The 41,242-nt window shown below is 57.0% G+C and carries 32 protein-coding genes and 1 tRNA gene; 11 read left to right on the plus strand and 22 right to left on the minus strand.

Annotation, left to right across the window (positions count from 1 at the left end):
• Positions 1 to 245: 245 nt before the first annotated feature.
• The 3 genes from HY298_23885 (at position 246) to HY298_23895 (ending at position 3,379) form a co-directional block, all read left to right on the plus strand.
• The gene (locus HY298_23885) at positions 246 to 776 is read left to right on the plus strand and encodes a hypothetical protein (GenBank protein MBI3853300.1); all 531 of its coding nucleotides are present in this window, start codon (positions 246 to 248) and stop codon (positions 774 to 776) included.
• Positions 777 to 861: 85 nt separating this feature from the next.
• The gene (locus tag HY298_23890; GenBank protein MBI3853301.1) at positions 862 to 1,845 is read left to right on the plus strand and encodes an alpha/beta fold hydrolase; all 984 of its coding nucleotides are present in this window, start codon (positions 862 to 864) and stop codon (positions 1,843 to 1,845) included.
• Positions 1,846 to 2,062: 217 nt separating this feature from the next.
• Positions 2,063 to 3,379 (plus strand): PQQ-binding-like beta-propeller repeat protein, encoded by a 1,317-nt coding sequence (locus tag HY298_23895; protein MBI3853302.1) that lies wholly within the window; start codon positions 2,063 to 2,065, stop codon positions 3,377 to 3,379.
• Between the two features lie 286 nt (positions 3,380 to 3,665).
• On the opposite strand, the gene HY298_23900 is transcribed toward HY298_23895, so the two are convergent.
• The 7 genes from HY298_23900 to HY298_23930 form a co-directional block, all read right to left on the minus strand.
• Entirely contained in the window at positions 3,666 to 4,655 is a 990-nt protein-coding gene (locus tag HY298_23900) for a hypothetical protein (protein MBI3853303.1), read from the minus strand.
• Between the two features lie 105 nt (positions 4,656 to 4,760).
• Positions 4,761 to 5,456 carry an HAD family hydrolase gene (locus HY298_23905; protein ID MBI3853304.1) on the minus strand — a complete coding sequence of 232 codons (696 nt, stop codon included), beginning with the start codon at positions 5,454 to 5,456 and terminating at the stop codon, positions 4,761 to 4,763.
• Positions 5,453 to 10,084 carry a DNA polymerase III subunit alpha gene (gene dnaE / locus HY298_23910; protein ID MBI3853305.1) on the minus strand — a complete coding sequence of 1,544 codons (4,632 nt, stop codon included), beginning with the start codon at positions 10,082 to 10,084 and terminating at the stop codon, positions 5,453 to 5,455. Before dnaE ends, HY298_23905 begins: the two co-directional genes overlap by 4 nt.
• Positions 10,085 to 10,090: 6 nt before the next feature.
• Positions 10,091 to 10,714: a repressor LexA gene (gene lexA / locus HY298_23915; protein ID MBI3853306.1), complete on the minus strand. Its 624-nt coding sequence runs from the start codon at positions 10,712 to 10,714 to the stop codon at positions 10,091 to 10,093.
• Positions 10,715 to 10,770: 56 nt separating this feature from the next.
• Complete coding sequence (locus tag HY298_23920; protein ID MBI3853307.1) at positions 10,771 to 11,721, minus strand: DUF72 domain-containing protein; 951 nt, start codon at positions 11,719 to 11,721, stop codon at positions 10,771 to 10,773.
• 94 nt (positions 11,722 to 11,815) lie between these two features.
• Positions 11,816 to 12,988, minus strand: coding sequence for a DUF2971 domain-containing protein (locus HY298_23925; GenBank protein MBI3853308.1), 1,173 nt, complete (start codon positions 12,986 to 12,988; stop codon positions 11,816 to 11,818).
• 98 nt (positions 12,989 to 13,086) lie between these two features.
• A complete protein-coding gene (locus tag HY298_23930) occupies positions 13,087 to 13,644 on the minus strand; it encodes a hypothetical protein (GenBank protein MBI3853309.1) in 558 nt (185 codons plus the stop codon).
• A gap of 322 nt (positions 13,645 to 13,966) precedes the next feature.
• Here HY298_23930 and HY298_23935 point away from each other — a divergent pair.
• A tRNA-Ser gene (locus tag HY298_23935) sits at positions 13,967 to 14,056 on the plus strand.
• A 28-nt stretch (positions 14,057 to 14,084) separates the two neighbouring features.
• Positions 14,085 to 14,813: a type II secretion system protein gene (locus tag HY298_23940; GenBank protein ID MBI3853310.1), complete on the plus strand. Its 729-nt coding sequence runs from the start codon at positions 14,085 to 14,087 to the stop codon at positions 14,811 to 14,813.
• A 2-nt stretch (positions 14,814 to 14,815) separates the two neighbouring features.
• Here the strand turns inward: HY298_23940 and HY298_23945 are convergent, their stop codons facing one another.
• The 10 genes from HY298_23945 to HY298_23990 form a co-directional block, all read right to left on the minus strand.
• Positions 14,816 to 16,873: a UvrD-helicase domain-containing protein gene (locus tag HY298_23945; protein MBI3853311.1), complete on the minus strand. Its 2,058-nt coding sequence runs from the start codon at positions 16,871 to 16,873 to the stop codon at positions 14,816 to 14,818.
• A 192-nt stretch (positions 16,874 to 17,065) separates the two neighbouring features.
• Entirely contained in the window at positions 17,066 to 17,560 is a 495-nt protein-coding gene (locus tag HY298_23950) for a hypothetical protein (GenBank protein MBI3853312.1), read from the minus strand.
• A 371-nt stretch (positions 17,561 to 17,931) separates the two neighbouring features.
• Positions 17,932 to 18,828, minus strand: coding sequence for a hypothetical protein (locus HY298_23955; GenBank protein MBI3853313.1), 897 nt, complete (start codon positions 18,826 to 18,828; stop codon positions 17,932 to 17,934).
• Between the two features lie 42 nt (positions 18,829 to 18,870).
• Entirely contained in the window at positions 18,871 to 20,598 is a 1,728-nt protein-coding gene (locus HY298_23960) for a polyprenyl synthetase family protein (protein MBI3853314.1), read from the minus strand.
• 3 nt (positions 20,599 to 20,601) lie between these two features.
• A complete protein-coding gene (locus tag HY298_23965) occupies positions 20,602 to 21,927 on the minus strand; it encodes a radical SAM protein (GenBank protein MBI3853315.1) in 1,326 nt (441 codons plus the stop codon).
• 2 nt (positions 21,928 to 21,929) lie between these two features.
• Entirely contained in the window at positions 21,930 to 23,237 is a 1,308-nt protein-coding gene (locus HY298_23970; GenBank protein MBI3853316.1) for a tetratricopeptide repeat protein, read from the minus strand.
• Positions 23,238 to 23,245: 8 nt separating this feature from the next.
• The gene (locus tag HY298_23975) at positions 23,246 to 24,109 is read right to left on the minus strand and encodes a ferredoxin family protein (protein MBI3853317.1); all 864 of its coding nucleotides are present in this window, start codon (positions 24,107 to 24,109) and stop codon (positions 23,246 to 23,248) included.
• On the minus strand, positions 24,106 to 24,510 hold the full coding sequence (locus HY298_23980; protein MBI3853318.1) for a hypothetical protein: 405 nt from the start codon (positions 24,508 to 24,510) through the stop codon (positions 24,106 to 24,108). Before HY298_23980 ends, HY298_23975 begins: the two co-directional genes overlap by 4 nt.
• A 48-nt stretch (positions 24,511 to 24,558) precedes the next feature.
• On the minus strand, positions 24,559 to 25,653 hold the full coding sequence (locus HY298_23985) for a cobalamin biosynthesis protein P47K (protein ID MBI3853319.1): 1,095 nt from the start codon (positions 25,651 to 25,653) through the stop codon (positions 24,559 to 24,561).
• A gap of 77 nt (positions 25,654 to 25,730) precedes the next feature.
• On the minus strand, positions 25,731 to 26,204 hold the full coding sequence (locus tag HY298_23990) for a glycine cleavage system protein H (GenBank protein MBI3853320.1): 474 nt from the start codon (positions 26,202 to 26,204) through the stop codon (positions 25,731 to 25,733).
• A gap of 94 nt (positions 26,205 to 26,298) precedes the next feature.
• Between HY298_23990 and HY298_23995 the strand changes: the two genes are divergently transcribed.
• Complete coding sequence (locus HY298_23995) at positions 26,299 to 27,435, plus strand: cysteine desulfurase (protein ID MBI3853321.1); 1,137 nt, start codon at positions 26,299 to 26,301, stop codon at positions 27,433 to 27,435.
• 228 nt (positions 27,436 to 27,663) lie between these two features.
• Complete coding sequence (locus HY298_24000) at positions 27,664 to 28,008, plus strand: hypothetical protein (GenBank protein MBI3853322.1); 345 nt, start codon at positions 27,664 to 27,666, stop codon at positions 28,006 to 28,008.
• A gap of 410 nt (positions 28,009 to 28,418) precedes the next feature.
• Here HY298_24000 and HY298_24005 read toward each other — a convergent pair whose 3' ends face one another.
• Both HY298_24005 and HY298_24010 read right to left on the minus strand, forming a co-directional pair.
• A complete protein-coding gene (locus HY298_24005) occupies positions 28,419 to 29,045 on the minus strand; it encodes a response regulator transcription factor (GenBank protein ID MBI3853323.1) in 627 nt (208 codons plus the stop codon).
• Positions 29,046 to 29,052: 7 nt separating this feature from the next.
• A complete protein-coding gene (locus tag HY298_24010; GenBank protein MBI3853324.1) occupies positions 29,053 to 32,085 on the minus strand; it encodes an ATP-binding protein in 3,033 nt (1,010 codons plus the stop codon).
• A gap of 187 nt (positions 32,086 to 32,272) precedes the next feature.
• On the opposite strand from HY298_24010, the gene HY298_24015 reads away from it, so the two are divergent.
• Positions 32,273 to 33,655 carry a Gfo/Idh/MocA family oxidoreductase gene (locus tag HY298_24015; protein MBI3853325.1) on the plus strand — a complete coding sequence of 461 codons (1,383 nt, stop codon included), beginning with the start codon at positions 32,273 to 32,275 and terminating at the stop codon, positions 33,653 to 33,655.
• Between the two features lie 34 nt (positions 33,656 to 33,689).
• Here HY298_24015 and HY298_24020 read toward each other — a convergent pair whose 3' ends face one another.
• Both HY298_24020 and HY298_24025 read right to left on the minus strand, forming a co-directional pair.
• On the minus strand, positions 33,690 to 36,221 hold the full coding sequence (locus tag HY298_24020) for a CehA/McbA family metallohydrolase (protein ID MBI3853326.1): 2,532 nt from the start codon (positions 36,219 to 36,221) through the stop codon (positions 33,690 to 33,692).
• 89 nt (positions 36,222 to 36,310) lie between these two features.
• Entirely contained in the window at positions 36,311 to 37,039 is a 729-nt protein-coding gene (locus HY298_24025; GenBank protein MBI3853327.1) for a c-type cytochrome, read from the minus strand.
• A 503-nt stretch (positions 37,040 to 37,542) separates the two neighbouring features.
• Here HY298_24025 and HY298_24030 point away from each other — a divergent pair.
• Positions 37,543 to 38,034, plus strand: coding sequence for a hypothetical protein (locus tag HY298_24030; protein MBI3853328.1), 492 nt, complete (start codon positions 37,543 to 37,545; stop codon positions 38,032 to 38,034).
• On the opposite strand, the gene HY298_24035 is transcribed toward HY298_24030, so the two are convergent.
• Positions 37,985 to 39,874: a hypothetical protein gene (locus tag HY298_24035; GenBank protein MBI3853329.1), complete on the minus strand. Its 1,890-nt coding sequence runs from the start codon at positions 39,872 to 39,874 to the stop codon at positions 37,985 to 37,987. The genes HY298_24030 and HY298_24035 overlap by 50 nt on opposite strands.
• Before the next feature lie 528 nt (positions 39,875 to 40,402).
• On the opposite strand from HY298_24035, the gene HY298_24040 reads away from it, so the two are divergent.
• On the plus strand, positions 40,403 to 40,741 hold the full coding sequence (locus HY298_24040; GenBank protein ID MBI3853330.1) for a P-II family nitrogen regulator: 339 nt from the start codon (positions 40,403 to 40,405) through the stop codon (positions 40,739 to 40,741).
• Positions 40,742 to 40,816: 75 nt separating this feature from the next.
• Positions 40,817 to 41,242, plus strand: a 426-nt coding sequence (locus HY298_24045) for a glutamine synthetase beta-grasp domain-containing protein (GenBank protein MBI3853331.1), incomplete at its 3' end; no start/stop codon positions are given.

Raw genomic sequence — 41,242 nt, forward strand, 5'->3', positions numbered from 1 at the left:
CCGGACCGTACCGCTCTCGTGGTCAAAACGGCTCTCAACCACTTCCCAGTTCAAACCCAATCCCAGCAACTCATGAAACAGTTTTTCAGGCGTCATGCCCAAAGACTACCCAGCGGCTCCACCGAAAACAGCGAAGAACCAGCATATTTGACCCGCCCGGCTGTCCGCCAACGATTTCCACCAAGAATCAACGGCAGTGAAGTCACGGTTGAGAAATTGTGGTGGCTGAGGAATGTTAAAGCATTATGAAAACAAATTTAATTTTGGTGGCGGGCCTGACAGTTGCAGCGCTGCTGACCGGATGCCAGTCGATTCCGCCCGGCGCGGAACCCGGCCCGCACGGCACGATGGCCTACGTCGTGACTATTGAAGCTTCGGAGCCGGGTGCGCGGATCGAAGCCAACGGTGAGGTAATCGGCAACACGCCAGTTCACCTGAAAATTTTCGGCGACCCGGACGGAACGTTCCACGATTTCGGGTCTTATTTCTATGTCATTCGCGCGTTGCCGCTGACGACCAACCAGTTTGTCCAGACGCGCGTGTTCCGGACGGGGCGGGGATTCACTCCCGAGGACCAGATTCCAAAGAACATTTACTTCGACATGAATCAAAAGTCGCCGGCGTACCCGCCGCCGGGTGCACCCGGTTACCCATATTACGGACCTCCGTATTACTATTACGGACCTCCATATTATTATTATGGGCCGCCTTATTACTATGACTATGGCCCGACTTTTCGATTTTATTTCGGTCCGGGGCATCGCCGGCGGTGGTGAATTGTAACGGTGGATGGTTGCAGCAGAAGGTAAAATCCTGTCCGGCGTCTTGCAGTGCGCCGTCAGTTTATCTAAAGTCCAACTCATGCGCGCATTCTTCAGTCAGCAATCTGTTCGCGGCAGGCCGTGTTGGACGCCGACGCGACTTTTGCTTTCTGTGATGTTGGGCTGCAGTGTGGCGTATCCATCAATCGACGCTTGGTGCGAAGAGGCTGCGCCGTACCCGCGGATCGGTGAAGAAGCGTTCAAGGCGCGGCTGCCATTCTTTGATTACGACAAGAGCATCCCGCTGGAGGGGCGCGTGGTGCGAGAGTGGAATGAGGACGGCTCGTTGCGGCACAAGATCGTCTTTCGTGGCGCGCAAGGTTTTCTCGTGCCCGGTTACGTTGAGGTTCCCAAAGCCGCTAAAAAGCCCTATCCGCTCGTGTTGTTGTTGCACGGCTGGTCGGGTGGCAAGGAAGATTGGTATAAGGACGACAATTTCATCAACGGCGGCGTGATGCGAAAGGCCTTGCTGGAGGCGGGGTATGGGATTCTCGCGTTGGACGCGGCGACGCACGGTGAACGCAGCGGCGAGATCGACTATCAACACGTCAATCCCTTTGATGACCCCAAAGCCCCGAAGCAACGCAACTACTTCACCTTTGCCGAGATCTCGATTCAGACGGTCAAAGACTATCGTCGCGCCCTCGACTTCATGGCCGAGCGGCGTGAAGTGGATATGAATCGCATCGGCCTGCTCGGTTACAGCATGGGCGGCATGGACTCGTTTTATCTGCTCTCGGTCGAGCCGCGCATCAAAACCGCCGTGGCTTGTGTACCACCGCTGCTCAGCATCGGCTACGGACCGGCGTCGCCCATCGATTACAGTTGGGGCATCGGCAAGACGCCGTTCCTGATGTTGATGGGCCGCAAGGATGGGAAGGACGATTACGTTGGAAAGGTAGAAGCGTCGTACCACAAGTACATCGAAACGGCGAACACGAAGCTGATTTGGTACGATCAAGGGCACAAGCTGACGGCGATCTACGTCCCGGACGCGCTGGAGTGGATTAAGAAAAAGCTGTAGCCGGTACGACGATGACGTGGGTGACTCTCGATAAGCCCACCGAGGAAACTCCGCTATTCAAGTCTTCCGATGCCCCTCACCCTTCCCTCTCCCCCTCGGAGGGGGAGAGGGTGGCCGAAGGCCGGGTGAGGGGATTTCAGTCCACAATGGTGGTGCCATGGGTTTTCAATTGCGATTCGCCTTTCCGGTGATGGAGCCGCTCGTTAGAGTCAGGAGCATGAGAAGCCTCGTTCTGGTATTGGTAGCTTCGTCGCTCACGGCAACGGCTGGCCAATGGCCGGGCTGGCGCGGACCGGATGGCAACGGGACTTATCAAGGAAAGAAACTGCCGCTCCATTGGAGCACGAATGAAAACGTCCGTTGGCGCAGGCCTCTGCCCGAGCGCGGCAACTCCACGCCGATTGTCTGGAACGACCGCGTTTTCATCACGCAGGCAGTTGAGAAGGAGAACCGCCGCACGGTGATGTGTTTCGACCGTCGCGACGGGAAATTACTCTGGCAGGTCGGTCCGACCCTGCTGGAGAAGGAACCCACGGTTTCGGACAACCCGCCGTGCACGCCCTCACCCGTCAGCGATGACAAACGTGTCATCGCGTGGTTTGGCTCGGCGGGAGTGTATTGCTACGACTTCGACGGGCGCGAATTGTGGCACCGCGATCTCGGCCCGCAATCGCATATATGGGGTTACGCATCCTCACCGGCTCTCTACCGCGAACTTTGTTTCCTGAACTTCGGCCCCGGCGAGCGGAGTTTCGTCATTGCCTTGAACAAGCGGACGGGCAAGACCGTCTGGCAGCGTGACCCGCCGGCGATCAGCGCCGACGCGAAATCGGAGGACTATGGGGGTGAGGCTTCGTATAAAGACAAACCCGGTGCGATGAAGATTTCGGAAGTGGCCGGCTCTTGGGCCACGCCTTTGGTCGTGCGAGCCGGCAACCACGATGAATTGGTGGTGGCGTTTGCGCTGCGGTTGATGGCGCTCGCACCGAAGACCGGCGAGCTACTCTGGACATGCGACGGACCGAACATCGGCATCTACAGTTCGCCGTTTTCCGGTGAAGGAATCGTGGGATTGAACGGTTGCGGATTGCGGAACACGGTCATCGCCGTGCGACCCGGTGGTCGTGGCAACGTGACCGCAACGCGCCGGCTTTGGATTCAGTATCCCGGTAACAGCAAGGGCTCCATTGGCGCGGGTTTGATTTCCCAGGGCCACATTTATCAAGTGAACTGGATGGGCTTTGCCGAATGCCGTGAGCTCAAGACCGGTGAGATCGTTTGGGAAGAACGGCTCACGGGCACGGGCGCACGGAACGCATCGTGGTCGTCGCCCGTGCTGGCAGACGGTTGGTTTTATGCGGCGAACCTGAACGCCGACGTGTTTGTGCTGCGCGCCAGTCCGAAGTTTGAGTGTGTGGCCACGAACTCGATCGGCAGTGAGCCAATGAATGCGTCACTGGCGGTTTCGGATGGGGAAATCTTCATTCGCACGGACAAACACCTTTGGTGCATTGGCGCGACGAAGAAGCGATAAAGCAATTCGCGACGATCAAGGGGGTTTGGAGGCGATCAACTCAGCGAGAAAAAAGAGAAAGGCCGGACAACAGATCCGGCCTTTTCACACACGCACACTTGAGAACAAAGTGCGCTAACACGTGATTACAGTAGCCGAAGCCATGTCCCCTGCTAGTCACCAGTACTGGTTACACGCCGGTGAGGTAATGCTCTATCGCTTTGGAGCTAAAGTTTAGCCGCGTGGCGAATCGTCAATAAAGACGGGGCATTTCCGATGGATATTGAACAAAACAAGGCAGACGACTTTAATGAGGCGGAGTAAGTCGTTCATCGCTTGTGGCTTGCCTCACGCTGCTTATATCAACAATATCACCAGCGCGCATTTCTCCACCGATCAGGCTGGAATCCCATTTAGTTGCCTGCACATAGATTCTTATTGGTTCTATGGAGGTAACCCCGGTTGTGTCCATAACTCTCAATCTAAAATTCGTGCCACGCCCGTGCTCTCCTACATCGAGAAATATCCAGCCCTGAACCGTTGCGCCGGCAGCAATATTCTGTTCTCTGAGAACAGAATTAAAAGTGGTGCATGTTATTTTTCGAGCCGCCTTCAGATCTCCCTTGGTGACAACAAAGATTGTTCCATAACCTATATCAAAATCAGGGATAACTGTCCAACTTTTATCTGGATTTTGAACCTCAACTGCATAGTTGGCTATCTTGGTCGCGATAGGTTTCAGATTTGTAAATTGAACATGCAACGTAAGAAAGACTGGATACCTTATCAAACCATCTCGGAAAATGCGAACAAACCAGATCAATGGATCGGTGTTGCTATCAAGCTGAATAAACTGCACGTCGGCGAATACCGAAAATGCCTTCGTTTCGGCAGGCGTGTTGGTCACCGCACTCGCCTTGGTCTCATTTAATCTACCCTGAACAAATCTATGAGTTCCAGACATTACCAACCAGCAAATCAAAGTGCAGAAAACGACAGCCGGAAAATAGAGAATCCGGGGATTTGCTCCAAAGTAGTTAAGGAGGCCACCGAGAGAGAATACGAAAAGTCCGATCAGCGAACTGGTCGTTTTATGATCTTTAACCCATTTAACTACGCCCTCTTTTGCTTTGGGTTGGCTTGGAGTTTGGTTCTGCACTTTATTAACAATGGTGGTGGGCGGTGATTCTATGGATTTTGGGATACTTTCAGCAACCGGCAAAGGCTTGGTGGGTTTACAGGCTTGTGCCGCTTCCCGCTGCCGCTTGCGGCGCTCTTTTCTAGTTTCGGAAGCCATTGGATGCTCACAGGATTAGTCTGTAAACAGACCAATCGGTCAATGGCATTCTAAGCGGATAAAAACCACAAGAAGATTTGCTGTTGACTCCACACTAATGTTTCATCACGAGCCGTCAGGCTCTGTGGTTATGAGTAAGTTTTGCAGTTCGTAACCGAGTAAATCGCCAATCCGTTCGATGCTGACATCGGCCGGCGGGTAGCTGGACAGAATCTTCGGATCGTGGGCGTAATGTCCTTGCCGGGGGAAAACAGTTGTCACTCGTGAATCCCAACTCTTTTTGACCGCGGCCAGAATGCGCAGTTTGTCATCCACCAACACGTAATGTTTGGCGGGATAACGTCGCTCAACTTCAGCCAGTTCGTGTTCTTTGTGAACGTAAATGAGAACGTTGCCGCCGACCGCTTCGAATAGACCGGAGCGATCCACTTTGCGCGGCTGAAAAACCACGTCGCCATCCGACAGGATGACGGCCGGTCCCCATTGCTTGACGTGCTCCACAACATCAAGCGAGTTCGGAAAGAGCCGGTTCGCGAAGGGATAGTCCACCAGGAAGCGGGACACCTCGAAGAGACGCGGGTCGTGCGGCTGCTCGCTCCGGTAGCGTTGCAGCGCGCCAAGGTAATCGGCGTAACCAAGCTCAGTCCGCAACTGCTCGAAGATGGCCCAGTAGCGTTGCGCCCGCTCCGGTCCGACCCTGCTGTCAAGGTGGCGTTTGAGGTCGGCGGTCACGCGGTCGTTGTCGAGCAGGGTATTGTCCACGTCGAACAGAAAGACGATTGGATGAATTGTTTCGCTCATGATGATTGCATTGTCGTGCGAGGTTTCCCGGCGCGCAACACCCGCAAGGAGAACCCTCGACCGTTCTCGAACGGTTCGACGGTGGCGGTAATTTCGAGCACTGGATAACGCACGGTCGCCAACCCATAACTCTTGTACGTCGCCGCGAACAGTTCAGTTTCCACCATGCCCGTCCAATCCGCCAGCGTCAGAAATTTCATCGGCTCGCCGGTGATTTGATGATGGACGCGCTGTTCAATCACCAATCCGCAAGTGACGACTTCTTCGCCGACGTGTTCACCCAGTCGCGCCACCGGGCAATACGTTTCCCACGCGACGTTGTTGTAAAGTTCAAGCGGATGTCCGCTCGCGGTGAAGCCGAGCAATTCCGTTTCCCATTCCAGACGCTCGCGCCGCGTCGGCTCGCGGAGCAGGGAGGGATTTTGGACGAGGAAATCAGAAACCGCGTCTGCGCCGGCATCAAAATCAAATTCCAGGTTCCGACCTTTGATTTCGGATTTCGGATTTCGGATTTCGGATTTCACGAGACGCTGCGCGTCCCAAAATTGCGCCGTGCGCGCCTGCCCGAACTCGTCGAAAGCACCCACCCGGATCATGGACTCGATTTCCTCCGGCGACGGCAACACACGGCAATAAAAATCGCGGAGCGAATCGAACGGGCCGCGTTCGCGTTCGCGAAGAATCGCGTCCTTGGTTTTTTCAGCAAGACCTTTGACGCGAAGCAGCGGCACGCGGATGGTGTTGCCGTGCGGCGCAAAGGCCGGTCCAGGTTCGTTCGCCGATGGCGGCAACAGCTTCAATCCGAGCCGATGACATTCGAGGACATAGACGAGCGGATTGTAGAAGCCCTTGCCGTTGGTCAGCACGGCGGCCATGAATTCAGCAGGGAAGTAGCGCTTGAGCCACGCCGATTGGTACGCCTCGACGCCATACGCGGTGCTGTGCGCTTTGCAGAAGGCGTAACCCGCGAAGCCGGTCACGAGTCCCCACACTTCGACGGTCTTCTCCGGCGAGTGACCGCGCGCCAAAGCAGATGCAAAAAACTCGCCGCGAATTTCCTCGATGACGGCGCGCTTTTGTTTGTTGAGCGCACGGCGGAGCACGTCGGCGCGGCCCGGTGGCAAGCCGGCGAATGCTTCGCAGAGTTGCAGGATATGTTCCTCGTAAACCACCAGTCCGTAGGTGCTCCGCAAGCACGCTTCCAACGACGGATGCGGATAGGTCACCGGTTCAAGACCCTGATAGCGCCGCGTGAACGACAACTTCTTGCCTTCGTTGGCTGCGCCGGGCCGGATGACGCTGACGATGGCAATGAGGCCGTCAATCTCGCGCACGTTGCACATCCGGCAGAGGCTCGTCATCGCGGGCGATTCGATGTGATGCACCGCGCGCGCGCTGCCTTCGGCAATCATTTCCCAAACATTCGGGTCGCACCACGGTTCTTCCGTGGCCGCCGACGTGAGGAGGCGGTCGGGTGGAGGCGAGGCGGGTGGGCCGGTGGGAAAGTGAGCAGAGGAGAAAAGGAGAAAAGGAGAAAAGGAGCTTTTCTCACTTTCCCACCTTCCCACTCTCCCACCTGCCAGATCCGTTCTGGTTGCGACGCACCGATCCAAATCCACTTCGATGCCGCGCTTGCCGAGCGTCGCCTTCACGTCGCGCATGGCTGCGAGACCGCCTTGCGCGAGGATGTCCATCTTCACGAGTCCGATGGTCTCCACCGCGTCCATGTCGAACTGCGTCGTGGCGTAGCCTTTGTTGGCGATGAAGGTCGGTGTCAACTCGTGCATCGGCTGGCGCGAAAGCACGAGGCCGCAGGGGTGCATCTTTGGATAGCGCGGCACGCCGTCGAGGAACTCCGCCATTTCCAACGCCGTCCGGTACGGTTCTTCGTCAAAGGGCAGGTCGCGGTTTTCAGGACTCGCGCGCAGCATCTCAACCAAACCAGCGCCGCCACTGGGCGTCGGTTCGTCCGGCACCCAACCGCCGCCAAAGCTCCACGGGAAGTGATCGGTGAACTTCCTCACTTCGCGCTCTGCCACGCCGAGAACTTTGGCAACTTCCGCGAACGCGCTCCGCGCTTGGAAAGTTGAGAACCCACCCACGACGGCGCAATGCTCGCGGCCGTATTTCTCGAAGATGAGCTTCACCACGTCATCTTTGAAGTCGTGCGCGAAGTCGATGTCGATGTCCGGCAGTTTGTTCAGCGCCATGCGTTCCTTGTTGAGGAAGCGGCGGAAATAAAGGTCGAAGCGAATCGGGCAGACGCTGCTGATGCCAAGACAATGGCAGACAAGACTGTCCGCCGCGCTGCCGCGCGTGATCCACTCAATGCCGCGCCGCCGGCATTCCTGAAGAAAATCCCAGGTGATGAGGAAATATTCCTCGTAGCCGACCTCGTTGATCATGCCGAGTTCCGTTTCGATTTGTGATTGGCGATTTGCGATCTGCGATTTGGGGTAACGACGACGGAGTCCTTCAAGGACAAGCCGCCGCAGAAACTCGCTCGGCGGTGAACCATCCGGTGGCGTGAACGCCGGGAACTGCGGCTTGCCGAAGGGCAGATCGAAATTGCAGCGCTCGGCAATCTCGCATGTGTGGCGAAGCCAGTCGGGATGTTGCTGGCAGGCAGCCGCCATTTCGGCAGGCGTGCGGAAATGAAATCGCCCGCTGCGCAACTTGTCCGGGTGCTCCTGCTGCAAAAGCGTCAGCGTGCGGATGCTTTGCACGATGTCGTATTTCTGCCGGTCCTCCGGTGTCGCGTAGCGGATTGGCGGACAGGCGGCGATGGGAAAGCCCTTCATCCCGTCCCTCTCCATGAAGCTCAATGAACATCGAACATTCAACATCCAACGCCCAACATCCAAGGATGGCCGAAATGCGGAGCATTGGATGTTCGGCATTGAATGTTGGGTGTTGAATGTTTGATCAGATCGTCTCGCAGCCATCTGGTAGAAACGGTCGGGAAACATCTCCGCCAGTTGCGTGTCCTCGCTGACGGCGATCAGTCCGTCGGTGAAGCCGTTGAGTTCCTCGCGGCGAAATGGGGAATGTTGCTGCGCGGCAACGGAAGCTTCGTCGCCGTTGCTCGCCGTCAATTCCGCATGACGTGACAACAGGCGGCAGAGGTTATGATAACCTCGCGGTGACTCGACGTAGAGAAGCAACGGCTTGTCGCCGACGCGCAATTCCGTACCCAGAATCGGTTTCACGCCGGCTTTCTTTGCTGCTTCAACGAACTCAACCGCGCCGTGCAGGTTGCCCGTGTCCGTGAGCGCGACGGCAGGCAAGCCATGCTGCTTGGCCAGTTGCACAATGGCCGCCGGCGACAGTGTGGAATCGAGAAACGAATAGTGACTATGCGCGCGCAGAGGGACGTAGCAACTGGTCCATTGGCGATTTACGATTTGCGATTTGTGATTTTGAAGCGTGAGCTTCGTTACCTCAGCTACGACAGCTTCACGAGGAGCATCGCGCAGTTGAAAATCGTGGCCGCGCAAGATGATTTGCTGACCACGCGCGCGGCGCAAATCATCCACGACGCCGGCCAATCGTCGCCGGGCTTCGTGTTGTCGGGCGGCGCGTTCGAGCGGCAACTCGCCGCGGAAGAGGCCGTCATAGACATTCGAGAGTTTCAGGGAAACCATCCGCAGGCTCACGCGCCGCTTCCACGCCTGCTTCAGCATCGTGTGAATGCGCCCGTAAACGTCCGTTTCGAGATCGGTTGGTTCGGGCAGGCTCTCGCCGCGCTGATCTTCAGCCATGTCGTTGTAACACACCTTGACCGTCAGCGTGCGGATGCTTTTGCCATCGGCGCGCACCTTGGCCATGAGTTCGTCCGCCATCCGACGCAACACGGCTTCGGCGTATTTCTCATCCGTGAGGTCGGCTGCGAAGGTTTCCTGTTTGCTGTAGGACTTGGCCGGTTCGCACAACGGCACGACGGGCCGGTCATCAATGCCGTTGGCGAATTGTTTGAGTGACACCGCCAGCTTGCCGAGCAGCAGGTTCAACAGTTCGAGCGGTGTCGCCGCGATGTGCTTGATGTGGGCCAGCCCCGCCGCGTTCAAGCGCGACGCGGTCTTTGGTCCAATGCCCGGCAGCCAGTGGTTCGGGAGCGGATGCAAAAATGGAATTTCGTGTCCGGGCAACACCTGCGCAAAGGCCGCAGGTTTGTGCAACTTGGAAGCGATTTGACTGATGAGCTTGTTCGTGCCGATGCCTTCGCTGACGGAAATTTTGAGTGATTGCCGGATGGCGGCGCGGATGGTTTGCGCGACGTCAATGGACGGTTTACGAACGCCGCTCAAGTCGAAGTAGCCCTCGTCAATGGAAGCAATCTCCACATCCGGCGTGAAATCCTGCGCGTAGCTGAACATCCACCGGGAAAAATGTTCGTACTTGTCGAAGTCGCCGGGCAACACGATGAGCTTGGGGCAGAGCTTCCGCGCCCGCACGGTCGGCATGGGCGTGAACACGCCGAACTTCCGCGCTTCGTAGGATGCCGACGCGATGATGCCGCGCTTCTCACCGCCGACCGCGACGGGCTTGCCGCGCAACCGGGAGTCGGCGGCTTGTTCCACGGACGCGAAGAACGCGTCCGCATCGAGATGGACGATGACGCGGGGCACGGTCGATCATTTGCGTTTGCGGATGAGCGCGACCATCACGCCCTGGATGACCAGTTCACTGGCCGGAATCATTTTCGGATAATGCGGGTTTTCGGCGCGGAGGAACGGCTTACCGCGTTCCATCGCGAAGGTCTTGAGTGTGGACTCGTTGTCGATCAGCGCGGCCACCACGTCGCCGTTGCGCGGCGTCATGCCGTGTTCGAGCACGACGAGGTCGCCGTCCAAGATGCACTTGCCGATCATCGAGTCGCCCCGCACCTCCAACGCGAACGTGCGCGGCGTGGGCTTGAGGCCGAGCGTCTCGATGTCGATGGAAACACAGCCTTTGGCTTCCTGCTGGCGGTCGGCAGGGAAGCCGGCGGGGATGGCGCCGTAAATCGGGATGTCCGCGACGCGCTTTCGCAGGGCGTGCAATGGCGAAACGACGCGCAACGATCGCGCCTGGCCTGGTTCACCGGTCAACAAGGCGCCCTTCTGACGGATCAGGCGGAGGTGATCGGCCACGGTGGTCAGGCTGCGAAAGCCGAAGCGGTCGGCAATCTCCTGAAAGCTGGGCGTCACGCCGGTTTCATGGCGCGTGGTCTGGATGAAATCGACGATTTGCCGCTGGCGTTTGGTCAGTTCCTGCATATACCGTATGGATATACGGTATCATGGCGGGTGGCGGTGTCAATCCTTCTGTGCGATCAGACCTTCGACCCCGCCTGTTCCAGCATGGCATCAATGGTCGCGAGCGCGTTGCCTTCCAGTCGGTTGTTGACGTAGATGAAAGTCTTTCGCTGGCCCCCCGTGGCCACGCCTTCCTTGATCAATTTCGCGCCGGCAGCGCGGGCCTCCGCGTCCGGTTCTTTGACGCGGTCGTACGGACTGAACAGATCGACGGCCTCCTGATACTTGCGGCCCGGCTTGAGCAAGAACCGCGCGCCGCACAGCTTCGGATTGGTGAGACTGTCCGGCAACGCCATCTGCTCGCCCACCGGCGGCATGTCCGCCCAACTGTTGAAAACGTGCGCGACACCGTGCCGCCGCAGGACGGCGAAATAGTCCGGGTGCAGGAAATGTTTGTTCCGGATTTCCACGCCATAAGGCCAGCCGCTGGGAATGTTTTCCAGGAAACGGTCGAGGTCGGCGACAAAGTCGCGGCCATGCTGATAATCGCTTGGATAAAAGTGCGAGAATTCGAACATGAGCAGGCCGACATTCTCGCGGAACGGATCGCACGGCTTGAGGAAGGCCGAGGCGAACAGGTCCGCATTCAGAAAATTCGCGTTGGGTTTTCCGGCGCGGATGCCGAACCTCGGCTGGTTGGTGAACTTTTTGACGGTGATTTCATCGGTGACTTTGAACGCGAACTGAAAATCCCTTGGCACTTGCGACACCATGCCTTCGAGGTAGCGCCGGTCGGGAAACTTGTAGTAGGCCGCATCCACGCAGACCGTCTTGAAGACTTCGGCGTACTCGGCCAGGCACTGTTTCTCAAAACGGCTTTCGGCGACCTTGCCGCGCCAGAGGTAACGAGATTCGTCGTAGAGCAGGCCGCGCCAGCCGGCGTATTTCCACGAGGACGTGCCGATGAACACGCCTTTGGCCGCCAGGGACGCGGCTGTTCTTTTCATTCGTTCACGCTCGAAAGCCATAAAGTTGGGACGAGAGTTTGAACCGGCACAGTCTATCCGGCAACAACCTTGCGGGCAAAATCATCCTGAGTCCACTTGGAGGCTTGCCTAAACTTCAGCAATCTCGCCGTGTCCTCCGGTGCTTAGGTGGAGCATCACGAACATAATTTATTCCTTTCGGGGCAAGTCTCAGTTTCCCGTCGAAGTAATGGTTCTTCGCGAATGCCACATGCTTCGCTAATTCTTGTTGGATGCATTCGATGTAATCACGTGAACCTTTCACGTAATGAACCAGATACTTCGATGAATGCAGGCACGACCAGTAGGTCTCGACGTGCTGATATTTCGACTCAGATAAAACGTCGAAGACGCTTTGCACCACCCGCAGCGGGCAATCGGCACCGAAAATCACTGCGCGAACCGCCGCCGGTGGGATGTGAATGGTGTCACGATAGGAAGTATGGTTGCATTGCGTGAGTGGGCGTTCCTTCCGATTGCACACCTCACACCGAACTTTGATCTGCGGCAACGAGACGAGCCTTGCAAGGTCATAGATCATGCGCACTTCGCGCTCATATTGCCAGACTGGCGACTTGTGCACCAAAAGGTTCAGAAAGTGGCGTTCTTCAGATGCAGATCGTTCGTCTGAGTTCAAAAATAGTCCAGACGCCGGGTCCAACTTGTGTGCGCTGTCGCGTGGCTGGGACAAAGACTGCCAGCAATCATAGTAGCTGGGAGGGAGAGTCTGCCTTTCCGGGAAATACTTTACAGGAAAACCCCCGCAGCGCATCCCATTGTCAAATTGGGCAGCATCCAAGGCGAAGCAAACTCCTTGGAACTGATCAGCGTAATGAGACCACATCAAAGTGGAATGCTCATCTGACTCGCCTTCTCCATCGGCCAAATTAAAGAGGTTGGAAACCAAACTTAAGACACGAAATCGTTGGTGTAGAAGCCGAAAAATCTGTGAATTATGCCGGTCAGCTATGCCCCGCTGTGAATCCACTTGAATGGGCTGCTGCGGATGCAGATAGGGCATCGTCCCGGCCTTCTTCAAGTTGTCGTTGGCAAGGGCCACATATACAGGGACACCCGTAATGAGTTCGCTTTGCAATTGCTGATCAGCAGAGAAACGCTTCTCATGGTCGTCAGTCCAACCAGGGCGCATCTCGAACGGGTCGTTTAGGTCAAGCGGACTGGTCACAAACACTGAGTTTCCTTTCAGGATCTTCACCGCGCTGTCGCCACTGCAAAACTTGAAAAGAACATTGGAGCGAACGTTTTTCACAATTCGAGGCTAATTGTCGGGGACAGCGAAGTGAAGCGAATCTGACAGCCGATTTTCGTCCATCCTGCCGCACTTTAGAACCGCACTTGGTTGTTTGCTTAATTCAAAGTTTGAAGCGCTTCCTTAGCTTCGCTGACTATGCGTCCAAGCAGTTCATCATCGTTTTTTCCCCATAGAGTTTTAGCGTAAGAAGGAAACAATAGCACAACCTGCAAAACCTCTTTGGCTTCATTTTTGCACCCAACTTTTGCGAGCATATCACCAAGTTCCAAAAGAGTCGATGGGTCAAGACGTGAAGCCCATGCTTTTAGAAACGTACTTGCGAGGGGCTTCCAGTCCGTGGGGATGTCCTCTGATTGGAACATGAATTTATCCCGTGCGAGTCCTGCGAGTGCTTCACCAGCCAACATTCTTTGAAGCTTTGGAGCAGCGTCGGGATGGAATTTGGCCTCACTCCCTAACTCACTGTTTGCCATTTGTTGAAACTGTGACAGCCTGCGGTCAATCGCAGCTATTTCCTCCTGTGTGTAGTTTGGTAGGCCATCATTCCAATCAGGCAAATTCAGAGAACGGGGCAATTTGAAAGTCAGCGCAGTACCTGCATCAACGTAAGGCTGACATTCTTGTCTCCCGAACAGTTTAGCAAGCAGACCCATAAGCAATGTGCGGTTTGTATCATGTTACGGCACGAGGCGCAATCGCAGCGCGTCCTGGCTCAACGTAGCGCGTCACACGCGGCCTTGTGGCGAGGCGTGAGACGCGAGCACGCTTTCGTCTTGTCAGCCCAAAGGCCAGCGGCTAACTTGGCGACATGCTGATTGTCGGAACACAAAACAACAGACGGTTTTCGCAACCGTTGGCCGTCGAAACTTCCGACAAATTCCGACATATTTCATGTTGCACGGTGTCGCACTGTTCAGCAAGCGCAACGATGCAAACAGTATAAAACCACTGTAAACAAAACGTTTTAGTCGGTTTGGAGAGGTGGCCGAGTGGCTTAAGGCGCAGGTTTGCTAAACCTGTGACGGAGTAATCCGTTCGAGGGTTCGAATCCCTCCCTCTCCGCCAACGCAGTTTGATGCGACCAAATACATTGATGGAACCGCCGCTGAACATCGTTCCTCTCCGCGCTTCGCCAGCCCGTGAACTGGCCTTCACACTGATCGAATTACTGGTGGTGATTGCGATTATTGCGATTCTTGCCGGGCTGTTGTTGCCGACGCTGGCCAACGCCAAGGAGAAGGCCCGTCGCGCATCCTGTCAGAGCGCCCTGCGTCAGCTTGGGTTGGCGTGCCACATGTATGGCGACGATAACAATCAAAAGCTCCCTTCCGGAGTTCGCGATGATGGCGCAACTCACACGATTTGGGTGGGCACGAATACGTTCAACGCCATCCGGGATTACAGCAGCAGCAACATGAGCAGTTGTCCAAGTTTCATCAATCAATTCCAATATTATTACCCCGGAGTGGGGTACGTCATCGGCTACAGCTACAACGGCGCGTGTAAAAAACCGTGGGCGGGCGAGCCGAATCCCAAATGGATCTCCCCGCAAAGACTGACGGATGACCCACAACTTGTCCTGGCGGCGGACTTGAATGCGTGGGACAAGAGTCCCGGCTGGACTTTGGCACCGCACGGACGCGGCGGTCCCATCAAACAGGCGGGCAATGTCTTCATGTATGTGGGCGGGAAAACGTCCAAGGAAGTCGGTGCCGCCGGTGGTAACGTCGGTTACCTGGATGGCTCGGTGTCGTGGAAGCCGATTGCCAAAATGACGAATTACTGGGCCTTCCAATCGGGTATTTATTGGAATGCCTGGTGATCTCAACTAGCCGCCAGACGCATCGCCGCAAAAAGATTTTTTCCAGAATCAACCGTCACCGGTTGCTTCGCCTTTTCATCCGCCATTTCCACCAACTCCGGCGGCAATTCCTTGAGGAACGGCGACGGATGACACGGCATCAGTTGTCCGTATTTCTTGCGGCCGCCGCAATGACTGAGCGTCAACGTCTGCATCGCGCGCGTGATGGCGACATAAAACAGCCGGCGCTCTTCGTCCAGCGTCCCTTCCACCTTGGAACGAGAATGAGGCAGGAGACCATCCTCCAAACCGACGATATAGACGTGCGGAAACTCCAATCCCTTGCAACTGTGAATGGTGATCAACGTCACGGCATCGCCTTCATTGTCCTTCTCCTCCTCGCGGTCGGCATCGAGCATCAAGTCTTCCAGAAACGTTTCGAGTCGTTTCGCCGCCGGCGCGGTGGCGGCTGTCTGGCTGTCGAGTGTGGCGACCAGCTCCTTGAGATTGCGAACGCGATTCTCAGCCGTCTCGAGGTTCTTTTCCGAACGCCGCAGTTCGTTCCAATAACTCGTTTCTTCCAGAAAACTTTCCGCCCAGATTTGCAAGGAAACCGTTTGCTCACTCGCTAAACTCGCCCGCGTGATTTCGATCAATTCAATGAACGCCTGCAAACTCTCGCGCGTTTTGGAGGTAAACGTGGCCTGCACGTCGGTATGCTTCATGGCGGCATAGACCGAGCAATGCTTTTCCTGACTGGCCGCGAGCAAACGTTCCATCGTCACATCGCCGAGTCCGCGCGCGGGCACGTTGGCGATGCGCAACAGGTTCACGTCGTCGTGCGGATTGACGAACGTTTTGAGATACGCCAGAAAATCCCGGACCTCACGCCGGTCAAAAAAACTCTGCCCGCCGATCAGATGATAACGCACGCCGGCCTGGCGCAGCGCGGTTTCCAGCGGATGCGACTGAATGTTCGTGCGAAAGAGAATCGCCTGCTCCGACCACGGAATGCGCTGGGCGAGGCGGGCGTAATCAATCAGTTCAACCACGGTGCGGGCTTCCTCTTCGTCATCGGTGAAGACGTGCAGCGTGATTTTTGTTCCCTGACCTTTTTGCGACCAGAGATGTTTGCCGCGGCGACGCGCGTTGTTCTTGATCACGGCATTGGCGGCGCTCAGAATCGTGGCGGTGGAACGATAGTTTTGTTCGAGCTTGATGACTTTGACTTCCGGATAATGTTTTTCCAGATCGAGCAGGTTGGCGACTTCCGCGCCGCGCCAGCCGTAAATGCTCTGGTCGTCATCGCCCACGACGCACAGGTTGCGATGTTCGCGCGTCAGTTGATGCACGAGCTTGAACTGAGCGGCGTTGGTGTCCTGATATTCATCCACCATCACGTAACGAAATCGCTCGCGACAGGCCTCGAGGGCGTCGGGATGCTCGGTGAACAGTTTCAACGTCAGCAGAATCAAATCGTCGAAATCCACCGCGTTACAGGCGCGCAACGCGGTTTCATAACGGGAACGAACATGCTCGGCCAGCGCGGTCACGTTCGGGTCGCCAAACGCCGCCGCCGGCGTCCCGCCGTTCTTGTAACGACTCAGCAAACTCAGGACCGCTGCCGGGTCGGTCTTTTCTCCTTTTGTGGAGATGTGGCTGAGAATCTTTTTGATGGCGCTGAGCTGTTCCGCCTCATCGTAAATGACGAAATTCTTTTTGTAGCCGAGCCGATGAATATGCTGGCGCAGAATCCGGACGCAGAGCGAATGAAACGTGCAGACGGTGGGGCGGTCGGGACGTGTTGCGTGTTGCGTGTTGCGTGAATCCGCACTCGACGGCGGCCTTACGCTCCGAGGAATCAACTTTGTCACGCGCTCCTGCATTTCGCGCGCGGCCTTGTTGGTGAAGGTGACGCCCAGAATGCGGCCGGGCGCGATGCCCCGTTCGATCAGATGTGCGATGCGATGCGTGATCACCCGCGTCTTGCCGGTCCCCGCGCCGGCAAGAATTAAAAGCGGGCCATTGATCGTCTCAACGGCGAGCCGCTGCTGGGGATTGAGCGAACTTAAATTCAACATGCGCGCCGGAGTGTAGTGCGCTGGAAAGTGAAGGCAAGGAGAAGCGCGCGTCACCTCATCTTCTCAGAACCCTCCTGCAGCAATCGGATCTTCCACAAAACACGGTTAACTTAATAACGGGAATACCGGTAAAACTTTTTCTCCGCTCAGTGCGCGCGAGTTTTCCAACCGACTCGCGCCGTGTTAGGCCGCTTAACCATAGGGTCTCCGACTCTTGATCATCCAGCGACCATCGCGCTGGACGACAGTGTAAATGAAGCGATTCCTGCTCGCTGGAAGATTCGACAGTGCCGCCTCCGCCTCAAACTCGCCATCGCTCTTCCGCTCAATCTTGGCGACCTGAATTATGACGCCAACCTTCCCGCTGGAAGAATCAAGAATATCCCCTGAGGGAGAAACTCTCGATGCCGCATAGCTCCTGAGCGGCGGCAGATGGCCAGCGAACCTACTGAGAAAAGCGTCACTCGGAGGTGTCAGCCGATGACCAAAAGCCAGAAAACAGACAGACGCCTGGTTTGTCCCGACGTGCTGAAGAAGCTCTCTCACTAATGTTTCAGTCACATCGGACTCGAACGCTGCAACGTCAACTTGGCTGAACTCTGTCGGCGTGTAGAGGAACAGTCGATACCCTAGCCCTGCAAGCGACGCAGCAAGAATCAGAATGACGATTGTTTTGGCGTGTCGCATAGCGGGCTAACGATTAGGTATGCGGAAGAATTGTTGTCGATCTGGGTTCATGCCAGTGTCATCTAGCGTTTTCTACGCGCCACGTCCAGCCGGATTTGGCTGTAGCCATGTACGTGGGAAATTTCGCGGAAGTCACAGTGAGGCTGCTGGCGAAATGGAGCGCGGAATTTATTCCGCTTCAATTTGATTACAATCGATAGGCATCGAACGCCAAACCGTCAACCACATCGAAGCGGACTGAAGCCCGCGCCCCCTTGCGCGAGCGGCCTTGCCCTGTGGAATAGCGTTCGTAGCTACCGCAGTAGATGTCGCGTTTTTTCCACGGGGCGAGCCGTGACTCCGGGGAAATTTCCCGACCGCATGCCTACGGCTTACAGACTCAAGTGTCCCAAAGCCAGCAGGCCGTAAAACGTGTACTCAGTGTCCAGGTGGTCATCGGCCCATTGACCGTGAAACGAGCCTTCGTTGGTCCAGAGCGTGTCGATGTAATCGAGACATTTTTCTTTGACGTGCGCGAAGGAAACTTCCATTCCCGCCAGCGCGTGCAAGGCCGTGGCGGTGGACAGTAAATCAGGAATCGGCGCATTGGGCACGGCCAGAAAGCCGCCGTCGGGATGGCAACGCGCCAGCAGCCAGTCGCCCACCGATTGATTCACCGGCACCGTTAGATTTCGGAGAATGGTTAGGGCGGCGGCGGTGGCATTCGTTGCTCCGACCTTCACATTGCGGTCGTTGGCCCACGCACCGTCGGGCATCTCCAGAAATTTCAACGACTGCACGAGGCGCAGCGGTTCAGGCAATTCAACCTTCAAATCCTGATAGGCCCCCAGTGCAAGAAAGCCACCGTAAGCCGTGCCGGAATTGCTTCCGGCAACCGGATGATATCCTCCATCCCTGGCGCGAAATGATTCGACGCGGTGGATCATCGTTTCAGCCAGCGCGCCGGAGCGGGACACGGGCGCGCCAGAGTTTCCCAAGGCCGCCCAGGCGCGGGCCAGGCAGCAAAGGTGAACGAAATCCAATCCGTCGCCGGCGCCAAATTTCTGCAGATAATTTTCGACACGGGCGACAGCCAATTCTACTTGCAGCGCGAGAAGCGCATCCAGACCGAATACAGTGTAATAGAGATCGCTGCGCCCGGAACGGTCCTTGAAACCGCCATCGGCGTTTTGCTGGCCGTGCAGAAACTTCGCGACCAATTCCGTGGAATCACCGAGCAACTTCGGCGCAAGTCGGGCGACTTGCAGCATTTCGAGGCGCAGGCTCATGAGAAGCGATGACCGCCGGAGCCGATCCGGTTTCGCGCGTGTTCACTCCACCGCCACCGGCGCGAGACGGTTCGCCGCATTCTTCTGCTCAAACTCCTTGCACCAGCCCTTGATTTCCGTGTCGTTGAAAATCCTTCCGATCACGCGCCGCAGCAGGCCTTTTAAATTCGGATTCTCCAGGTCGCGCAACGAACGGATAGCTTCCTCTTTGTAAGTCTCCAGCAAGGTGCGGGCGCGCTCATCGGCTTTCAACTCAGTGTAAAGCGCTTCGATGTGTTCGGTGTTCAGTCCAGCTTCAGGGGAACGGCGCCAGAGCAATTCGAGACTTTGTTTCCTCTCGCCAGTCGCGCGTTCATAAGCCACTGCCAACAACAAGCCGGGGCGCATCCCCGCGATGTCATTGGTTTCGCCCTTGTCACCCAGATCGCTCAGGTCATCGCGGATTTGATACGCGATACCGAGTGCTTCGCTGTAAGCCGCGAGCGCGTCCGAAACTTCCTCGTGCTGTTCCGTGCCCGCATAGAGCGCACCCAACCGCAACGCCACTTCAAACGCGGGCGCGGTCTTTTGCCGGAAAATGTCGAGCACCTGCAACGGCGTCAACGGCTCCGGCTTGCGCGCCCAACACAACTCCGCGCCCTGACCGCGACAAAGCTGGCGCTGGCCTTGCGCCGCCGCGAGCAGCATTTCAGCTTTTTGTTCACCCGAAATCCGCGACGCGCCGATCAGGCGGTAACCTTCGCCGATGAGCAAATCCCCGACGTTAAGCGCCACAGCCACGCCGTGCTCCTCGTGCAACGTTTTTTCGCCATAACGAATTCTGTCGTTGTCTTCGATGTCATCGTGGATGAGCGACGCTTTGTGAAAACATTCGATGGCCACGGCGATTTTGCGGATGTCCTCCGGCAATTTCTCGCCGGGCGTTTCGCGCAACGCTTGAAAAGCGGCGACGGTGAGGAACGGCCGCCAACGTTTGCCGGCGCGCATGAGCCACTCGCGGGCAATTCTCTCGGTCTCACCCTCCGCGTTGCCCATGATGAGAGCGAGGGACGGCGGCGTGAACCAGAAATCGACTTCATCCCGCAGCGCGCCGAGATCAAGCCGCCGCGTTTTGTCATCGCTCGTGAGGTGGAGGTAATCCCAGACCCAGTCCAGATCGACCGTCGTATCGATGCAATCGTCCTGCAAAAGCGGCACCGCCACACCCGGGATCGCTGCCGCTTCCATGTAAGGAAACGCCCGCTCCAGCACACTGAGACAACTGACCCCGACGATGGCCTCGATCTTGCCGGTTTGAATCAACGTCATGACGATCGCCGATCCTTCCGCGACGAGCACGGCGTAGCCGAGCCTTTCCGCTTCCGCCTGCAGATCCTGGATGGAGCAAAGCCCGCATTGTTTGCAGAGCAGACCGAATTCGTCGAAAGGCGCGGGGCACTTGCTTTCCACGCGCAAACATTTCGGGAGCAGCAGCAGTCGCCGTTCAAATGGGACGGACGCCAGTGCTTCGCGCCACATTTCGTTGTTGATGAGCACGCCGATGTAGTCGCGATAAATGGCGTCGCACTTGAGCATCGCGACGATTTTGTCCGCGTGAACTTTTAGTTCGTCCGCTGGCAGCGGCGGCACGGGATTGTATTCAGCCACGTAATGGCGGACGAGTTGCAGGATGTGCGCCCGCTCAATTGTGGTCTGAGGAATATTTTTCTTGGGCGCGCGAACGCGCTGCTGAGGAACGGGGCGCGGAATGACAAGGGTCGCAGTTTCCATAAATCACTTTGTAAGACGTTCCATCGGCCTTTTTGTTTCATTCCCTCTGGTTATGCGTGTGGCATTATCCACAATCGATGCCGCGGGGTCGAGACTTGTTTTCAATGCGCGTGCCTTGGCCGTGGCTTGGTGGTCAACGTTTCGGTAAGCCGAAAAATCATTGAACCAATACTTTTTGGCAAGCCGATACATCCAATGTTTCTCCGGCACTTCCTCACCGGGCAACCACTGGCTGAAACGCGGCTGCATGGCCTCCAACTCGGCCATCGCCGTGCCACGGGCCGTCGTGTCGCGTGCGCCGTGTTTTGCGACGAGTTCTTTCACAAGGTCGGGCCGCTCCAAAACCACGCAACCGCGAGTGTGTTTGGCGCTGAGTTCACGGAAGTCTTTCAGGAATGCCGAATCGCGCATGGTTTCAAAGATGCCGCGCGGGTCACGAATGGATTCGGTGGCGAACTGGATGATCGGGCACGGCTCGATGTCACCTCGCGGACTGATGTGATGACTGATGCCCGTGGACATCGGGCAAAGCGCCTGGCCGTCGTGATCGTAATAGGCGTCAATGATCGCAATCGGCATCTTCGCGCGCATCTCGACGACGAACTTGCGTGTCCGCACGAGTTGGTCGGGGCGCAAAGCGAGCTGCTGATTCATCTTCGGTCCGACCGGCCGGTAAGTATGATACCAGACGTAATGCACGCCGCGATTGATGAGTTCCTGAAGCCACGATTCGGTCAGCAGTTCGTCGATGTTTGATTGGCAGACGCTCGTGGCCACACCGGTGAGAAGCCGGGCGCGCAGACAATGTTCCAGCCCGCGCATGGTTTTGTTGAACACGTCCTTCTTGCCGCGCCGCTCGTCGCTGGTTATTTCGCGGCCCTCGATGCTGACCAGCGGCGTGGCGTTGCCCAGCTCGCGCAGGCGATTCGCGACTTTCTCGGTGATGAATTGGCCGTTGGTGAAAAGCTGGAAATAGCAGTCCGGATGTGCCGCGAGCAGGTCAAGCAGTTGCGGGTGCATGAACGGCTCGCCGCCGAGGATGCCGAAGAACGCGTTGCCGTGTCGCTTGGCGTCGGTGATGGTGCGATTGAGCGTGTCGAGATCGATGGCGTCCTTTTCCTCCACGTCCACCCAGCAACCTTGACAGCGAAGGTTGCAGGAGTTGACGATCGAGACGTAGAGGAACGGCGGGAAATACTCGCCACGCTTGATGCGCCGCTTGAACTTCTCGACCGACAACACCCCTTTCACGCCGAAGTTCCAGGCAAACTTCCGAATGCAGCGGAAGTCGGCGGAGCGCAGGGTGCGAATGGCGAGGGTAGGAAGCATTTTCAATGTGTGATGCCCGGTGTTCTATGATTATCCGGCTGGCTTTCGTCCATGATTTGTTCAACAGAAGGGCTTGAGGCGATCCAATCGTACGTCGGGCGTGATTCGCCATTGATAAACGTGACACCCTGCGGATTCCACGAAATGCCAAAGTGATTTCCAACACTCTCGCAAGCGATGGCCCTAATCCCATAGAACTCGACAGGGCGAACCTCGCCCGGCTCACTCACGCCGTTACAGTTGAGGTCTCGCCAAAGCGCTAAACCTCGAAGCTCCTTGCCTCGCAAGACGCCATCGCCATCACTATCGAGCGCAGAGAGAGCATCATAGCCGTCACACCAAAAAATCCAGAACGTCACGCTACCAAACATTTGCAAGGCGGAAGTAATCCGGCAGGTACCGTCCGCGTCAAATACAAGCCACGCTGCCTTTGGCGTAATCCACCCCCACTTTCGCGGCCGTCCGCTGCCGTCGAGATCGAATGACACTTGAGCATCAGGGTCCGTGAGTTCGGTCAATGAGGTATTGGTCTCAAGCGGAACGAGGATTGGCGTTACCGCACGACTCATCGTTTGAAGTTTCTGTCGGTCTTTTTTCAATTGAGCGATCTCCCTTGCGTCCTTTACGGGATTGAGGAGTTTCAACATGTAGCTGATGACTTCGTCGCTGTAGCACACACCCGGCCCGAGGGATCCTTGCCTGGAGCTATGAATTGGGTTTCTTCCAGACCGCACGTCGTCCCACACGTCTTCAATCCACTGTTTCAAGTCGAAGTTGCCGGTGACCTCGCGCTTCCATGCAATGCTGAGCGTTTTGCGATATGCGGCCAACGCCTCATCTCGCTTTCCTGACTGATCCAGACACCAAGCCAGCCCCAGTTCAAGAGGCAGAACCAGCCACTGCTGCTCAAAAACGTTCGTGGACTTCTTCAGTAATCCGATCGCTCGTTCATAGAGCACGATCGCATTAGTCAGGTGCTCAAGTGCAATTCGTTTTTCTTGCGATGTCGGTTTAGTCTGCACGCTTCGCGGCACGCCGGCGTCTGATCCAGGAAAATAGAAGACAGGACTCTCATCTTTCTTAGTCACATTGACCTCGGTGAGGTTCGTCGCGTAGGCCATCGAATGCAGACGGGCAAGGTGATAAATAGTTTCAAAAGCATTCGTGTTCTTCACAAAGCGTTGCTGAAGATTTGTGAATAGCCGGTCGATGGGAACCTTTTGGGTTTCGGGAAAGCCGAACAGGGCATGACTGGGTGAGCAGGCATAGGCTGCCATGAACGTTATCAAAGCAAGTTGATGCAATCGCATAACGAGGATTACGCTGACCTTTTCAGGCTACTCGACAACGCCGCCTGCGCTTTGGCTTTCGCCTCGTCCGCTCGACGCGCGATTCCGTTCGGAGATGGCAAGCTCATCAAAACTTCCGGCGGGATGTCGCCGGATTGCGCGAGTTTCACCAGACATTTCTGGCGTTCTTTGAGCGCTTTGTCCGCATCGCGTTCCTTCGAGAATCGCGACTTCGCCTTTTCACTGCGTTCGCGGAGCATCGCATAAACGTCGCCGCCGAGCAGCGCGGAGATGTCGATCTTCATCTTCTCGCGGTTCAGGTCGGCATCACTCACGACGTCACCGTTGATCGGACCGGCCTTGTATTTGGGGAACATGATGGCGGCCTCGGGGCAGACGCGCGAGCAGGCCGGGCAGTTGGTTTTGCAATTGTCGTTGCTCTGCACTTGAATCTTTTGCTCCTCGTCCACGCCATAGACTCCGAAAAGACAAAAGCTCAGGCACTGCATGCAATTCGTGCAGCGGTCATAGTCGATGACGGGGAACCACGGCTTCCAGTCGCCGTGTTTTGCGGCGTTGGTCTCGAGGCGAACGGATTCAACCGTCTCGGTGATGCGGTTCGAGTCGAAGCCGGTGACATCTTGAAAACGAAGATTGACCCGGCCATCGGCGTCTTCACCCAGCGGCGCGCGGCCGCCGTTGAATCGGCCCATCACGAGCAATGAGGTGCGGTCGGCGGGAGCGACGCGGCCCTCGCCAGCCACGCGCGTGACGGCGAAACCCTTTTCAAGCAGTGCGGTCATCGCGGCGAAGCGGTCGGTGGCTTCGAGCGGTTGTGCGCCGTCGCCTTCGTAGAGGACGACGCGGAGAGTGGTTTGGTCTTTGAGGCTCATGCGGCGATTTCGGTCTTGGGCAATTCTTCAGCGCCCGGCTTGGTGACTTTGCCGGCGGGCAGGTTCGGTTTCAACCCGCCGTTGGACAGCGCCGCACAAACTTCCTCCGCGCTTTGCACACGCATGTTCAACACCTCAGTAGAATTGAACGGCAAATCGGCTTTGGCCGCGTGAAACAGCCACTTCACCGCGCGCGGATAACAGGCGGCGATCTTCACCGCGCCGCCTTCGGCCAGTCGTTTCAATGACGGGTCTTGCCGGGCGGACATTTCGCAGAGGTCGGCCACAGCATCGAACGCGACACCGGAATCGCAGAGTTTTTTCAACACCGCTGCCTTCACCTCTTTGGGGACGACCTGGGCGTAGGTGCAGTTACAAAACAAAATGCGCGGCGGTGTCATGATTTGCTCCTCAAGTCTAACATTGTTACGTCGGGCTGCAACATTTCATCAAACCGGTGCGACGATGCGGTGCGTCGGCGTCGGCTTGCCGGGGCGGAAATGTTCCAGGTGCTCCAGCTTTGCAAGGAGTTGCTGGCTTTGCTCTGCGATTTGCCCGAGGGCGGATTCGACGGCGCTGCGCAGTGCCTCCGGTGACGCTTCTGCCCGGAGGTTGATGATGAGCAGGCCGCTCTCCACCGGCTCCGCGAGTTCTTGTCCCAGTTCCGGCACGAAATCATTCCGCACGAGATTGATGACGGCGAGATCGCCCAGACTTTCGTCGGGGCTGAACGTCATTTTCAAGTGCGCGACCTCGGCGCGTTCGGCGTTCAGCCGCGATTGCAGATTGCCGGCAAGCTGCTTCAAAACAACGTTGCCATCGAACGCCTTCTTCGACGTCAGGCGTATTGTGCAATTAAGCCAACCCAATAGCGCTTCTCCCTCAGCGTAATCTTCGTAATTCACTTCCATCGTCGAGCGCGCCTGCTGGTCGGTGGCCGCGATGCGGTCGAACCACGCTTCCAGCCCCGCTCCGGTACGAGCAGAGGCTTCGAGCAATTGGGCCTTCGGAAATTCCTGAGTCAATGCTTCCCGCAGCGTCGCACTGTGTGGTTCATCAAGCAGCTCGCACTTGTTGATGACGATGAGGTCGGCTTCTTCGAGTTGCTTGCGGTAGATGTAAAGCACCTTGTCGGAGAACCTGCCGCCCTCTTCCAAACCAAATACCCGCAGCGCGCGAACCGGGTCAACGAGCACGCTCAACGGCGCGATGGAAAAACGGTTGCCGTAAATCCGACGCAGCGGATAAGTCACCGTCGCCACGAGGTCGGTGCAACTGCCGACCGGCTCAGCGATGAAGACATCGGGGCGAGAGTCGGCGGTTAATTTGTTCGCCGCGTCCACGAGTGAGTTGAACCGACAACAAAAGCAACCGCCGGGAATTTCTTCAGTCGCGAAACCCTTTGAGCGCAGCATGGCGGTATCCACCAGTTCGCTGCCCTGGTCGTTTGTGATGAGGCCGACGCGTTGACCTTGCTTCGTGAGACGGTCAGCAAGTCTCGCGACCGAGGTCGTCTTTCCCGCACCAAGAAAGCCGCCAATCATGATGTAACGGGCCTTGAGGAGTGCGGAGTTCGTTGATCCGATCACGCGTCCCTTGCCGATTGGTTGTTGGCCTGCACTCATTTGATTTCTTCAGCCTTCTGCTTTTCCAGAATTTTGTCGATGGTTTTGTCGAGCAAGGCTGTGTAGGCGTGGACATCCAGGCACTTTGAATCCGGTTGGCCGCGCGCTTCATACAGCCAACCCGCGCCGTAAGGATCCTTATTCACGAGCGTGATTTTCTGTTTTAGGGTGGGATTGACACCGCAGAATTCTCCATCGACGACGCAAAAAATATCGGAGATGGCCTTGAAGCCTTCGACCCAGCCAATGATTTGACCGCATTGGACCGGCGCGCCCGGCGGAATTTCGAATCCGTGATCCACCATTTCGCCGAGCATACGGGTGGCGAATTTGGTGATGCCGATCCGCCATTTGCCATCGGCTGCGCGCGCCAGCCAGGCGTGCGACGAGCTGTAAGAAAAGTCCAACGGCAGTTGCGTGACGAAGCGCGAGCGTTTGTAGTGAAGGGTTTTTGGCTTGTCGGCTTCCATTTGTTCCGTCGCCACGGTAGCGAATGGCGAATCAGGCGCAAGCGCGTTCACAAAAGGCTCGTCAACCGCCGCGCTGCATTTATCATGTGAACCGGTGATTATTTATTTCGACCACAACGCCACGACACCGATGCTGCCGGAAGCGCGACAGGTCTGGCTGGAGGCAACCGAGAAATTTATCGGGAATCCGTCCAGCCCGCACCGTATCGGCGCACGGGCGGACACGGCCATGAACGAGGCGCGGCAAAAGCTCGCGGAATTCCTCGGCTGCGACGCGCTCGACATCGTCTGGACTTCCGGCGCGACCGAGTCCAACAACATGGTGCTGCATCATTTTGCGCGGACGCTGGGCGCGAAAGACGAAGTGTGGATTTCCGCCATCGAACATCCGTGTGTGATGGAGTCCACGCAGCATTACTTCCCGAAGCGGCATCGGCTGATTCCCGTCACACGGGAGGGCGTGGTGGACATGAACTGGTTGACAGAAGAGATGGCGCACGCACGTCCGGGCTTGGTGGCGATCATGGCGGCAAACAACGAAACCGGGGTGCTGCAACCGTGGCGCGAGGCGCTGGCGATCTGCCGGCAATACGAAGTGCCGTTCTTCTGCGACGCCGCGCAATGGATTGGGAAGTTGCCGGCTGGCGGACTCGGCGAGTGCGACTACGTCAGCGGCGCGGCGCATAAGTTTGGGGGACCGAGAGGAGCCGGCTTTTTGAAGTGCCCGGCGAAGGGTCGTGTCGAACCATTGCTGCGCGGGGGGCCGCAGGAGGATGGCCGTCGAGCCGGGACGGAGAACGTGGCGGGCGTTCTCTCGATGCTCGCAGCGCTGGAGACGCGGGCAGCCGCTCTCACGAAAGGCGAACACAAAAGCAGAGCGAAGCTCCGCGATGCTTTCGGGGAACGATTGTTGAAATCGTTGCCGGGCGCGGAAGTGGTTGGGCTTGGATCGCCGCGGCTCTGGAATACCGTTTCAGCGTTGATGCCTGAGGCTGATCGCCAGCAACGATGGGTCGTGAAGCTCGACAAGCTGGGATTCGCAGTGTCCACCGGCTCAGCGTGTTCGAGTGGCAAGGAAGCGCCGTCGCATGTGCTGGCGGCTATGGGCTGTTCGCCGGCGGAAGCGGGGCGGGTTCTGCGTTTCAGCAGCGGTTGGGAAACGACAGAAGAGGAATGGCGGGCATTGGCCACAGGTCTGACAAAAGCTTGCGAGGGAATTCGTCAGCGGTGAATTTCCGCACAATCACATGTTGCGGTTGGTTCATGCTGAAACTGGTTTGGAAAAGAGGGTGTTAGTCGCGGGTGTCAATCGTTTTACCACCAAGGTGACGTCTCTGAACTCGCACAAATTGAATGGGTTAGACGGGAATTGTCGTCCGCTGCACTAATTCTGATTGAATGAAAACCGGGCGATGATAGTCTCAATGTCGTTCCGTAACCAAAACCAAATAATTAAACCATGAAAAAAACATCATTATTCATCACTGGCGTCGCCGGATTGTTGCTGCTCGCGCTCGCCACGCCCACCTTTGCGGCGGAAAAAGGCAAGGACAAGACAGTCACCATCACCGGGGAAGGCAAGTGCGGCAAGTGCGCGCTGCATGAAACCGAAAAATGCCACAATGTCATAGTGACCGAAAAGAACGGTAAAAAGGTCACTTACTTCCTGACCCAAAATGACGTGAGCAAGGCTTTCCATGACAACATCTGCAAGGAAGCCAAGAAGGTCACCGCCACCGGCACGGTCAAGAACGAAGACGGCAAGAAAGTGCTGACGGTCACCAAGATCGAACTGGCCAAGTAATTATTTGCAGGGGTTTTACCACAAGCCTTTTAGATCTCGCCCGCAACTCCAGGGCAATGAGCCAGAGTTGCGGGTGATTTGTTGTCAATTATCCACTGGTGAACGTTGAATCGATACGGGTTGAAGCCAAGTTGGTAAAAAAAGAAGGCCGGGCTTTCACCCGGCCTTCCCCAAACAACGAGAACAAAGCGCTCAAAAACATCGCTTCGCAACTGCGCTGGCTACGAAGATCCATTGTCAGATGCAGCGCCGCAGACATACGCTCTTACTTCACACACGGAACTGCGCTTTCGCATCGTCAACACACCATGAGAATACTCGAAGCCGTTCGCCCCGCTAGTCACCAGTTGTGGGGACAAGCTTGTTCCAAAAGGCGAACTCCGAGTGCCGAAATCCCGAGGAAATCCCGGTTAACGCCGCAGGAACTTGGCGACCGCTTCAGTCCGGGTGCGAACCTGGAGCTTTTCGTAGATGCGTCGAATGTAGGTGTGCACCGTTTCGTAGCTGATGCCCAGCTTCTCGGCGATTTCCTTGTAAAGAAACCCTTTGGCGAGGCAGTCGAGCACTTCCTGTTCGCGCGGTGACAGGTTCTCGGTGGATTGAGCGGAAGCGCTGGACTGCTGAAAAGACTGGACGACTTTGCGGGCAATATGGGTCGTCATAGGCGAACCGCCCCGAATCACTTCCTGGATGGCTTCCAACAACTCGGCGCTTTTGGTGCGCTTGAGCAGGTAACCGGACGCGCCTGCCGCCAGCGCGTTAAAAATGTTCTCCGTATCTTCGTAAACCGTGAGCATCACCACCAGGATCTCCGGGCTGATTTGTTTCAACCGTCGGACACATTCCACCCCGTTCATGCCCGGAAGGTTGATGTCCATCAACACAACGTTCGGACGCTCCGTCGGCAAGGCTTCCAGAGCCGCCTCGGCATTGGCGTATTGACTCAAGCATTCGAACCCCTCGGCGCGCTTGATCACACGGGCGAGCGTGCCTCGCAACTGGTCATTGTCTTCAACGATGGAAACGGTGATCGCCATTTTTTATTCAGTGGTCCTTGATTGGCGCCGTCAGTCGCACCACAGTACCGCCCGCCGGTGCGGGGCTGATCGCAAACTTGCCGCCGATATCCTCCATCCGTTTGCGCATGTTGCGCAATCCGTTTCTTAGTTGAGCCGCCTTTTCATTCATGCCCGCGATGCCTCGACCGTTATCTTCGATCTCCAGCGTGAAACGGTCGGCCTCCAACCGCAACCCTAACAGGACGGATGAGGCGTGCGCATGACGGACGACGTTGGTGATGGCTTCCTTGAAGGCGAGGAAGACATTGTGCCGCACTTCAGGGGAAATCAGCGCCGCGGGCAGTTGCGTCGGCACGTCCAGCCGATAACTCAATCCAGCCACGGCAAGATATTCCTGGGCGTATTTGCAGGCATAAGTGATCAACCCATCCAAACTGTCGTTCGAGGGGTTGACCGTCCAGACGATCTCATCAAGCGCGCGCGTCGTGTCCCGCGCCGTCTGCGAAATTTGCCGGGCATGGGCTTCAACTTCTTCCGGAGAATCTTTATCACTCTCCACCAACTCGCCCAGCAGCGACACCTGGGTGAGGCTGGCGCCGACTTGATCGTGGATGTCCCGCGCAATCCGGGCGCGTTCTTTTTCCAGTGCCTCCTGTTGCCGCAAGTGCTCCAGTTGACGGTGCAGTTTCTGGGTTGAGAGATAGTGGACCATGGTAATGACTGCTCCGAGCAGGAACGCCGCTGTGGCACCAAGAAACCACCATGTGCGCCAGAACGGTGGCAAGACGATCACCGCCAGGCTGCTTCCTTCTTGATTCCAGAGGCCGTCTTCGTTGCAGGCAATCACCTGGAAAAGGTAACGACCGGGCGGCAGTTTGGGATAGCGTGCGACGCGATCTTTGCCGGCGTCAGTCCATGTCGTCTCATGTCCTTCCAGCCGAAGTCGGAATTTTAATCGGGCCGCATCAGCCGCGGCGAGGTTGAGACTGGTATAATAAATGTCCAAGCTCTCGTTTCTCGCCGGCACCGTCAGCTCTTGCAACCAACCGGAGACGAGGTGGTTTGTGTTCTTCTCCTCACCGTCCACCAGTACCGACTCGATCACCACCGGCGGCGGGTTGGTGTTGGGCTGCAGGCGACGCGGATCGATGGACACCAAGCCCTTGATGGTCGGAAACCAAAGTCTTCCGTCGCGCCCGCGGCACGCCGCCGGTTGCGAGCCGAAAGTGCACTCGGTGGTGGGCAGTCCATCCGCAACATCGTACAAACGGGAATTGATGGTGTTCGTCAAACCTTCAGCAAACTGATTCAACTGTGTCCGGGGAACTCGCATGAGACCGGTGTAAGATCCGATCCACAAGTTTCCTTCGGCATCATCCAGCAGATAGGCGAGGCTGTTGCTGGCCAGCCCTTCACGTTTGGAATAGCGCGTCCACTTGTTGTCGTGGAACCGGGCCAGACCTTCGCGTGTGGTCCCGACCCACAAAACGCCGTCGCGATCCACACACAACGAGGAAATACTGTCGCTGGGCGGACCATTGGTTGACTGGCGGTAAGCCGTAAACTGGCCGTCGCGCAACCGGTTCACGCCTCCCCCCACGGTGCCGATCCAAAGGTTTCCTTCGGAATCATCGGCGATTGCCCGCACGACGTTCGCCGACAACCCGTTGGTGATGTTGAACACGTTCCACTCGCGCCCATTCCAGCGCACCAGACCGCCCGGCGTGCCCAGCCACAAATCCCCTCGGTGGTCCTGATGAATAGCCAGTACCCCTTGTTGAACTTCGGGAGGTCCAGCCACTTGCTGGAATACACCCTCTTGTAGCCGAAAGAGTCCGCTGAAGAGACTGGAAATACCCGTCCAAACCTGTCGTGCCCGGTCCACAAAGACCGCGCGCACGGGGATATTCAACGCGACAATTTGATTCGCGGTCATCGCGAATTGTTGCACCGCTCCATCCCTCCGCCGGCTCACGCCAGTGTTCGATGCGATCCAGAGACCGCCGTCGTCTTCCCAAACTGATTGCACCACCGAGGAGCGGGTTTCCTCCACCGTGTCGAAGATCTTCCGTTTGACTCGGTTCAACCCGCCACCATCCGTGCCCACCCAAAGACTTCCTTCCCGATCCACGCAAAGGGAAAGAATGTAACTGTTCGACAAACCCTCATTCGTCGATAGCGCCGTGGCCTTGCCTTCCGTGTCAAACCAAAACACCCCGGCGCCGACCGTGCCGACGACGAGATTTCCCTGCCGATCCTCACAGGCACTGGAGACCGTTACGTTGTTCCACGGATACCCCGACCAGTCGCGGTCAACATGATTGGTGTGACATTTCTGGATGTGTCCATCCGCCAGTCGCCAATAACCGCCCTGGCGGCTGGCCATCAGGTAATCCAGTTTGTTGAAGGGCAGAAATTGAGGTTGCATCGCGGTCGTGGCCGGGTCCAAGCCGAACATTCCCCAGTCCACTCCCACCCACACAAGCCCTGAATGTTCTTGAATGACCTGACGACAGCGGCTGAATCGTTGCGCGAAGGTTTTTTCGTTTTCAATGGCGCCGTTCCGGTAGCGATATAATTGGCCCGCCGCTGTAAACAGCCAGATGGCGCCAGTGGAATCTTCACACACTCCCGTGAGGTGTCCGGCCTCATTTCCTGGTCCGAGATTTGGAAAGTTGACGTGTCCATCCTTGATCAACGCGATGCCGGAAGTATCGGTCCCGACCCAAAGGTTGCCGTGACTGTCCTCAAAGAGACTGACGATGGCACCGTTGTTGAGCATGGACGCATCGCTCTGATCCAGACCGGTGAAGCGCACTCCATCGAAGCGCACCAACCCATCCACCGTTCCCAGCCACAAATACCCGTCCCGGGTCTGGGTCATCGCGATGACGGAATTCTGCGGCAAGCCCTTCCCGCTATCCCAGATATCGATGGTGTAGGGCGGCGCAGCGGCCGCCGGGCCGGGAGCGGCGAAAGCGCCGAACCAAAGCAGCGCGGCTGCGAGAATCCACTTCTGATTCGGCAGGTTCGATTTTTCCGGCAGTTCGTCGCTCATGTTAAGCCGCATAATATCGGGTGGAGCACAGCTTGCCTTGAGCGGTCCGGCGAAGCAAGCGCCTCCGCCGCTTCCCGCCGTCACCAACCGGGCCTTCTGCCGTCGCTGACATCTTCGCCCAGTCAGGATGCTCGGGTGAAAATTTCTTGAATTGACAATCCCTCGTCATCGTCAGGAAGATGTTGCTATGAACGAATCTACGAATAATCTCACTACGCGCCGCGAATTCATCAAGAACACTGGCAAGCTTGCCGCCGCTTCAGCCTTGGCAGGTATGGCCATTCCGCATGTCCATGCTGCGGAAAACAACACCATCCAGATCGCCCTCATCGGCTGTGGCGGTCGCGGCAGCGGCGCCGCCCGGAATGCGCTCTCCGTAAAGAACGGCCCCATTAAACTGGTCGCCATGGCCGACGTTTTCGAACACCGCCTCAAGGCCAGTTACGAAGGAATTTCCAAGGAGTACTCGGATCACATGGATGTGCCGGCAGACCGCAAATTTATCGGCTTCGATGCTTACAAGAAGGCGATGGATTGTTTGAAGGCGGGCGATGTGGCGATCTTTACGACCCCGCTGGCCTTCCGCTGGGTGCATTTTACCTATGCCATTGAGAAGAACCTCAACGTCTTCATGGAAAAGCCGCTGACGGCGGATGGTCCGACTTCCCGCCGCATGATCAAGCTCGCAGAAGAAGCGACAGCGAAGAACCTCAAAGTCGGAGTGGGCCTGATGTCACGTCACACCGTTGGTTTGCAGGAAGTGCATAAGCGCATTCAGGACGGCGAGATCGGCGACATCATTCTCATGCGCGGCTATCGGATGCACGGCCCCGTCGGATTTTTCAATTCGCTGCCGAAGCCGCCGGGCATCAGCGAACTGCTCTACCAGATCCAGCGCTTCCACAGTTTCCTGTGGGCGAGCGGCGGAAACTACAGTGACTTTTACATCCACCACATTGACCATTGCTGTTGGATGAAGAACGGCTGGCCGGTCAAGGTGCAGTCGCTTGGCGGCCGCCATTATCGGCAAAGTCCCGAGGGAATCACTTACGTGGATCAGAATTTCGACACCTATTCAGCGGAATACACATTCGCCGATGGCAGCAAGTTCATCATGGACGGACGCTGCATGAACGGTTGCAACGATATTTACTCAAGCTACGCGCACGGCACCAAAGGCATCGCGGTATTGGCCGATCACGCCGACATGGGCCAGCCTTCCCGGACTTACAAGGGCCAGGACATGGATCGCTCCAAACTCGTCTGGACCTCCAAAGACCGGTCGGATCCCTATCAGAATGAATGGAACGTCTTGATTGACGCCATCCGCAACAACAAACCCCACAACGAAGTGACGCGCGGCGTCGAAGCCAGCGTTACGACTTCGATGGGCCGCATGGCTGCCCATACCGGACAGGAGATCACCTTCGACAAAATGTTGAATCACGAGCACGAATACGCGCCCGATGTGGACAAGTTCACGATGGATTCGCCCGCGCCATTGCCAGCAGGCTCCGACGGCAAGTATCCGGTCCCGATGCCGGGAATCACCAAGAAGCGCGAGTATTGAGGCAGCACGACCGGGAGCGCCAATCGAAATCCAATCAATTCCCGATCACGCTCCGGCGGTTTGACTGCGCGGTTTGCTCCGTGGCTTCACGCGCCCGCTTTTGAAACAATTCAATCGCCTGGTCATAAGCCGCGCGGGCCGCGCTCCGTTCGCCTTGGGCGATGTGCCGGCTGCGATTCTCCCAGAGCAGCTCGACCGATTCCGCGCACCACCAGGCGCTTTCGCGCGAGGCGCGAATCGGTTTGTTGTCGATCAGGACATCGACCGGATTGGTATGAAGCTGGGGAAACTGCCGCAGCGCCACCCAACTGCTCCGCTCGACTTCGACTTCAAATGAAAGTTCGTGGACTGCGCCATCTGCCGGCACCACCGCACTGGCGACCGTCCGGCCATTCCTGACGACCTCCACGAGCCGTTCACCGCCACGGATTCTTTCGTCCGACCGCGGCGCATGGAGCACACGCGTGTCGCCCAGGAAACGCCGGCCTTCCGCGGATTCCAGAGTGCCATGCGCGACCGCCTTCGGAGTCTCGGGCGCGAACGCAACTTTCGCCCGCACGCTGACTTTGGCGGGTTTCGCCAGCTCAACGTTCTTGAAGCCAGGCGACGCGCCATTGACCGTAAACTCCAACGCGTGCGCATATCCGTCCGAAACATAGGATCGTCCCTTGCCCAACGCGCTGCACCATTGGTGAAAATCCACCTTGCGGATCGGCCCGTCCGCAAGTTTGACATAGACACGCCCTTGTCCCACGCGGCGGCTGCTCATGCAGGGGAAGTCCGTCTCGCCGCTGACTTTCAACGGAAACCCGCAGTTCATCAGGTGATACCACGTGTTCCACTCACCGACGCGGCCCGTGTTCATCGCGCTGATGAAATCACAAACGCCGGCCGCCGTGCTGACGAAAATTTCCATCGCCCCCGAACCGCCCATTGCGGGCAGCACCAGGTTGGGCAGCTGGTTGGCCTCGCGCTCCGCCCATTGGTTCAATTCCGTTGCGCTCACCCTCCCGTCTTCGTCGCTGTCGATTTTATCGAACGCGCCGGGCAACAGGCCCCTCTCCGCCTCCTTGCGATCCAGAAGACCATCGGCATTCTTGTCGTGTCGGGCCATATACCTTTTGGCGTACGCCGGCGGATCGACGAACAAGTCCGAATGCGGGTAGCCCGTCACGCCGCCTTGTTCCTTCGTCCAACGCAACACAGGAACTGTCCAGGTTGGCCAGCCCTTGGTCTTTGTTCCGTCCGATCCGGGATACGTTTGGTTCTTGAGGTCCAGGAGGCACACGTGCCCAAGCGCCGCTGAACCAAACCCGCTGATCTCCAAATCATACTTCAGCACTGTCAAGGGTTCGCTGATCGTCGCAGCAACCGGTGAAAAGAAACGCCGCTGGTAATCGAAGCACGGTCCCCAGGTCAGTACGCAGCCCACGTTCAACGCTTCGCCTTTCACCTGCCGGAACATGTCCTCGGGCGTCACGCCCTCGGTGGGAATCTGGTAATGCGAACAACCGGCCCCATGAATGTGATGATCGCCAGAAACCAAGCCGTGCTGCATCGGATCGATCCATCGTTCAAGCTGGACTTCGATTCGGGCGGGTGGTTGTGACGGCACCACGATGTCTTTTTCCTTCTCAAGGTATTCCGGTCCGCGCGTGTAGCTGAGCGTAAATTTTCCCGGTGGCAGCAACACCGTTTCGCCATCACCGCGATAAATCTGCGGCTCAAAAAACAAATCCGGCGCCAGCCGCTTCGCCTGAGGCGGATAGACGCGCCCTCGCGCATCGCGAAATGTCAGCCGCGCGATGGTCGGCTTGCTATCAACATCGCGAATGACTAGTTTGGCCGGGATCGCCGGCGTCACCTCGAACAACACCGGCGTCTCCCCGCGAAATCCAAGGTCTTGCGTCCCCTGGCCGACGTTGAACCCGATGGTGGCCTCGCGCTGGCCGGCTTCGCTGGAGTAAATCAAGGCGATGGCATATTCCAATCGCAACCCACTCAAGCGTTCTGTCATTGGCGGTGAGGCAAACATTTCGACTTCAAGAAACCGGCCGGGGTCGTTGCGCGTGTTTTCGTTCCGTTTCAACTCCGTTTGTTGCTGGCGCTGGAGGATGCCTTCCGCCGCTCCCGCATAGACCGCGCCCGCCTGCGGACTTTCGATGTCCAAGCGTTGCGACACCTTCGCGTCATTCAAAACCTTGACCAGCACCGGTGTGAATCCGCTCTGATGCAGCGCTGCCGCCGCCGGTCCGCGCGCCACCTTCACGCGCAGCTCAGGATTGATACTCACGACGAACAGCACCTGCGGATCGAGCAACTCCTGCAGGGCGTTGGCATCCCGTTTGCGCGCCGCTGCGGTGATACCGTCCCGCGTTGCCTCCGGCAACGGGTATTCCAGAAATTCCAGCGCCTGTAGCAGTCGTTCCGCATTGGCGGCAACCGGCTGGTCATCCACCTCGGCCACTTTTGGAACTTCAGCCGCGAGGAACAGAATCGGCCAAACCAAGCAGAGCACCCATGCGACTCGACGAATCCAGAAGCCGTCGTGTTTGATCGGGGTCATAGCACTTGCGAGCAGGCTATTGACTTTGGACAAACTGCGCAAGGTCATGGAGACCCACCCTTCGAAGCCATTGCCATTGGAGCTTTTGATCAAGGGCGTTTGGGCGCGTCCGATCTTTTGGACAACAAATATGCCATGAGGTGGTTGAAATCATCCGCCGACAGAATCTCGCCGAAGTTCTCTGGCATCAATGAGGTTTCCGATTCGCGCCGTTCTCGAATGTCTTTCCTTGGAATCGGGATTTCCTCGCCGGTGGATTCTGCCAGCACCAGCAACTCGCCTTCTTCGCGTCGCGGCAGGCCGCTGATCACATCGCCATTCATCAACGTGAGAATGTGCGTGTGAAAAGCACGATCAACATTTCGATTCGGGTCCAGCACGTCTTCCACCAGCCGTTCAAGACCGCGATTGCCGATGCCATCAAGCTGCGGTCCGACCAATCCGCCAGTACCGTCGAGGCTATGACAAACGGCACAGTTCTGGGTGAAGATGCGTGCGCCTTCAACCGGCGAAGCTTTGGCCGGCGTAAAACTGGTACGCCGTTTTGCGATCAGTTTGTCAATCTCCTCGCTGGCCGGCCTGAGGTTTTGGGTCAGTTTTTCGATGCGTTGCACGGCGTCGGCCAGCTTCGCGGCGAGCAGTTTGTCTTTGACCGAGGCGGCCAACAAGAGTCTGGGGCTGGCCTGGCCGCGCTCCACAAGAGCCAACAAATTCTCAGCGCCGCCGGTGCTGGTGACGAGAGATTGGGCCAGCTTGATCTGCAAGCGGTACGGCGCCGCGCGCATCGCTTCCACCAAAACCGATTGCGAATCTTGCACGTTTCGTCTGACGAGAGCTTGGCAGATTTTTCGCGCAAATCACCAGGCACGGCCGGATCGCCGATCATAGTGGCCAGGGCTGCGGCGTTTTCGTTGGGATTAAACGCGACGAGTGTTTGCGCCACGGCAGCTCGGGTTTCCAGGTCGGTCGTTTGTGAGGTTAGGAGTCCGGCGAATTGGGGTTCAAGTTTGGTCAGCGTCAAAGTGCGGGCCAGTTCGGCAGCCGCTTGCTGACGCTGCGCAACCTGGCTGGGATTCAAAGCGGGCAACGGAACAACTTGAGGATCGAAACGTCCGACGGCCAGCCAGGCAAAGGCGTTCCCATTGTCGGCATCGACGATTTCGAGATAACCTGATTGGTCGGCGTGCGGGCCGAGGTCCCAGGAATATGGTTGGGCCGTGTCGTTCCGGGGCGGGAAACTTTCGGCGAGAATTTCGCGGGTGACGGCGGCGCGTAATCGAACGCGATTTTTTTTCTGCGCCGGTTTATCCGGATAACCGTCATGGCCGGCCATGAAGAAACTGAGTTTGGGTGGAATGACGAACGGTTTCGAACAGAGGATGCCGGTCAGTTGCTCGCCGCCCGGCGGCAAACTGCAGAGGAATTGCGAGGTCTTGTCGCCATCAGCGGAGGCGCGCTTCTGAACGAACCAGGGATTGGTGATTTTGGTCATGCCTTGGACCGGCACGTTGCTCCACTGAATTGCATTTTCACCGACGGATTCAAGCAAGCGCCCTGCGAGTTGATCTCCCCACTCCTGCGCTCCTGCACTCAATGTGGCGCCGCGCTACGCGGTGCCTTCCTGCACGGACTTGAACAAAGCGAGCTGCAAATCTACATCATCGGCAAATTTCCGACGGGTAAACGTCGCGAGTTCGTCCGTTTGCCCAATGGGAATGTAGCGGGCCGCGTGGCGGAGGTAGCGACCGAGCATTTCCTGGTCTTCAGTGTATCGCTGAATGTGTCTCAACAAGAATGCACCGGCTTCTGGTGAACGAACTACAACGGTTACGTTGGCAACGGCGCGGGCATCGGATTCGCTCAGGTTCCCTTTTTGCAGGCGTGTCAGGTTGCCTTCGGGAATGAGTTGGTTGCGCAAGGCCATCCGTGTCACGTGGAGCAAATGAGTGTCGGTGGTCGGCGGGGGAAACCTGATGACGCAAGGTGAGCAGAGGTTTGATGTTTTCAAAGGTCGGATGTTGACCGAGCGCATCGGCGGCGGCTCGTTGCAAACCAGCGTCAACGTCGTTCAGAGCTTTCAAAGCCAATTCGCGGAGGCCCGAAGTCCAGTCGGCCGTTTGAGAAAGTACGCGCATGGCATGGATGCGTGCGCTGCGATCTTTCTCTTTGGCGGCTTCCGGCAGGGTTTTGGGATCGAGTTGGTTCAATCGATGAAGCACCCAAAGGCAGTGGATTTTTTGGAAGGCCGAAGATTGTTTGTCGCGGAATAATTTCTTGACGGGCGTGACAGCGGCTTGCCCGATGCGATCGGTCAATTGATTCATGGCCAGCATTCGGCGAGTGAGATTCGGGGAGCCGATTTCGGAGATGAGGCCGTTGAGGTCGTCCGGCAGGCTTGGATTTTGAGTTTTGGGTTTGGCGTTGTCCCCTTTGTAAACGAGGCGCCAGATGCGGCCGCTCGTGCGATCGCGGCCCGGATGATCGAGCGGCACTTCATAGTGGCCGATGATGCGATTGTAGAAATCCGCAATGTAGAGCGCGCCGTCCGGACCAAGCTGGAGATTTACGGGACGAAACCAGGGGTCATCGGTGCTGATGAAATCGAGCTTGTGATTGGCCTTCGGGGTGGAGCCGGAGAAGCTCACCGCGTCGCGATTGACGCGGCTTGTCATCACGTTGCCGGTAAAAACATTGTTGCGATATTCCTCCGGCCATTCATCGCCTTCATAAAAAACAATTCCAGAAATGGCCGTGGAACCGTGTTGGTGAAAAATCATCGACGGTGCAAAACCCAAGCCGTCATCTGGTTTGCCGAAGCTCGGATAGTACCCGCCGCGCAGGAGTTGATAGACCGGCTCACTGTGGCAGTCGGCGGCATAAAGATTGCCGAGCGAATCAAGTACCAGGCCGAACGGATTGACCTGTCCCCAGGTGTTCTGCTCGATGCGTGAGCCGTCGGGCCGAAAGCGGTATGTGTTGCCGGAGTTCATGGAAATTTCGCGGCCGTCGCGACCCCTGACCGTGGTGTTGTTGTTGAAGCCGTGGGTGGCATAGAGCCAACCATCATATCCGCGAACAAACGAACTGTTCCTGCCGTGCGTGTCGCGATCCCAGCCGAGCGGGCCGTAGAGAACTTCGCGCTTGTCGGCTTTGCCGTCGCCATCGGTGTCCTGAAAACACCAGAGGTTCGGGATGCTCCACGCAATAACGCCATCTTGGTAGGGGAAGTGACCAATGGGAATATTCAGGCCATCGATGAAAGTGGTGACTTTGTCAGCGCGCCCGCGCCCGTCGCCATCGGTATCTTCGAGGATGCGGATTTCATCACGGCCGTATTTGCCCGGTGGAACGGGATGAGGATATTCACGGGTGACTGTCACCCACAGCCGCCCCTTAGCGTCAAAGGCCATGTTCATGGGTTTGAGGATTTGCGGTTCGGCGGCGAACAGTTGGATATCAAAGCCCGATGGCACGCGAAAGCTGGCCCGTTCTTGTTCCGGCGTTTGCGCGGGAGTGGAACGAATATTTTCAGCGAATGGATCAGCGCCGCGGACATTGGCTGCGGAATTTAATACTGCCAGCACGAGGGGCAAAAGCAGGCGAGTTGAAACAGAGATTCTGCGAGAGTGCCACGTCGTTCGTGCCACATTCATCAGGAAGGTTTAACTAACAATCTTTTAAGGGGAAAGCCGGAACAATCCGAAATGCTAATTTGCGGCCTGCCTGTATGTCGGAGGGGCAAACTCGTCACCCGCACTGGGCCGTCAGCGTGCCAAACTGGCGTGTGGAAACAAAAACCGGGCTAGTCAGTCAGGGGATGACCGAAAAGCCCGGGGAATTTTCGAATTGGTACAACAGTAGGTCTACGGAGAACTCCGGCCGAAGTCTGTACCTAACCAAGGCCGAAAACTTTGGGCTATCAAAGAACAAGTTTAATTTGGCCCGAAATTTTTGCTTACTGTAACTCTAAGAAATCATCAAACGTACTGACTGTCAAGCGACGTAACAAGGTATTAGAAACGGTTGCTCTTAAAATTAGCACAATAAGGCGCTTCGTTTCCAACGAGAGCAATCAGTTATGCCCATTGAGTGCGCGAAAACACAAAACACGCTGCACACTCAAATTCCTGTTTACAGCGGCAGACCGCTTGTTAGTATCCGCCTTCGCAACGCGCGATATCATGAAAAAAATCGAGGCCATCATCAAACCCTTCAAACTTGAGGAAGTGAAAGAAGCCTTGGCCGGTTTAGGGGTCGAAGGCATGACGGTTTCGGAAGTCAAAGGATTCGGCCGTCAAAAGGGGCACACGGAAATTTATCGCGGTAGCGAATACACCGTCGATTTTCTGCCGAAAATAAAAATCGAAGTGGTACTTGCCGACGGGCAGGTTGCTTCGGCCGTGGATGCCATCGTCAAAGCTGCCAAGACCGGCAAGATTGGCGATGGAAAAGTGTTCGTCAGTCCCATCGAGAACGCCGTCCGCATTCGAACGGAAGAACTCGGCGAGCAGGCAGTTTGACGCAATTTCCCTTCCGATGTTTTTCGGAAAGGGTTTTTTTGTTTACAGAAACGTAAATTATCAACAGAAACGACAATGAGTACAGCAAAAACCGCGATAGAGCTAGGGAAGCAGGGTGAGGCGAGGATGGTGGACGTGAAGTTTGTGGACACGTTTGGGACGTGGCAACATTTCAGCGTGCCGGTCAGCGAGCTGACCGAGGAGGTCTTCGAGGACGGGTTTGGGTTTGACGGGTCGTCGATCCGGGGCTGGAAGAGCATCGAAGCCAGCGATATGCTGGCGATGCCCGATCCGGCGACGGCGTTCATCGATCCGTTCTGCGCCGTGCCCACCCTGAGCCTGACCTGCACCATTGCCGAGACGGGGACCAAGGAAGCCTACACCCGCGATCCGCGCGGGATTGCGCAACGGGGAGAGAAGTATCTGCAATCGACCGGGCTGGCGGACGCTGCGGTATTCGGGCCGGAAGCGGAGTTCTTCATCTTCGACGACGTGCGGTTC

The sequence above is a fragment of the Verrucomicrobiota bacterium genome (genome assembly GCA_016200005.1).
Classification (GTDB): Bacteria; Verrucomicrobiota; Verrucomicrobiia; order Limisphaerales; family PALSA-1396; genus PALSA-1396.

Excerpts from the sequence above, each read along its gene's own strand:
- HY298_23980 (MBI3853318.1), bottom strand. The coding sequence starts at position 24,510 with ATGACACCGCCGCGCATTTTGTTTTGTAACTGCACCTACGCCCAGGTC.
- HY298_23990 (MBI3853320.1), bottom strand. The coding sequence starts at position 26,204 with ATGGAAGCCGACAAGCCAAAAACCCTTCACTACAAACGCTCGCGCTTC.
- HY298_23985 (MBI3853319.1), bottom strand. The coding sequence starts at position 25,653 with ATGATTGGCGGCTTTCTTGGTGCGGGAAAGACGACCTCGGTCGCGAGA.
- HY298_23965 (MBI3853315.1), bottom strand. The coding sequence starts at position 21,927 with ATGCTTCCTACCCTCGCCATTCGCACCCTGCGCTCCGCCGACTTCCGC.
- HY298_23975 (MBI3853317.1), bottom strand. The coding sequence starts at position 24,109 with ATGAGCCTCAAAGACCAAACCACTCTCCGCGTCGTCCTCTACGAAGGC.
- HY298_23955 (MBI3853313.1), bottom strand. The coding sequence starts at position 18,828 with ATGAGCCTGCGCCTCGAAATGCTGCAAGTCGCCCGACTTGCGCCGAAG.
- HY298_24035 (MBI3853329.1), bottom strand. The coding sequence starts at position 39,874 with ATGAATGTGGCACGAACGACGTGGCACTCTCGCAGAATCTCTGTTTCA.
- HY298_23895 (MBI3853302.1), top strand. The coding sequence starts at position 2,063 with ATGAGAAGCCTCGTTCTGGTATTGGTAGCTTCGTCGCTCACGGCAACG.
- HY298_23945 (MBI3853311.1), bottom strand. The coding sequence starts at position 16,873 with ATGTTGAATTTAAGTTCGCTCAATCCCCAGCAGCGGCTCGCCGTTGAG.
- HY298_23900 (MBI3853303.1), bottom strand. The coding sequence starts at position 4,655 with ATGGCTTCCGAAACTAGAAAAGAGCGCCGCAAGCGGCAGCGGGAAGCG.
- HY298_24030 (MBI3853328.1), top strand. The coding sequence starts at position 37,543 with ATGGCCGGCCATGAAGAAACTGAGTTTGGGTGGAATGACGAACGGTTT.
- HY298_24000 (MBI3853322.1), top strand. The coding sequence starts at position 27,664 with ATGAAAAAAACATCATTATTCATCACTGGCGTCGCCGGATTGTTGCTG.
- HY298_24005 (MBI3853323.1), bottom strand. The coding sequence starts at position 29,045 with ATGGCGATCACCGTTTCCATCGTTGAAGACAATGACCAGTTGCGAGGC.
- HY298_24040 (MBI3853330.1), top strand. The coding sequence starts at position 40,403 with ATGAAAAAAATCGAGGCCATCATCAAACCCTTCAAACTTGAGGAAGTG.
- HY298_23885 (MBI3853300.1), top strand. The coding sequence starts at position 246 with ATGAAAACAAATTTAATTTTGGTGGCGGGCCTGACAGTTGCAGCGCTG.
- HY298_23930 (MBI3853309.1), bottom strand. The coding sequence starts at position 13,644 with ATGGGTCTGCTTGCTAAACTGTTCGGGAGACAAGAATGTCAGCCTTAC.
- HY298_23920 (MBI3853307.1), bottom strand. The coding sequence starts at position 11,721 with ATGGCTTTCGAGCGTGAACGAATGAAAAGAACAGCCGCGTCCCTGGCG.
- HY298_23950 (MBI3853312.1), bottom strand. The coding sequence starts at position 17,560 with ATGCGACACGCCAAAACAATCGTCATTCTGATTCTTGCTGCGTCGCTT.
- HY298_24015 (MBI3853325.1), top strand. The coding sequence starts at position 32,273 with ATGAACGAATCTACGAATAATCTCACTACGCGCCGCGAATTCATCAAG.
- HY298_23960 (MBI3853314.1), bottom strand. The coding sequence starts at position 20,598 with ATGGAAACTGCGACCCTTGTCATTCCGCGCCCCGTTCCTCAGCAGCGC.
- HY298_23905 (MBI3853304.1), bottom strand. The coding sequence starts at position 5,456 with ATGAGCGAAACAATTCATCCAATCGTCTTTCTGTTCGACGTGGACAAT.
- HY298_24020 (MBI3853326.1), bottom strand. The coding sequence starts at position 36,221 with ATGACCCCGATCAAACACGACGGCTTCTGGATTCGTCGAGTCGCATGG.
- HY298_23890 (MBI3853301.1), top strand. The coding sequence starts at position 862 with ATGCGCGCATTCTTCAGTCAGCAATCTGTTCGCGGCAGGCCGTGTTGG.
- HY298_23940 (MBI3853310.1), top strand. The coding sequence starts at position 14,085 with ATGGAACCGCCGCTGAACATCGTTCCTCTCCGCGCTTCGCCAGCCCGT.
- HY298_24010 (MBI3853324.1), bottom strand. The coding sequence starts at position 32,085 with ATGAGCGACGAACTGCCGGAAAAATCGAACCTGCCGAATCAGAAGTGG.
- HY298_23970 (MBI3853316.1), bottom strand. The coding sequence starts at position 23,237 with ATGCGATTGCATCAACTTGCTTTGATAACGTTCATGGCAGCCTATGCC.
- lexA (MBI3853306.1), bottom strand. The coding sequence starts at position 10,714 with ATGCAGGAACTGACCAAACGCCAGCGGCAAATCGTCGATTTCATCCAG.